We start from the raw sequence: 45076 nt of genomic DNA, 5'->3' as shown, positions 1-45076 counted from the left end.
CAGAGATGTTTTACGGCTATGAAGAGTCCTACAAATCACTGGTGGAGCTTGAATCTGCCATCAAAGAATACATAGTTTACTACAATAACAAGAGAATCAAAACAAAATTAAAAGGACTGAGTCCCGTTCAATACAGAACTCAATCCTGTGCTTAAAATATAGTGTCCAACTTTTGGGGGGCAGTACAAAATCTGTCAAGGTCTTTGCTATTCTGAGGGCAAAGTCCATCTATATCTTATAAGCCCATTTTGAGATTGAAGAAAGTTTTCATCCGTGAGTAGGCTAAATTTGAGCCGACAAAGTAGACATGATCACCTTTTTCAATCTTACCATACGGTCCAGGAGAAAGAACGAATTCTCCTTCATGTTCAATCGCAATGATGGTTGCACCCGTTAAATGCCAAATATTTAGCTCGCTCAGCGGTTTTCCAAAATGCTCTGTATCTTGGCTAACGATAATCTCATATGGCGTCAATGGGTATTGGCGACTAATGGATTGACTTTGGAGCAAAAATTCATTGACTAGAAGAGACAAATCTTCCATCTGCTCTTGCTGGTCCTTGATATTTTTTCGGATACGCTCCTTAATCACTGCAATCGAATGAGTGCTTTCGTACTTATCCAAAAACTCAATCGCTTTTTCTTGCGACAAGACAATTGCTCCGCTGCCGTGTTTGAGGGTGACAATTTTCAAGTCCGCCAAAATATTCAATGCTTTTCGCGTCGTCTCCGGAGAAACGTTAAATTGAGCAGACAAGGTCGAACGTGACTTCAACTTTTCGCCAGCTTCATAATCCCCATCGGCAATGCGCTTGGCAACTTCTATCGCGATTTGTTGGTACTTTGATTCTTTGACTGTTGACGATCGTTTCTGCATTTTCAGTTGTCTCCTTTCGTAAATTTCTTATCTATTAAATCACAATTTTATATTTTTTTCAATATTTAGTGATGATTGACTGCACAAAGAAGAGCTGGTGTTCCAGCTCTTTTTCTATCTCATAACTATTCTTTTTCTGAATGTTGTGCGACGAATTCTTTTGTCTTTTCTGCACCAGTCGCTGCTGCTGCTTTGATTTTTTCAGCAGATTGACTTGCAAATTCACCCGTTGCTTGTGCAGCGTCTGTCAAGCGATCTTGAACCGTTACAGATGACTTTTCAAATTCTTCTTTGGTTTGAATATCCACGACATTGACGTTCAACTCAATCACTTTCAAGTGGGTCATGACTTCAACATTTTGGGCCACGATACCTTTCATACTTTCAACAATGGCTGGGATGTCTTTTCCGTATTCCACGATGACGTTCAAGTCTACAGCAACTTCTTCAGAACCAACTTCAACATTAACGCCATCTGTCACTGAATCCGAATTAACCAAGTTGTTTTTCAAATTTGAGAAAAATCCGCCATTAACAGCCAAGAGCCCATCAACGTTTTCCAATGCATGCCCAACAATTTTTTCAATGACAAGGTCATTGTAAGTAAGGTTGCTTTTCATATTTTGTACATCTGTCATAGATTATTTCTCCTCATCAGTTGATTTTTTCAAGCCGTCTACTGCACCTTTTACAGTGTCCTTAACATCTTCAATCGTTTCTTTGACTTTACCAGCCAATTTTTCAACTTTACCTTCGGTTTCGACTTCTTTGTCGCCAGTCAATTTACCAAGACCTTCTTTTACAGATCCAGTTACTTGGTCCAATTTTACATCGAATTTTTCTTCTGACATAATTTGTTCCTCTTTCTTTTTTAAAAAATTATTTGACACGTGGTTCAGGTTTGAGGTCTTCTACCTTTTCAACACCTGTACCAACTGCTGTTTTAACGTTTTCTACTTGATTTGAAGCAAAGTTTGTCGTTGCTTGTGCTGCGTCTGTCACGCGATCTTGCAAGCTGATAGAGTCCGCTTCATGCTGCGCACGTGTTTTGATATCCACCACCTTGACATTTACTTCTACGACATCCAAGTCGGTCATCTTTTTCACTTCAGATTCAACAATGGCCTTGATGTCTGCGTAAATAGTCGGCAAGTGTTTTTGGTACTCTGCTACGATATCTAAATCCACAGCCACTTGTTTTTTACCAACTTCGACTGAAATCCCATCTGTTACAGACTCAGTATTGACCAACTTATCTTTTAGATTGGCAAAGAAACCACCGTTGACAGCCAAGAGACCATCTACATGTTCAATCGCTAAGCCGACAATTTTTTCAATAACCTTGTCTTCAAAAGTGAGCTGGCCGCGAACTGCTTCCGTCGGAAGAGTTGATGTATTTTTTACGTAAGTATTCGTTGTCATAGTATTCCTCTTTCGTTATTTAAATTGATTAACTAACTTTGAAATCAAACCTGTCCGTTGGCAATAATTTCCCAACAAGATGCCAAAAATTGTAAATAGTATTAGAAAAATTGTTTTCAAGAACCCAACTGTTAAGAAGAGAAGTGCCAAGAACAGTCCCAAGCCCCCTCCCATAAGCGGGTATCGATAGGTTTTGAATAAATCCATTTCTTCTCCTTATAAGACGCGGTTGACAACACGGCCTGTTTGCCCAGCTGTCTGCAACTCGTCTACAAACACTTTGAAATTCACTGGTCTATCAACACCGATATACTGTTGAATGCCGTCCTCGATAACTTTTTTTGCACCTACTGCCGCATTTGCAAATCCTACTTCATTGGTCACAGCACCTTTAACATGCACCTTGAATTTCTTCTTGTACATGGTCACCGTTACACTTGGATGGACCAATAGATTTGACTCAAGGATGCAGGTACGAATGTAGCCTTCAAGCGCTGATTTCTTCAACAATAAAGAAGTGTCTTTTTCCAACAATGAAATTTCTGTGTAGATCCGTGGGTAAAAGATGACCACTAGAACCGTCACAAGAATGATAGCGATGAAGATAAGGGCTAACCAGAAGTAAACGAAATGATAGTGTTCTTCTATAAAAGTAGGCAGTTGTAAATCCGTATTCAACCAAGCCCATTCACTCGGAAGTATCAACTGGCGCTGGCTGGCCACAACTACAAATGCAAGTAGACTGACTAATAGAAGACTTGCAAGGCTGTAGAGCCATTTCAGGGTCTTACTCATATCAGTTCCTACTTTCTAGTTTGATTTTCTAAGAAAGAAGGATACCACAGCAACCACGATAACTGCACCTAGGATTGATGGAACCAAGGCCATACCTGCCAAGTTTGGTCCCCATGCACCAAAGATAGATTGTCCGACAGATGAACCGATCAAACCGGCAACGATGTTGGCGATCCAACCCATCGAGCCACCTTTTTTAGTAATCGCTCCTGCAACTGCACCGATAAGTGCTCCGATAAGTAATTTCCAAAGAATCATAATTTTTCTCCCTTTTAAACAAATAACAAAGAATGCAATACCGATAGTATATGACAATAATAAGAATATTCTTTGTGGTTTGTACCACATAAAATATAGTGGGTTATCCTACGAATCCTAACCTAACAACATTATATAATGTGAGCTTTTACTCGATTGTTATTTTTCGTTGTAGTGACAACTTGTTTTATATTTTATATTGTCATTATATCACGATAAAAATAAATTGCAAGTGTTTTGCTCATTTTTTTAAGAGGTTGGAAAAGTGTGTTTTTCTGAAAAAGTTGGAATTTACATCTTTTCTGTTTATATAATGGTAAAACAATTACTTGAAGAATGCTGATTTATAGCCTTTTTTCTGCATTTTAGGCCATATCTTTGACAAAAGTGACATCACATGTTATTCTTTATGTGTTCTGTTTTTAAAAGCAGATTATTTTTATTTCAAAGTGACACTATCTTTTACCTTTGTGTTGCTTATGAATGGAGGAACAATGAAAACAATTTTAGAAGTAAACCATTTGACAAAAGTTTTCGGGAAAAAGCAAAAAGCCGCTCTCGAGATGGTCAAACAGGGAAAATCAAAAGAAGAAATTTTGAAAAAGACAGGTGCAACTGTCGGTGTCTACGATGCGAATTTTGACATTAAAGAGGGCGAAATCTTCGTTATCATGGGACTTTCCGGCTCTGGTAAGTCCACACTGGTTCGAATGCTCAATCGATTGATCGAACCATCATCTGGTCAGATTCTCTTAGGTGATAAGGATATCTCTAAGCTCAATGACAGCGACTTACGCGACATTCGTCGCCACGATATCAATATGGTCTTTCAGAGTTTTGCCCTCTTCCCACATAAAACCATTCTTGAAAATACCGAATTTGGTTTGGAATTGCGTGGTGTAGAAAAAGAAGAACGCCGTCAAATCGCCGAACGCGCTTTGGATAATGCCGGCCTCCTGACTTTCAAGGATCAGTACCCAAATCAACTTTCAGGTGGGATGCAGCAACGGGTCGGATTGGCACGCGCTCTTGCTAACAGCCCTAAAATCCTCTTAATGGATGAGGCTTTCTCTGCCTTAGACCCTTTGATTCGCCGCGAAATGCAGGATGAATTGCTTGATTTGCAAGAAAATCAACAACAGACCATCATCTTTATCAGTCATGACCTCAACGAAGCTCTTCGTATCGGTGACCGGATTGCCTTGATGAAGGATGGGAAGATTATGCAAATTGGCACAGGTGAGGAAATCTTGACCAATCCAGCCAATGACTTTGTCCGTGAATTCGTCGAAGATGTCGACCGTTCTAAGGTCCTCACTGCGCAAAATATTATGATTAAGCCTATCACCACTACCATCGGAATTGACGGACCTCAAGTTGCCTTGAACCGCATGTACAACGAAGAAGTTTCCATGCTGATGGCCACTGACCGCCGCAGATACTTGCTTGGTAGTGTCACGACTGATGCTGCTCTAGAAGCTCGTAAAAAAGGAATTCCATTGGCTGATGTGGTTAATACTGATGTCGTGACGGTCTCAAAAGACACGGTCATCACCGATATCATGCCATTGATTTATGACTCGTCTGCTCCAATCGCTGTCACCGATGACAACAATCGTCTACTGGGTGTCGTGATTCGAGGCCGTGTCATCGAAGCCTTGGCCAACATCCCCGACGAGAACAACTAATAGTGAAGGAACTGATTTATGATTGAAAATATATTAAAAACAAAAATTCCGGTAGCACCGGCTGTCGAGTCTTTGACAGAATGGGTTACCAAAACTTTTGCAGGATTTTTTGACCTCTTGCAAGCTGGTGGAAATGGATTGATGGATTGGACGACAAATACACTTCTCTTCATCAACCCACTCCTCTTCATGGCACTCATCGCTCTTGCTCTCTATTTCTTAACGAAAAAGAATTGGAAAATGCCAGCCTTGACGCTGCTTGGACTCTTCTTTATCTACAACCAGGGTCTTTGGGAACACATGATTAACACCCTTGTCTTGGTGCTGGTAGCCAGTCTGATTTCGATTATCATCGGTGTGCCACTCGGCATCTGGATGGCAAAAAATGCAACCGTGAAACGAATCGTCAATCCGATTTTGGACTTCATGCAAACAATGCCTGCCTTTGTTTACTTGATTCCTGCCGTTGTCTTTTTCGGGATCGGTATGGTACCAGGGGTATTCGCCTCTGTTATCTTCGCCCTTCCGCCAACTGTTCGCTTCACCAACTTAGCCATTCGTGAAATCCCAACTGAGCTAGTTGAAGCCTCGGATGCATTTGGTTCTACCCCAAGTCAAAAATTATTCAAGGTTGAGTTACCTCTTGCCCGCAACACCATCATGGCCGGTGTCAACCAAACCATGATGCTCGCCCTTTCCATGGTCGTTACCGGATCCATGATCGGTGCCCCTGGACTTGGACGCGAAGTCCTTTCGGCTCTACAAAAAGCAGATGTCGGAAATGGATTCGTATCTGGTTTCGCCCTTGTTATCCTAGCCATTGTACTCGACCGCATTTCTCAACTCCTCAATCACCAAGGAAAAGAAAATGGTCAAACTGGCAAATGGGTCGGCATCGTAGCCCTGGTTCTCTTTATCGGAGCAGCTTTGGGACGTAGCTTTACAACCATGAACACAGATGCCACTACCAAGGACAAAACGATTCGTATCTCCTATGTACAATGGGATTCAGAAGTCACTTCTACCAATGTCATCGGTGAAGTCTTAAAACAAGCCGGTTACAAAGTAGACATGATTCCTCTTGACAATGCTGTCAGCTGGCAATCTGTCGCAAATGGAAATGCCGACTTTACCACCAGCGCTTGGCTCCCCGTCACACATGGTCAGCAATACAAAAAATACCAAGACAAGCTCGAAGATCTTGGCCCTAACTTAGAAAATATCCGACTCGGTCTCGTGGTTCCAAGCTATATGACCGATGTCAATAGTATTTCAGACCTGTCTGACCAAGCAAAAAAATCCATCACCGGTATCGAACCAGGTGCAGGTATTATGGATGCAGCCAAGTCTGCCAAAAAAGAGTATGACAATCTCTCAGATTGGGAACTGACTGCCTCCTCTACAGGTGCCATGACTTCTTCATTGGACAAGGCAATCCGCAACAAAGAAGAAATCGTTGTAACAGGCTGGTCTCCTCACTGGATGTTTTCAAAATACGACTTGAAATACCTTGAGGACCCTAAAAAGTCATTTGGCGAAGCTGAAAATATCAATACAATTGCTCGTAAAGGCCTGAAGAAAGACGCTCCTGAAGTCTATCAAATTGTTGATCGATTCCATTGGACCCAAAAAGATATGGAGTTTGTCATGCTCGAAATCAACAACGGAAAAACTCCTGAAGAAGCTGCCAAAAATTGGATTAAGCAAAATAAAAAAATCGTCCAAGAATGGACAAAATCCTAAACACAACTAACCACTACTAGTCTTTTTAACCCCCAAAACAAATAGAACCCCGGACCCTCGTCCCGGGTCTTATTTTCCTGCAAAGACCTACGGACTCAAAAATGGTATACTGTAACTAATAAAAGAGGGCCTACTATGAAAGATATTACCATTCTCGTTAATCAACATTCTGGAAAAGAAGAAAAAGAACAGATCGTCGATAGCATCCTGGAGTATTTTAAAGAAAATACCGATATAACCGTTACTGTTCTCTATCCCGAGACAGCCGAGAAGATGCAGACGTTTGCCAAGGAAGCCTGCCAAAACAAGGTTGACATGATTATTCCGCTAGGTGGAGATGGGTCTATCAGCCTGGTCTGCGCAGGGATTTTTGAAGGTGGTGGACATTCGCGATTGGGTCTCATCCCGACTGGTACGGTCAATAATTTCGCAAAATCTCTGGGGATTCCTCTTGACCTCCCTAGCGCTTTGGACAATCTACTCAAGGGACACGAAGTCGCATTTGACCTCGCTCAAGTCAATGACCGCTACATGATTTCCAGTATGACACTTGGCCTCATGGCCGATATTGCTCTCGGGGTTACCTCTGAAAACAAGCGCAGATTTGGCTTTCTAGCCTTCCTATTTGCCGGATGGTCCATTTGGTGGCAGCAACAAAGCTACAAACTCTTTTTAGATTTCAACGGCCAACGATTGAAATACCGGACAAAAATCCTGCTCCTCACCATGACCAATCACATCGGTGGCAAGGAGGGATTTGCTCCTTCTGAACGCTATGACGACGGCCTTTTCACCGTCTATATCCTTAAAAAACTGCACCTCATCCGCTTTATGTGGTTCTACTTTGTTCGCAAAGGCGAGTTCAAAGACTACCGACACTGGGACCAATTTCGCACTTCTCAGCTAGAGATTCATAACCGTTCGAAAAACAAACACCACAATCCCGTTACTCGTATTGATGGCGACACGGCTAGCACTCTACCCGTTACCGTCACCATGCACGAAAAAGCCATTCGCACCATGGTACCTACAACAGCATAACCAAGTAAAACCACCACTTCCGCAGGAAATGGTGGTTTTACTATTCTACTTCTTCTCATTTTCCCTCTGTCTGACTCCACAGACTGACAAAGCGATGGGTTAACTGGGCTGTCATTCCCCATATATTTTCTGGTAAATCTTCGTAAAAAGGAATGAGGCGATTGTGGTGGCTAAACTGATAATTGGCCCCACCCGTGATGCGTTCAAAAGGGAAAGCCGAATCCGTCTTAATCGTAGCCTCCAAGGTATGGTAAACCGGTGGATTGTCCTGCAAAGTTTGCACCGGTACGGTAAAGAGGTGGGCTACCTCTTCATTGGGACGAATGCTTTGCCAATCTGGAACCTTGAGCTGCCCAACAAAGCAACGAATCGTTCGCTCTTGGTAGACGATATAATCCATCTCTCCCCAAATCTCGACGACTGATTCTGCCACATTGAGCTCCTCAATCGTTTCACGAACAGCCGCTGCTTGAAAGCTCTCGTCCTCCTCCACTCGTCCACCGGGAAACGACACCTCCCCAGGCTGCGAAATCGCCTGACTGCGCAATTCATAGAGAATCTGCCACTGGTCATCCTGCCAGATTAGGGGCAAAAAAACAGCATACACCTTTTCCTGACCCAAGGGTTGGGCTACATAGTCTTGAAAAAACAACTTCAAATCCTTCATCCCATATCCCCTAAAATTTCTCTTTCTATGACTGCCAAAACGCCTGATTCATCATTGCTAGGCGTCTGATAATTGGCAACTCGAGCGACATTTTCAGGACAACCTGCCATGGCATAAGAATTGCGCGTCCAAGCCAGCATCTCCAAGTCATTGTCGCTATCTCCAAAGGTCATCATCTCATCTGGTGAAATTCCCCACTGTTGCCCTAAAAACTGCAAGGCTGTCCCTTTATCAATACCGTACTGGATGATATCAATAAAGTGAAAACCGCTTGATACCGCACGCGCTTGCGGCCCTCCAACTTGATTGAGCTCCGCTACCAAGGCGGCAATATTCTGGTCAGGCACGTCCAAGGTCACGATGCAAAACTGATCTTGGGGCAAATCCGCAAAGCTATCCAACTCTTGCCAAGAATAATTGTGTTTCTTCACAATCTTCTTAAAATCCTCTGGCGCTGACGCTTCAAAATAAGCAGTATCCAGCCCGCCAATCATGCAACGAGAAAGCAAGTTTTTCTGCCCCAAAAGCCCCAGCATGGCTTCTACAACCGAGTTTTCAAAATGATACTCCTGCACCAAGTTCCCATTTTCATAAATCTTATTTCCAATTTCTGAAACGATGGTCATCTGATCCAAGTAAGGCTCAAAGAAGCTCTTTATCTGATGAAATTGATTGCCCGAACTGGCAACGATTTTCATATCGCGACGGACCAATTCATGAAAAATGCGGTCAAATCGTTCGCGGTCATAATCATTTTCTGAGTTCAAAAAGGTGCCGTCCATATCGAAAGCGACTAGTTTGATCATACTTCTTCCTCTATTCTACTCTTTGGACCAATCCAAGTGCATAAAATCGGTCATTTCTTGATAGGCAGCATCAACTCTCGCCTTAGTATCCTCATCCAACTGAACTCTGTGTTGGCCACCTTCGATGAAATCTTCCAGAACAAAAGTTTGATAGGTATAAAATGGTCCACCATCTGCAGCGTATTGGCCATTTGGCACACGACTAACCCATGTTGGATGTGCTGTTGCCGTCTGGATACGCGTTTTCCCTGCCTTTTTCTCAAAGGTAACATCCATCAAAACTCCACGCTCGGTCCACTGGGCATTGTTGACCCCTTCCATGGTTTCCAGGCGCTGGTTTGAAATGAAGTTTCCCATTGAATAAATAATGAGCTTTTTATCCCCATCTTTTTCCACAATTTCCGATGGCTCTGCCACATGCGGATGCCCACCAAAGACCACATCTGCACCCCAGTCTACCATTTTGTGGTAGAGGTCAACCTGCTCTTGTGTCGGCTCAAGCTGGTACTCAACGCCCATTTGCGGCATGATAATCGTGACATCCACCTCTTTCTCAGCACGCTCAATCTCCGCCTTCATCCGAGACTCATCCATATCGGACAGATAAGACTGGTATTCTTCTGGTGTCAAATTCCCTTCCATTCCGTTAAATCCATAGGCATACGCTAAAATGGCCACCTTAATCCCATTTACCTCACGAATCAATAGCGGAGCAGAAGACCGATTTCCCTCAGGATAGACACCAACTGTGCCAACACCTAAGTCTGTAAAAGTTTTTGCGGTTGAAATCAAACCCGATAATTGAGAATCCAAAATATGATTGTGCGCCAAGTCTACCACATCATATCCTGCGTCTTTGATTGCTGTCGCAACTGATGCAGGGGCATTAAACAAAGGATAACCTGCAAGCGGAAATTCTGACGAAATAGTCCCTTCAAAGTCCGCAATCGCTAAGTCTGCCTGCTCAATCCAAGGCTTGACATAGGTGAAATTTGTCGAAAAATCATACGAACCATCTGCTTGCTGGGCGCTCATGTAGAGTGCATCATGATAGAGCAAGTCCCCATGTGCCATGATACGTGCCGTTTGTGTTGATTCCTGTTTCTTTTCAGACGAGGATGCCGCAGCCGATGAGGAACTCACTTCCTGATGCGTTCTCATCGGCTTTTTCCATTCAAATATGGCAACACATCCACCAACCACCGCTAGCAAAATACCTAAAACCAGAGCAATTTTCGCTCTTTGTTTTTGCCGACGTCGCCGCTGTCTTTCGCGCTCTGTTCTTCTTCCCATGTCGATACCTCCTGTTTCTTCCAGTATACTCTATTCTTTGCCTTTTGAAAACAACAAATCAGGCTAGTCTCCTAGCCTGATTTCTCCTATTCACTAATGTACTGCAACTTCCCACGGAAATCTTCTAGACTGCCATAGCCCTTTTCTTCCATAATAGATTGTAATTCCTGCGTAATTCGTTCAAAAGCGTACAAGCCTTCTTTTTGGAGGGTTGTCCCCAGTTGAACCATACTTGCTCCACAGAGAATATGCTCAAAAGCATCGCGTCCTGTCAGGACACCTCCCGTCCCAACGATTTGAATTGATGGATTCAGACGTTGGTAGAAAGCATGGACATTGGCCAAGGCAGTTGGTTTGATGTACTGACCACCAATCCCACCAAATCCATTTTTTGGCTTGATGACAACTGTCTCGCCTTCGATATAAAGACCATTTCCGATGGAGTTGACACAGTTGACAAACTTAAGCGGGAATTGATTGAAAATCGCTGCTGCCTGATCAAAATGCACCATGTCAAAATAAGGGGGCAACTTGATGCCCAGAGGCTTTGTGAAGTAGACAAAAACGTCTCTTAAAATCCGTTCCGTCATCTCAAAATCATAGGCAATCTGCGGTTTACCCGGCACATTTGGACAAGAGAGATTGAGCTCTGTCAAACCTCTAAAGTCACTGTCTTGAATGGTCTTCAAAATCGTATGTGTCTCTTCAGGCGACATCCCCACCACAGAAAGGACAAACGTTCGCTCGCTATCTGTCTGCTGCAAGTCCAAGAGATAGTTGAGATAGTAGTTCAACCCTTGATTGGGCAAGCCCATCGAATTGATAGAGCCCAAGGGAACATTCTGATAGCGTGGTTCTGGATTCCCCGCACGCTCTTCAAGGGTTGCTGTCTTAGTCACAAAGGTCCCTGCTGCAGAGTTCTTCACCCCGTCCAGCTCCTCCTTGGTCATACACCAGACACCCGCCGCATTCATGAAACAGTTGTCAAACTCCACACCAGCCAAACTTGTTTTTGTCGAAACCATAGTCTTCTCCTTTAATTTTTTTCATTATAGCATAGAAAAGAAATTTGATTTCCACTTCAACTGTAAATTGGGAGGGAACATTCGGCTTTTGAATTTTTTTGCAAAAAATTGTCAGAAAATTCAACTTTTTACTTTACAAATGATTTTCCCAGTGCTATAATAATCCCATAAATTAAATTGTCAGACAATTTAATAAATCTAATTTTAAAAGGGGAACAGTTATGACAACTGCTAAAGAATACATCCAAGCCTCATTTGAAGGCGTAAAAGCACGCAACTCCCACGAAAAAGAATTCCTCCAAGCGGTGGAAGAACTTTTCAATACCTTGGAACCTGTTTTCGAAGTACACCCAGAGTACATCACTGAAAACATCTTGGCTCGTATCGTTGAGCCAGAACGTGTCATTTCATTCCGTATCCCATGGACAGACAAAGACGGAAATGTACAAGTCAACCGTGGTTACCGTGTCCAATTCAACTCCGCAGTTGGTCCATACAAAGGCGGTCTTCGCTTCCACCCAACTGTTACACAATCTATCTTGAAGTTCCTCGGATTTGAGCAAATCTTCAAAAACGTCTTGACTGGTCTTCCAATCGGCGGTGGTAAAGGTGGTTCAGACTTCGACCCTAAAGGTAAAACGGATGCTGAAATCATGCGTTTCTGCCAAAGCTTCATGACTGAATTGCAAAAACACATCGGTCCGTCACTTGACGTACCTGCTGGTGATATTGGTGTCGGCGGCCGCGAAATTGGTTACATGTATGGTCAATACAAACGCATCCGTCAATTTGATGCAGGTGTATTGACTGGTAAACCTCTTGGATTTGGTGGCTCACTCATCCGTCCTGAAGCAACTGGTTACGGTCTTGTCTACTTCACAGACAACATGCTTCAAGCAAATGGAAAATCATTCAACGAACAAACTGTTCTTATCTCAGGTTCAGGTAACGTAGCACAATACGCAGTACAAAAAGCTACTGAACTCGGTGCCAAAGTAATTTCTGTATCTGACTCAAATGGTTACATCATCGACGAAACTGGTATCGACTTCGACCTCCTTTGCGACGTGAAAAACAACCGCCGTGCTCGTTTGACAGAATACGCTGCTGAAAAAGCAACTGCTACTTACCACGAAGGTTCTGTATGGGAATACGACGGACACGTTGACATCGCCCTTCCATGTGCCACTCAAAATGAAATTGACGGTGAAAAAGCAGCTCGTCTCGTGAAAAACGGCGTTTACTGTGTGGCTGAAGGTGCCAATATGCCATCTAACCTTGATGCGATCAACACTTACAAGGAAAACGATGTCCTTTACGGATTGGCTAAAGCTGCCAACGCTGGTGGCGTTGCTGTATCAGCCCTTGAAATGAGCCAAAACAGCCAACGCTTGTCATGGACTGCCGAAGAAGTGGACAACCGCTTGAAAGACATCATGGCAAACATCTTCAACACTGCTAAAGAAACAGCTGAAAAATACGACCTTGGCAAAGATTACCTTGCGGGTGCGAACATCGCAGCATTTGAACAAGTTGCTGACGCCATGATTGCACAAGGTTTGGTATAAGATAACAAACTAAAAACCACTCAAATGAGTGGTTTTTGTCTGTTCTAAAATTACTCTATCAAATCGCATCCGCATCATTGGTCGCCCAATAAACATTATTGTAAGTGAAACGATAGGTGTCTGAGTCATCGACGCCATAATACAGGGTCAAATGAACTTTTTCACCTGGTTTGATTTTTTCTGGCATGTCTTTACTATAAGTCTGATAGTCTAACACATAGTAGCCGCTAGTATCATCACCGTACACCGAGAACTCGTACTCATCAAAATAGTAGTCCTCGCCGCTCGTATTTTCAAGCGTCAGCGTCACGACCAAGGCTTTGTCCAAGCTATCATCCACTAGGGTGTCTGCATCTTTGACTTCCATTGACTCTACTTTGATGGATAAGTCTGCTAATTCAGCAGTCTCTCCAATGGAGTACTCATCGTATTCTGACCAGTCCATGCTTGTTTCATAATTAGTGTCCTTGTGCTCATCTACAAATTCGTTAACCGTCTGACTACCAAGCGCTAACAGAAGAAATCCAACTACAACGGACAAGAGCAAGGAAATAACCAATCCCGCGATACTGGTCCAAAACAAGGGTTGACGGTGAAGTGGCTTTTTACGATAGTAAACCTGTCCATCTTCAACAATAAATTCTTTTGGAAACATATTCTTTCCTTTCTAGTGAGTGGTGCCGAGCTCTAAGCCAGCCTCCACAAAAGCTTGCTGGTAATATCCATAAAAATCATGATAAATCTGACTCTGTTGACCATTGGTCACAAACAGATGAATCCGGTATGAAAATTGTCCCGTTTCCGTCGTCTGCGGCCCCAGGATAAGGCAATTTTTAATGGCTTCGTATTGAGGAAGTCGCTTTTGATTAACCGTCTCAATGAGGCTGGTGACCAAGTTTAGGTCTACCCTACTTGGTAAGGGAAGATCAATCTGCACCCGCATATCACCACGAGACTTATTGCTCACCACTAAGATATTTCGGTTAGGAATAAAATGCAAGGTCCCATCCGCATCTCGAATCTGTGTGGTCCGAATACCGACAGACACCACTTTCCCAGATACGGTGATCGGTCCATTGGTCAAGCGCACGCTGTCTCCTACATCAAATTGCCGTTCAATGAGAATAAAAAAACCATTGACCAAGTCAGACAAGAAACCTTGGGCACCCAATCCAATCGCCACACCCGCAATCCCGGCCCCAGCCAACAAGCTAGAAACCGGCAAGCCACAAATGGCCAAGATACAGTAAATAAAAAAGAAAACAAGTGTGTACTGTAAAATATTTTCCACCAGTCGAATGACCGTCTTTTGACGACCCAAATCTTGACTACTCAATCTTCCAGTCGATTGTACAGCCTTTTTAGCAATAAATTTGATAAGCCTTCGAAGAACCAAAAAGAGTAGGTAGAGAATCACGATTGAAATCAGATTCATCAAAATAGCTTCCACATCAAATCGTGCTAAATATTTTTGAAAAAATGCAAGCATAGAACTCCCTTCTAGGAATATTATATCACAATTCCAGACATATGCTCTCCCAAGAGAACGCAGAAATAGCTTCACAAACTCACTTTTTCGTCAACTTCCCTCCCCACCCAAAAACCACCACCTAATCGCTAGGTAGTGGTTTTCTTTACAATTATGATACTTTCGTTTTTCCTTTTCCCTTGCTCCAGTCTGTTTTGCGAATCAATAAATAGCATCCACCGAAGATAAGTACTGTCAGCAATCCATCAGCCGCATAGAGCCACGTCATCCATAAAGGTGTAATGGTCTTAACCTTTGCAGTTGATGAGACGCCGTTCATCGCTAAACTGCGCGACACTGCATACAAAATACGTTTTGACGATGTGCGTAATTGGTTCATGACAGTTGCATTATTAGCATAATCTTTGATTTCCCAATTATCTGTACCGGTGTTGAGGTAAAGGTCTGTACCTGCTTCTAAACCACCTCGAATAGCCATAAATGGAAAGGCTTCTGGATATGAAGCTTGGTCTGTCACAACTATACCATTGAAGTCCCATTCATCACGAACAACATTAGTCATCAAACCTTTATGATTCCCCGCCCACTTGGTACCGATGCGATTCATTCCAGCCATGATGCCCAGAGCCCCACCGTCCACTACACTAGCTTCAAATGGTGCTAAGTACACTTCACGAATGGATTGTTCATTTGCAAATGTTAAGAGAGCTGCGCGATTCGTCTCCTGATCATTTAAAGCAAAGTGCTTGATATAGGTGATGATCCCTTTATCCGTTGCTCCTTTAGTGGTGGCAGCACCCATTTTTCCTGAAAGGAAGCTGTCTTCTGAATAATATTCAAAATTTCGACCGGAGAATGCTGTACGATGGATATTCATCGCTGGGGCATACCAGCCTGCAAAGTTCAACTCATCCTGTGCTAGAGCATCCTCACCAATCATCTGCCCCATATTATAGAGTATGTCTGTATTCCAAGAAGAAGCAAGTAAGATTTCTGAACTCCAAGCATAGGTTTTCTCTTTTGTATTAACACCTGTCAAACCAGCTACACCTACATAAGCCGGGCCATCTACATTGACTGTTGCAGGCGCCCCCACAGATGGTACCGCTTGTGTTTGGTAGCCACCAATCCGCACAAGGTTATACATTTCTTCTGCACTCAGTTGATCCATAAATGTATCCCATAGAGGATCATTAAAATCAACTTCACGCATCATTGCTAGTGTCAAACCTTTCTTTTCATCTGTTTTTGGCATTTTGGCTGATTTTGTATCCCGACCTTCTGGTATTGCCAAACCAGCCTTCACTTCATCTGTTAAATCCAGGTTATACTGTTTAGGATAAGTTTCCTTCCAGTTATTTCTAGATAAATATGTAAAGTTCTGATCATAACTTGTTATATCTGCGTCTGTAAATTGATTTTTAATTTCTTTACCGGTTTCTTCCGAAACAGCGTAATCATCGCTAGCAGAGACTTTTTCTTCCACTGCTAATCCAGCTACTCCGCCATCAACTTTTTGTCCTTTCTTCGCTAAAACATTGTTAATAGCTTGATGAGCATCCGTTGCGACTGCAAAATAATAATTTCCTTCTTCAATGATGTAGGTTCCTTTACCATTGTTTGCTTTCGCATCATATGTTTTTAGATTTTCCTTATCAACTTGAATCGTAACGGTTTGAGATTCGCCAGGGGTCAATTCTTTTGTTTTAGCAAATCCGACTAGTTGAATGGCTGATTTCTCAATAGCATTTTTCTTGTCATGCTCTGTATATGGTGATTGCATATATACTTGTGCAACTTGTTTCCCAGCTATATCCCCTGTATTCGTTACTTTTACGTCAAACTGATAACCCTTATCATCTGACGAATGTTTCAATAGTTCCTGACTAAAGTTTGTATAGGATAAACCGTATCCAAATGGGAATTGAACTTCTTTATTGTAGTCCCAAGCTGTAGCCCCATCAGCAGTCGCTCCAACCGCAGCAGTCGCTTCTCCTTGGTTTAAAACTGCATCTTCATAACGGGTTTCATAGTATTTATAACCTACATAAATTCCCTCTTGGTAGACAACATAGTTTATCCCCCGCGGGTCATCGCTTGCCACTGAATTAGCTCCAAAATTGACAAACGCTGGTGAACCAGTTTGATCATATGCGTAAGTATCCACCAATTTCCCTGAAGGATTACTACTTCCATTCAATATATCCCCTAGAGCATATAAACCGTCCTGCCCTGGATTTCCAATCCACAGTGCTGCATCTACACCATAATCAGCATTATCAATAAATCCCATATCAATAGGATTGGCAGAGTTGACAACAAGGATAACATTTTCAAAGTTTGACTTGGCATACTTGATCATTTCTTCCTCGTTATGCGTGAGTTCCAAATAATGACGTCCTACATCCTCTTTTGAATCCAGTGCATCTGAATGAAAGGCTCCCGCATACCCTTTGATGTCCATATCTTTCAAATAGGACTCATCGTAAGCTTTAGGAAGGTCCGAAGACTCCCCACCTGAACGAGAAATCGTAACAATCGCAGCATCTGAATAATCTTTGAAACTATTTTTTTCCTTATCTGTTAGCAAGTCCATTCCCGCTTCATGGATAACATAACGTCCTGTTCCTGCAATGTCAGGAACGTCCATCTTAATGTCCTTGGCTGCTCCTTTAGTATAAAAATCCCACATGGTTTCATTCACACTGAAACCACTAGTTTCCAAAGCTTTTTTCATACTAGGAACCGTAGATGTATCGACCGCTCCCGAACCACCGCCTCCATAGAGAATATTGCTATTTGCAACACCAAACAAGGTCACCTTGCTATTCTTCTTCAGTGGGAGATTTTTATCATTTTTTAATAAAACAATTCCTTCTGCCGCTGCAGATTTTCCCGCCTTAGAATCTGCTTTCAGACGCTCTACCTCGGTTGAAAAACTAGACTTAAAGTAGTTTGTATCTTCTTTTGAGTTACCTTTTTCAACTTTATAGGTTTTATGACCAAAATAGGTCGAGATAATAGGGCTGTATTTTTGAGCATAGTAATTGGCAACACTAGTCCCAATAGCAGCTACACACAAAAGGGTTACTCCTGTAATGGCTACAGGTTTTTTTATAGTTTTTTTCATCCCAAGATTTCTCCTTATGAAAACGTTTTATTGTCTTTACTTTATCATAATCTGAATCTGTAAGGCAGTTTTCAACACATCCAGTCTCTTAATAAGCACAAATTGTCATGTCAACCTATATCAGTTATTTTTACAACTATTTTTTGCTATAATAGTCTGAAAAGGAGAGACAAATGACCTATCGTATAGCTCTTGTAGATGATCACAATCAAGTCACACAAGAATTGGCTGGTTTTTGCCAACATTTCGCGACCAATGAACACTTAGATATTAAAACGCAGCAGTTTAATTCTGCAGAAGTCTTTTTAGATTTTTATCAGGAATTTCAATCCACTAATCAAGCGTTTGACTTAATTATCCTAGACATTGAAATGGGGCAGTTGAATGGCATGGAAGCAGCTAGACTAATCCGTGCTCAGGATGAAAAAGTAGTTATTCTATTTGTAACCAGTCTCATCCAATATGCAATCCAAGGCTATGCAGTTCAAGCTTTAGACTTCCTACTAAAGCCTGTTGACTATGCTTCATTTGCCTTTCGCTTGCAGCGCGCCATCTTAGAAATTGATAAAGTCCGTAGACAAAAAATGAACATTTCTATCGGTAAGGAGACTCTCACTATCCCTACACAAACCATTCTATTTGTAGAAGTACAGGGGCATAAGTTGACTTACCATACGAAAAAACAAATCTACGAAACAAATGGTAGTATGAAGTCAATCGAAAACGAATTGATTAGGGCTGGCTTTGCCAAAGCTGGACAGTCTTTTTTGGTAAATTTAGCAAAAATAGAAGCAATCCGTGATAATGTTATCTTTATTCAGGATTACCGTATCCCAATCAGCCGTACGCGTAGACAAGTATTTCTACAAGAATTCTCTCACTTTATAGGAGGTTTTCAATGACAGTCCTCTCCATCGTTGAGGAAGTCCGATTTGTTTTGGAATTGACTGGAGCTATGCTAGTCTTCATCCTCCCCTCCCATCCACTACAAAAAAGACATTACTGCCGACTGACAGCTGTTTTACTTTTCCTATCGCTCTTGTCCCTTGGATTCTTTCCTCTTAAAGATTTAAATCTAGCCATCAATCATGGGCTAGCTTTCAATCCTCACCTTGTCACCCTTATTAGAATTCTCATGTTTGGGAGTTGGTACCTTTTCTTATCGTTGATAACAATTTTAACCATCCGTTGGGTTTTCAATCTGCCCAAAGAGAGTCTCATTTTCATTGCACTTGCAGGCTATGCACTCCAACACATGGTTTTTGTTAGTTTTCACGAACTGATTGCACAAGCCTTGTGGATTGATTTGCCACAGCATCTAGGAATTTATATGCCCCTATCTGCCTTGGTATCACTGACCATTTATAGCGGAGTTTATTCCTTGTTTCGAGCAGAACTAGTTGAACACCCGTCTTTGGTTAAATCCAAAACTAGTTTTCGAGCTTATAGCATGATGCTGCTACTCTTGATTTTCCAAGCTTTTTCGAGTCAGCATATTTTCAATAATAACGCGGGATCAGAACGCTATATTAGCGCTCTTTCAAGTCTAGCACTCTGCGCTCTAATCCTATATGCCCAATTCGTGACGCTACACGCCTCGCATCTTTTAGAGGAACAAGTTATTTTAGAGCATGTTTTGCATGAGCGACAACGTCAATATCATATTGAAAAAGAAAGTGTCGATCTTATCAATCGTAAAAGTCATGATTTAAAACACCAAATATTAGCTCTTTCAAGTCTTCCAAATCAGGAAAAAGAAGCCTATTTTTCTAATTTACTAGCAACAATCCAGCAACATGATCAAGTATTAAATTTAGAAAATGAAGCCCTCAATACCCTCTTAACACAAAAACAAGAATATTGCCAACTACACGCTATTCGATTCAGTCATATGATCGATAGTCAAATCCTAGATTTTATTTCCACTATTGATCTTTACACCATCTTGGGAAATGCAATCGATAATGCGATTGAATGTGTACAAGAGTATCCAGATAGTCAGCTACGCCAGATTAGTTTAGAAATAAAACCACACCAGCAATTCGTTCAAATCCAGGTTCGCAATCCATTACTAGACCATCTTGAGTTCGACTCAGATAGCCAACTTCCCAAAACATCTAAAACTGATCATCAATACCATGGTTTTGGTCTTAAGAGTATCCAATCCACCCTAAAAGACTATGAGGGTTGGATGACCGTGCATACAGATCAAAACATTTTTACATTAGTAATACTCATTCCTGTTCCCATTGAGCCCCACCCAAAAACCACCACCTAATCGCTAGGTAGTGGTTTTCTTTACTTCTTCTTTAGGTATTCTTTTGTCTCTGCAATAACAATTGGTGACAAGGCCAAGAGGGCGATGAGATTGGGCAAAGCCATGAGTCCATTCACGATATCGGCAATCACCCAAATCAACTCCAACTCAATAAAGGCTCCTAGAACAACCATGGCCACAAAAAGGATACGGTAGGCTTTTAGGTATTTCACTCCAAAAAGAAATTCAAAGCAACGCTCTCCATAATAATTCCACCCTAAAATGGTGGTAAAAGCAAAGAGTGTGAGCAGAATGGTTAGTATTCCACTTCCCCACTGTGAATAGGTGCTAGTAAACACCGTCTGGGTTAGCGTTGCGCCATTTTGCGCGCCTGTCCAAAATCCTGTCACAATAATTGACAATCCTGTTAAACTACAGATAATCAAGGTATCAATAAAAGTCCCCGTCATCGAAATCAAGCCCTGTTCCACAGCGTGGTTCGACTTGGCAGCTGCTGCTACAATCGGTGCACTCCCCAAACCAGATTCATTGGAGAAAACCCCACGCGCAACCCCGCTACGCAAGGCAACCATCATGGTCGCTCCGACAAAACCACCCGTCGCAGCTGTCCCTGTAAAAGCAGATGTCACAATCAACTTGAGACTCGGCAACAGATGGTCTAGATGCATTCCTAAAATTCCCAAAGTCGCGAGAATATAGACAATAGCCATAAATGGTACTACTTTCGTCGCGACATCGGATATTGCATGAATCCCGCGGAAAATAATCAGTGCAACAATCAAGCCTAGCACGAGCCCAACAAGGCGTACATCCACCCCAAAACTATTCTGAACCGAGCTCGTAATGGCATTGACCTGTGTAAAGGTCCCCATTCCAAAGAGTGCTACCAAAAGACCACTAAAGGCAAAGAAAGTTGCTAACGGACGCCATTTCTCCCCCATACCAAGCAAAATATAGTACATAGGACCGCCCGAACTTTCGCCATTGGCATCCGTTGTCCTGTATTTTATAGCTAAAAAACCTTCCGCATACTTGGTCGCCATTCCCAAAAATGCTGCGACCCACATCCAAAATAAGGCTCCCGGCCCACCTAGCTTAATAGCAGTCGCTACTCCGACAATATTTCCCGTCCCAACAGTAGCTGCTAGAGCCGTACAGAGAGCAGCAAAACTAGAGACCTCTCCATCTCCTGACTGGTCGCCAGACAGAATCAAATGAAAAGCCTTGGGCAGCTTAAAAAATTGAAAAATTCCCAGTCGCACGGTCAAATACAAACCAGTCCCCACTAAAAGCAGCAAGAGGGGCGCACCCCATACCAAGCTTTGCAGTTGTTGCATCCATTCAAGCATATCACATTCTCCTTTTTATCCTAGAAAGCCAAGAAAAAGAGGCTATTGCTAGCCTCTGGATACACGAAAAACGTGGGGAAAATCCCTTTTTTCGCTCTGTCCTTTTGCCTGAGAGTTTCAGCAGAATCTGCCTTGCCCCTTCGGCGCCAAATGGTCTCTCCAGAGTTCCGTCCTGTCTACAGTCAGAAATCTCCTCCTATAGACCATCAACCGGTATTTTATTTTTATACTTTATATTATATAAAAAATTCAAAAATTTGCAAGTTTTTGTATGATTATTCTTTATTTTTTAATAAATCCACGAACAATCCATAACCAGCTGCTTCCATTTCCTCTCTGGGAATAAAGCGCAATGCCGCCGAATTGATACAGTAGCGCAACCCACCCTTATCTGTCGGACCATCGTCAAAAACATGGCCGAGATGGGCTTGACCAGCACGACTTCTGACCTCGATTCGATTCATTCCGTGCGAACGGTCTTGGAAATAGGTCGCTACTTCCTTGCTAATCGGCTTCGTGAACGAAGGCCAGCCGCAACCCGAATCAAACTTGTCCGTCGATAAGAACAAAGGCTCCCCCGTCGTGATATCCACATAGATACCAGCTTGGTCGCTCTCGAAAAATTCATTTTCAAAGGGACGTTCCGTCGCTGCTTCCTGCGTCACTTGGTACTGCAAGTCGGTCAACTGGCTTTTAAGCTCTTCTTGACTGGGCTTTTGGTATTGCTGGGCATCAATAACTGGAATTTTAGCTTGCTGGACATCAATGTGGCAGTAGCCAGTTGGATTTTTCTTGAGATAATCTTGATGATAGTCCTCAGCTAGAATGTAGTGGCGCAAGGGCTCACATTCGACAGCCAGCTTTTGGTGACCGAATTTGGCAGCTTCTTCTGCCATCACAGCCTCAATCACGGACAAATCCGTGTCATCTGTATAGTAAATTCCCGTACGGTACTGACGTCCCTTATCTGGACCTTGTTGATTGACAGACACAGGGTCAATCACGCGGAAATAATAGAGCAAAATTTCGCGCAAGGACAGAAGTGACTCATCATAAGCCAGATAAACGGTCTCTGCATGGTCTGTCTGCTTGAGAAGTCGATAAGAGGTGGTTTCGACCTGACCATTGGCATACCCAACCGTCGTTTTTTCCACACCTTCAATCTGTGAAAAATATTCTTCTAGACCCCAAAAACAACCACCTGCAAGATAAATTTCTTTCATTTGCTACCTCCAATCTACAAAAATAGGAGGCTAGGCCTCCCACTGTGCTTGTCTATTAACCAATCTCAGCCAAGATTGCTTTAATCTGGTCTTTCGTGTGCACACCGGCTACTTGTTTGACCACTTGACCATCTTTTTTGAACAAGAGTGTTGGGATAGACATGATACCAAAACCACGCGCTGTTTCTGGATTTTCATCGACATCCATTTTGTAAATGCGCAATTCATCTTCGTCTACTTCTTCTGCCAATTGTTCCAAGATAGGAGCTTGCATACGACATGGACCACACCAAGTTGCCCAAAAGTCTACAAGAACCACGCCTTGAGCTGTTTCTGTTTCAAAATTTGCATCTGTAATAGCTTGTACCATAGAAATTCTCCGTTTCTTCATTTTGTACTGTTATTCTACAATAAAAATAAGAGATTGGGAAATAATTGCTACGTTTGGGACGATTTATGGTAAGATGATAAAAAAGAGAGGGAAAAAGATGACAACAATCTATGATTTTACAGTAAAAGGTCAAGATGATCGGGACATTTCCTTAGAAAGTTACCGTGGAAAGGTGCTCTTGATTGTCAACACCGCCACAGGTTGCGGACTGACACCCCAATACGAGGGACTACAAAAACTCTACGATACTTACAAGGAAGACGGCTTTGAAATTTTAGATTTTCCCTGCAATCAATTCTTGAGTCAAGCGCCAGGAACTGCTGAGGAAATCAATACATTTTGCAGCCTCAACTACCAGACGACCTTCCCTCGATTTGCCAAAATCAAGGTCAACGGAAAAGAGGCGAGTCCGCTCTATAGTTGGCTCAAAGACCAAGCATCTGGTCCAGTCGGAAAAGCCATCGAATGGAACTTTGCCAAATTCCTCATCGGACGAGACGGACAAGTTAGCCAACGCTTTTCTGCCAAAAGTCAGCCAGCCGACTTAGAAGAGAGTATCAAGGCATTGCTATAAAAATCCCCAGCGCTGCTGAGGATTCTTTTATAATTCAATCACATAAGTAAATTCTTGGTAGGATTCTTCTATATCAAAGTTTGAGAGGGCTGCCTCCTCGGACACGATATAGACTCCCTCGCGTTGGTAGTAGCTAATGGGATTGCCTGCTAGATCTGACAGAGCGAGCTTGCCTGCGGCCAGATCCAAGTCAAAATGAAAGTCTGGCTCTTGCTTGGGACTGCCAATCACCAGCCAATCGTGACAGACCAATTTTCCTCCCCATTTCTGGTAGAGATGATTGGCCGTATTACCGTCTCGTGTGAAGATGGAGAGCTTTTCAACCTTTTTCTCCTCTAATTTCGCTCTTGCCCTATCAAAAAGCGCCTGTGCAATTCCTCTTCCTTGAAATTCCGGATGGACCGCTAGATTGCTAAAATAAGCCACCTTATCTGCCGGTGCATAGCGATAGATTCGGCTGTATTCTTGATTGTAGATTTCTATGTCCAGAATCCCGACAATCTGACCTGCCTCTTCTGCCACCAACTCAATCCGCTCATCAAAAACCTCTCTGTCCAAGGCTGGTTTAAAGGTGTCTCTGTCATCGAAAAATGGCGAAAAGAGATGAGCCAAAGCCTTGGTGTAGACCCAGCCTTTCTCATCTCCTGCTTGGTAATTTCTAATCTTCATGCCAACTCTCAATCTTACTTAAAGGTCACAATGGTCGCGCCAGAGCCACCTGCATTTTGCGGTGCATAGCCAAACTCTTTGACGTTCCGATTGCGGCGGAGGTACTTGGTCACCCCTTCGCGTATAACTCCTGTCCCGATACCATGGATAATGTCTACTTGCGCCATATTGTTGAGCAGAGCCTGGTCGATAAATTCATCCAGTTCTTGCATGGCTTCTTCATAGCGCTTACCACGAAGATCCAGACGGGCACGTGGTCCTTTGGCAGACGACCGTTTGACGACATTAATCTGCTTCTGCTTAGGCTTGTCTTCTTTTTCAGCCTTGACAAGGGTAAATTCATCCCGTTTCAAGGTCATCTTAATCAAGCCAACTTGTGCTTCAAATCGACCATCTTTGAGCTGATTGGTCAATGTTCCTCGCTGACCGTAGGCCGTTACGACAATGTCATCTCCTATCTTGGCAGCCTTTTCTTCTTTGGCTTTTTTCAAGACCTTATTTTTCGATAGGTCAACGGTTGCAGGAGCTAATTTTTTCAGTTTCCCCTTGGCTTCGATAATCTGATGCGGTTTGAGGCTGGCTTGGTCATGGAGATTTTTGAGAATGTCCTCGCTTTCTGCCAAAGCCAAAGCAACAATTTCCTGAGCCTCGATGCGTGCCTTGTTCAGCTCTGACTCCCGTTCACGATTGAGTTCATTGTAGAGTTTGTGAAGGGCACGATTCATCTTGAGATTGTCCTGCTCGACATCACGAATCCGCTCCAGTCTTTTCCGACTCTCAAGAGTTTGACTTTCCAGCTTTTCAATAATCCGATTGACATCGCTATCCGTATCTGTCCACTCTTGAGCTGCTCCAATCACAATATCCGACAAACCGAGGCGACGGGCAATTTCAAAGGCATTTGACCGACCAGGAACTCCCTGCAAAAAGCAATAGGTCGGCCGCAGACTGTCTGTGTCAAATTCCATACTAGCATTCTCAACAGCCGGCGTCTCAATACCGTAAGCCTTGAGCTCTGGATAGTGGGTCGTTGCCATAGTCTTGATGCCCCGCATCCGCAAATCATCTAGGATCGCCATAGCCAGACTGGCTCCCTCTTGCGGGTCTGTCCCCGCCCCCAACTCATCAAAGAGAATCAAGGAATGCTCATCCGTCTGGTCTAAAATCGAAACAATGTGCGTCATGTGACTAGAAAAGGTTGACAAACTCTGCTCGATGGACTGCTCGTCACCAATATCCGCAAAAATCTGGTCAAAAATGCCGACACGACTGCCCTTATCGGCCAGAATTGGCAAACCAGACTGGGCCATCAGCTGGGCCAAACCAAGGGTTTTCAGCATGATGGTCTTACCACCCGTATTGGGACCGGTAATGACGATTGCAGTCAAATTTTTTCCAAAGTGCAAATGATTGGCAACTGGATGTGAAATCAGGGGATGGCGGACGTTGAGAAGGGCGATGTCCTGCTCTGGCGACACCACCGGTACGACCGCGTCATAGCGCTGAGCAAAGAGGTGCTTTCCTCGCACCAAATCCAAGTGGCCAAGCACCCAAGCATTATTGCCGATAATGGCTGCATGCGGTCGAATCATATTTGACAAATCTGTCAAAATCCGTGCAATCTCATGCCGTTCCTCCGCACGCGCATTGGTAATGTCCTCGTTGAGCGCCACAACTGAGCGCGGCTCGATATAAACCGTTGAGCCCGATGCCGAAATGTCATGCACCACCCCTGCAATCTTGTTGCGGAAGGTATTTTTAACAGGCAAGACATTGCGTCCATTTCGACTAGCCAAAACGGTATCGGACAGCATCTCTGCCTTTGTCTTGAGAAATTCCTGCATAACTTGGCGGACCTGCGTCTCTGATTCTTGGATTTTTCGTCGAATTTTCAGGAGATTTTCAGATGCAAAATCTTCAATAAAACCGCCATCGTTAATAGCTTGAAGCGAGCCTTGCAAACTAGGAAATAACTCCATTTTTTCAAACAAGACTTGCAATTGTCCCAGACTGACATTTTCCAAATCCGCATAAAAATCAGACAGATTTTTCGTGACCTCCAAGACCTTTTTCAGACTGAGGAGTTCAGAAATATTGAGATCGGCGTCCAATTGGAGCCGCTTGATGGCTGGCGAGACATCCACCGTCTTGCCAATGGCAAAGTGCGGATAATACTCAAAAATCGCCGCCATATCTGTCAATTCATCAAAGGACTGTTGGAGACGACCGCTATCTGTCATGGGCGCTAGCTCTCGCAATTCTTGTAAGCCCTGTTCCGTCACCAAGAAGGGCTCTACCAGAGCGGTTACTTTCTTAAATTCTAAAGTTTCAATAATTTTTTGATTCATATTCTTCCTACTAAAAAAGAGGTAAGTCTCGCTTACCCCACCACATTTGTCACCCAGAGTTGCTGTAAAACACTCGTCATAATCGGGGTGTATTTGATAATCGCATTGGCGACAAAGCTTCCTTGCAAATAGTTCTGAACGGTCGCTATCGGTACAGTCGCAGCAACTGTCAAGACCAACTGAAGCGAAATCAAGGTCACAACCACAGACAAGCCACCACTAATCCCATTTGTCAGACGCGTATCTGGGTTGATAAAATTCAGCAAATGCACGAAAATTCCAATCAGACGCATGATGGCATAAACCAAGACATAGACCACTAAAAATGCTAAACCCGCGTAAAAGATTTCATCCAAGCTAAAGAGGTACTTACTCGCAAAAAAAGCATTTTTCGAGCCCTCTGTTGCTGTAGTAAAAGGTATCCAGAGATAGAGAATCTTGGCCAAGCTCTTGTAATTTCCAGACGCAATCATCAAGGAAAGGATGGCTGAAAATGTGTAGTAAGCCTGCAATACCAATCCACGGCTGTAGCCGATATAAAAGCTCCACAATAAAATAATCAACAAGATCAATGAAATCATAGGCTGTCCTCAAGTTCATCCAAGTCAACCAACGGTGTCTTGTTGTTCCCACTTCTTTCTGTCATTTGTCGTAACTTAGCCTCTGTTTTTTCAAAGGCAACCTCGCGCGTCAATTGAACTGACAAGGCATTGATCGCCAAGAGAAGAGCCAGAGTCTCTGGATCTGCACTCGGCATTTTTTCTTTCAAAGCTAGGTATTTTTCTTGCGCCACACGTTCGATTTCTTCCATGAAAAGATTGTCATGCTCGGTGGTCAAGGTTAATTGTTTTTCTCCAAATGTAAATTTATATCGATTCAAGTTTGCCATAAAATCACCTCATTTTTCATTATACCCTAAAATGCGCTTTTTGACCATTTTGACCTTGCTGATTTAAGGCAAAAGAGCGGAAATATGCTATACTGATAAAATGAACACAATTGTATTGAAAGTGACGGAAGCTGTCAAACAAGAACTCCTCAAAACCTATCAAGCTTACCAGCAACCAAGCAAAAACGCCTACATGGCTGGTTTTTTTAAGCTAGACGGAGCTTCCTTGTCCATTTACACATCTGGAAAAGCTATATTTCAAGGCGAAAAAGCAGCTGTTTATGCAGCAAAATGGGGCTGGGTAGACGATACTGCTACTAGCTCTAGTCCTAGTGGACAAGGCCTGCCTATGATTGGGACAGACGAAGTCGGAAACGGTTCTTATTTTGGTGGTTTGGCAGTCGTTGCCAGTTTTGTGACACCAGCAGACCATGCCTTTCTTCGTTCATTGGGTGTAGATGATTCTAAAAAAATGACAGACCAAAAAATCTGCCAAATCGCGCCACTCTTAAAAGAGAAGATTGCCCACCAAGCTCTGCTTTTGTCCCCTAAAAAATACAATCAAGTCATTGACCAAGGCTATAATGCCGTTTCCGTTAAGGTCGCTCTCCATAATCAGGCTATCTTTCTTCTTTTACAAAAAGGAGTGCAGCCTGAAAAAATCGTGATTGATGCCTTTACCAGTAGCAAAAACTATGACAAGTATTTGGCTAAAGAAAAAAATCATTTTCCAAACCCAATCACACTGGAAGAAAAAGCAGAAGGCAAGTACTTGGCTGTGGCCGTTTCATCCATTATTGCAAGAAGCATGTTTCTCGAAAATCTAGTCCAACTGGGACAAGAAATCGGCTGTGACCTACCTTCGGGTGCGGGCGCTAAATCCGACCAAGTTGCCAGTCGCATCTTACGAACACATGGATTGGCAGGCTTAGAAGCAACTGCTAAACTCCATTTTGCAAATACCCAAAAAGCACAAGCATTATTGAAATAAGGTTTTTTATATGAAATATTTTTTGAAAGAATGGGGACTTTTTACCATTATCCTCACTGTTTTTATTCTTAGTCGTGTCTTGGTCTGGAGCCCCGTTACTGTAGACGGGCACTCCATGGACCCAACCTTGGCTGACCAAGAAAAACTGCTCATGGTCAAGACTACTAGCATCAAACGTTTTGATATTGTAGTTGCGAGTGAAAAAGATACTGCCGGCAAAGAAAAACTCATTGTCAAGCGGGTCATCGGCATGCCCGGCGACACTATTCGCTACGAAAATGACACTCTCTATGTCAACGACAAAGAGGTCAAAGAGAATTATTTGGCTGAATACCAAGCAGCCTTTAAAAAAGACAAGCTTCAATCTACCTACGCCTATAATTCCTACTTCCAAAAATTAGCACAACAGGCTGATTTCTTCACCCAAGATGCTTATGGAAATGGAAGTTTCACTGTTGTTGTACCTAAAGGAGAATATTTCCTACTAGGGGATGACCGCATCGTCTCACAGGACAGCCGAGCCGTTGGTAACTTTAAAAAATCAGCCATCAAGGGAGAAATTGTCTTCCGCCTCTGGCCATTGAATCGATTTGGTGGATTATAAGCAAGAGCAAGCGGTGACGGAAGTCCCGCTTTTCACATAAGCATTAAGAAAGATAAAAAATCATGTCTGAAGTTTACTTTTCTGGGACCATTGACCGGATTATTTTTGAAAATTCCAGTAATTTTTATAAGATTCTCCTGCTGGAAATTGATGATAGCGATGCTGATTTTGAAGATTACGAAGTCATTGTCACAGGAACCATTGCCGATGTCATCGAGGGAGAGGAATACCGTTTTTACGGCCAATTGGTAACTCATCCCAAGTATGGTCAGCAACTGCAAGTCAGCCGATACGAACGGGTCAAACCCACTTCAGCTGGCTTGGTCAAATATTTCTCCAGCGATCATTTCAAGGGAATCGGGAAAAAAACCGCTGAAAAAATCGTCACACTCTACGATGGTGACGACGTCATTGACCAGATTCTGGCTGAACCTGAAAAACTCACACAAATCACCGGACTCTCTCCAAAACACCGCCAAGAATTTCTGGATAAGCTCCGCTTCAATTACGGTACGGAAATGATTTTAGCCAAGTTAGCGGAGTACGGTATTCCCAATAAACTAGCCTTCCAAATCCAAGACCAGTACAAAGAAAAGACTCTGGATATTATCCAAGAAAATCCCTACCAGCTGGTCGAAGACATTCAAGGCATGGGCTTTACCATTGCCGACAAAATCGCTGAAAATCTGGGCATCGAAGCACAATCACCACAACGTTTCCGCGCTGGTCTGCTCTTTAGTCTCCTCAATCGTTGTCTGGAAATAGGAGACACCTACATCGAAGCCCGCGACCTCTTGGAGAGCACCCTTGAAGCCTTGGAAAAAGCGCGCAATATCGAGTTGGACCCTACGGCTGTCGCCAATGAATTAACTACCCTCATCAACAAAGGAAAAGTCCAGCAGATTGACACCAAAATCTTTGACAATAGCCTCTTTTTCGCAGAACAAGGCATCCAGAAAAATCTGACACGTCTCTTGGAAAAATCCACCGTTAAAACTTTCCCACGTGAGCAGATCGAGCAAGCTATTGACAAACTCCAAGTCGAAGCCGGAATGACCTATAATAGCATCCAAAAAGAAGCCATCATCCAAGCCATCAACAATCCGCTTTTTATCCTGACCGGAGGACCCGGTACCGGGAAAACAACCATTATCAACGGCATTATCGCAATCTACGCCATTCTACACAAGATTAACCTGCAAAAAACGAGCGGCGATTGTCCGATTCTTCTTGCCGCTCCGACAGGACGGGCAGCTCGTCGTATGAATGAATTAACCGGCTTGCCGAGTGCCACTATTCACCGCCACCTTGGCTTGACAGAGGATGCTACTGAGCCTAGCCGTAATGATTTTTTGGATGCTGACTTGATTATCATCGATGAGTTTTCTATGGTGGATACTTGGCTGGCTCATCAGCTGCTCAATCACATTTCCTCGAACAGTCAGGTCTTGATTGTCGGAGACGCCGACCAGCTTCCGTCCGTCAGTCCTGGGCAAGTATTGGCAGACCTCTTGCAAGTTTCCGCCCTGCCCAGCATTCGGCTGGAAAAAATTTACCGCCAGTCTGATGACTCAACCATTGTAACCTTGGCCAGTCAGATTCGTCAGGGAAGTTTGCCAGCAGATTTTACACAGAAAAAGGCTGACCGCTCTTATTTTGAAGTGGGGAGCGAGCAAATTCCCACTACGGTGGAACGCATTGTCAGCGCAGCTATTAAGTCTGGTATCCCAGCATCCGAGGTGCAGATATTAGCACCCATGTACCGTGGAGCCGCAGGGATTGACCAGCTCAATCTCATGGCGCAAGCCTTGCTTAATCCCTTGGTGGAAAACGCCCTTGAATTCCAGTACAATGACCAAACTTTCCGTCAAGGCGACCGGGTCATCCATCTGGTCAACGACGCTGAAAGCAATGTCTTTAATGGTGATTTGGGCTACATCACCGACCTCCTTCCTGCCAAATACACCGACTCCAAGCAGGACGAAATCACCATCAATTTCGACGGAAATGAGATTTTCTATCCCCGAAATGAATGGTACAAAATTACCTTGGCCTATGCCATGTCCATTCATAAGTCGCAGGGCAGCGAGTTTCAGGTGGTCATCCTGCCCATTACCAGCAGCAGCCATCGCATGCTCCAGCGCAACCTCATCTACACCGCCATCACTCGTGCCAAGAGCAAACTCATTCTCTTGGGGCAGGTCCGCGCCTTTGACTACGCCGTTCAAAACGCAGGCACCAGCCGAAAGACCTATCTGGTTCCACGATTTTCTGGGGAAATAGCAGAGCTGGAAACAAGCCCCACAGAGACAACTTCCACTCAGCCAGCCGATTACCGCCTGACTGAGAATAATCTCCTCACCATCGATCCCATGATTGGCATCACGGAAGAGGATATCGCTCAATTTTTCAAGAAATAATACAAAAAGCGAGACCGGCCGTCTCACTTTTTTCTTACCTAAAATTCGTCACGGTTACGCCCAACAATCGTATGCCTTTCCTAGGCTCTCCTACCGCTTCAAAGATTTCTTGGGATTGACGTTCGATTACATCTTCTTTCCGTGTTGGCTCGTCCAAACTCACTCGTTTTGTCAGGGTCGTAAAGTCACCATATCGGATTTTCACGACAACTGTTTTACCTGATTTTCCATGTTTTTCTAAACTCCGGCTGACACGTTTTGACAAGCTGGCCAATTCTTTTTTGACATCCTCATCTGTATACAAGAGCTTGGCATAGGTCCGCTCCTTGCCGATGGATTTGCGAATACGATTAACCTTGACCTTATTCGACGAAATGCCACGTGCCTTGCGGTAGAGGTCAAAGCCGAAACGACCAAATTTATCAATCAGGACCATCTCAGGAATTTCCAGCAAATCTGCACCTGTAAAGACATTCATCTCATGCAATCGCTCCACGGACTTCTTGCCCACACCGTGGAATTTCTCGACAGGCAACTGCCCCAAAATCTCCTCTGCCTCCTCATGCAAAATCAGGGTCAATCCGTGTGGTTTGTCCATATCCGAAGCAATTTTTGCCAAAAATTTATTATAAGAAACACCTGCTGAAGCCGTCAGATGTAGCTCATTCCAGATATCGTACTGAATCATCTTAGCGACTTTGACAGCCGACTTGATGCCCAGCTTATTTTCCGTCACGTCCAAGTAAGCCTCATCAATTGACATGGGCTCTACTAGGTCCGTATAACGCTTGAAAATTTCCCTAACCTGCAGCCCGACTTCTTGGTACTTTTCATAGTTTCCTGAGATGAAAATCCCTTGCGGACAACGCTCATAAGCTTCTTTGGAAGACATGGCAGAATGAACGCCAAATTGTCGCGCCTCATAAGAACAAGTCGACACCACACCCCGACCACCCGTCTTTCGAGGGTCTCTTGCAATGATAACGGGTTTTCCTTTCAAAGAAGAATTATCCCTCTGTTCAATGGCAGCAAAAAAGGCATCCATATCAATATGAATGATTTTCCGAGATGTGTCATTGATCAAAGGAAAAATTAACATATGCCCTCCATTTTCTCCCTAATTATACTCTATTTTCCCTTAAAATACCGACTTTGAAAACCATGAAAAATCATGAAAAAATTGTAACTTTTTTGTAAACTTTTTCAATGATTTTTCATGGTTTTTGACCTTGAAGAAAGTGCTTCCAAGTGTTATAATGTAAGCATTAAAGGTGTTTGCAACACTTAATAAAAAGGAGAAACCTCATGTCAACAAAGGTTAAAACTAAAAACGTAACTGAAGACATTTTCGCCCAAGCCTGGGAAGGCTTTACAGGTACTGACTGGCAAGATAAAGCCAGCGTATCACGTTTTGTTCAAGCAAACTACACACCATACGATGGTGATGAAAGCTTCCTTGCAGGTGCAACTGAGCGTTCACTCAAGATCAAAAAAATCGTAGAAGAAACAAAGGCTTATTACGAAGAAACTCGTTTCCCTATGGACACTGACCGTGCAGCATCTATTGCTGATATCCCAGCTGGTTACATCTCAAAAGAAGACGAATTGATTTTCGGTCTTCAAAACGATGAACTCTTCAAATTAAGTTTCATGCCAAAAGGTGGTATCCGTATGGCTGAAACTACTTTGACAGAAAACGGCTACACACCAAACGAGACTCTACATGAAATTTACACAAAACACGTAACAACCGTTAACGACGGTATCTTCCGTGCTTACACTTCAAATATCCGTCGCGCTCGTCACGCGCACACAGTAACTGGTCTTCCAGATGCTTACTCACGTGGCCGTATCATCGGTGTTTATGCTCGTCTTGCCTTGTACGGAGCTGACTACTTGATGGAAGAAAAAGTTGCTGACTGGAATGCTGTAAAAGAAATCAACGAAGAAACCATTCGTCTTCGTGAAGAAATCAACCTTCAATACCAAGCCTTGCAACAAGTTGTTCGCCTCGGTGACCTTTACGGCGTTGACGTTCGTAAACCAGCCATGAACGTAAAAGAAGCTATCCAATGGGTAAACATCGCCTTCATGGCAGTCTGCCGTGTTATCAACGGTGCTGCTACTTCACTTGGCCGTGTTCCAATCGTTCTTGACATCTACGCTGAACGTGACTTGGCTCGTGGTACATTTACTGAAAGCGAAATCCAAGAATTCGTTGATGACTTCGTTATGAAACTTCGTACAGTGAAATTCGCTCGTACAAAAGCTTACGACGCTCTTTACTCAGGTGACCCAACATTCATCACAACTTCTATGGCAGGTATGGGGGCTGATGGACGCCACCGTGTAACGAAAATGGACTTCCGTTTCCTCAATACACTTGACAACATCGGTAACTCACCAGAACCAAACTTGACTGTTCTTTGGACTGATAAATTGCCATACAGCTTCCGTAAATACTGTATGAAAATGTCACACAAACACTCTTCAATTCAATACGAAGGTGTGACTACAATGGCTAAAGATGGTTACGGCGAAATGAGCTGTATCTCATGTTGTGTATCACCACTTGACCCAGAAAACGAAGATGCACGCCACAACATCCAATACTTCGGTGCTCGTGTAAACGTCTTGAAAGCTCTTCTTACTGGTATCAACGGTGGTTATGACGATGTACACAAAGACTACAAAGTATTTGACATCGACCCAATCACTGACGAAGTTCTTGATTTCGAAACAGTTAAAGCTAACTTTGAAAAATCTCTTGACTGGTTGACTGACACTTACGTAGATGCCTTGAACATCATCCACTACATGACTGACAAGTACAACTACGAAGCAGTTCAAATGGCCTTCTTGCCAACTAAACACCGTGCAAACATGGGATTCGGTATCTGTGGTTTCGCAAATACAGTTGATACATTGTCAGCTATCAAATATGCTACAGTTAAAACTATCCGTGATGAAAACGGCTATGTTTACGACTACGAAACAACTGGCGATTACCCACGTTGGGGTGAAGATGACCCACGTTCAAACGAATTGGCTGAATGGTTGATTGAAGCTTACACTACTCGTCTTCGTAGCCACAAACTCTACAAAGACGCTGAAGCTACGGTTTCACTTCTTACAATCACTTCAAACGTTGCCTACTCTAAACAAACAGGTAACTCACCAGTTCACCGTGGTGTTTACTTGAACGAAGACGGCACAACTAACTTGTCACAACTTGAGTTCTTCTCACCAGGTGCTAACCCATCTAACAAAGCTCGTGGTGGCTGGTTGCAAAACTTGAACTCACTTGCTAGCCTTGACTTTGCTTATGCTGCTGATGGTATCTCATTGACAACACAAGTATCTCCAAAAGCTCTTGGTAAAACATTTGACGAACAAGTCACAAACTTGGTAACAATCCTCGATGGTTACTTTGAAAATGGTGGTCAACACGTTAACTTGAACGTTATGGACTTGAAAGATGTCTATGACAAGATTATGAGCGGTGAAGACGTTATCGTTCGTATCTCTGGTTACTGTGTAAATACTAAATACCTTACACCAGAACAAAAAACTGAATTGACTCAACGTGTCTTCCACGAAGTTCTTTCAATGGATGACGCTGCAGAAGCTCTTTCAGCTAACTAAGTAATAACCCCTTCTGCCATATAGGCAAGGGGTTTTCTTGAGCACTCTCTCAGCTCCACTAAATCCTTTAAGGATAAACAAAAAGACCAGCTTATCAGCTAGCCTCTCTGTTTAATATTTAGGATAAATGTAAGATAATTGACTTGTCGTGTCTTGCGGGTTAATCCATCCGCGGTGATTGTCAATCCACTGACGACCGTTGGTATTGGCTTCTAGAACTTGAATACGCCCATCTGCTGCTACATCTGTTACATAGGCTACATGACCATAGGCACCATCATCCCAAACAGCAATAGCGCCAGCTACAGGAACAGCTCCAATTGTATAGCCATCGCGCGAAGCATTTCTAGCCCAATCAGCAGCATTTCCCCACCAATCGCCGGCCCAACCAGTTAATTTTTGTACTGCCCAAGTACATTGCCCTACTGGATAATTGATGCCAGGTTCATAATCATAGCCTTCTAGATAGTAAGAGGAAGCTGCTGCAGCCGTTTCCAAAGCAGAAACTTGAAGTGTTTGGCCAACTGTAATGTAATCCGCTAACGTCAATCCATTCAGACTTGCTAACTGACCTGCATCCATACCATAAACAGCCGCAATGCTAGAGAAGGAATCTCCCTCCTGCACCACATAAGTCGTCGTCGCTGTTGGAGCACTATTCTCAACCGCTACAGGCTGCGTTGTCGTCCCTGGAATCGCCAATACTTGCCCAGGTCCAATCACATCAAAGATATCCATTTGATTTGCCTGCGCTAGCTCATAGGCGTCAATCCCGTAGGATTGGGCAATTGAAAAGAAAGAATCTCCATTCTGAATCACATAATCATCTGCCGATACGAGCTGCTGTCCTACAAGACCGCTCGTTAAAATAGCGGCATACACGGTAACTTTTCCTAAAATTTTTCTCATGTCTCATCTCCATATTATTGATAGTATTATTTTATCAAAATAGTGCCCAGGAAAAATCACAGATACATTAAAAATATAGGAGATATATTACAATCCGGTATCATTTCAAGCTGGATTGTGACAAAGTCATGTCACGATATTTGACACATCAAAACACCCTATCAAAAAAGCACTTCAATTCGAGTGCTTTTCTTTTTACAAATTTTCCTTGATAACATCACGTAATTCTCTGCGTTTTTCAATCCAAAGAGGTCGATTATCATAGTGATAGGTACGATTGGTGAGAAATATCGCTGCTTTTTGCGCTTTGCGATTGACCATGATAAAGGGTCCTGTGTAACCTGTATGGTCCAACCAATCCTCTTCATCAATGTTCCAGACAATCGAGCGTGGTTTGGAACTGCTGACATTGATCGTCAGATTTTCTGCAAAATCATCCTGCAAATAATGCTCTAAAAACAACTCCAAATCAGAAAGTGTTGAAAATAGCCCAGCAGAGCCGCAATGCACTCCCAAAACTTTAGCCTTGGGATCATGAACGAGACCCGCCCTTTGGCCTTTGACTGTTGCCACAGCTTGCTGCCGTGGACCAAAGCCAGTCTCCGTCATTTCCCACGGTTCAAAAATCTTTTCCTGCAAAATTTGATCCAAATCTTTTCCAAACAAGCTCTCCACCATAAAGCCTAAGAGAATCAAGTTGACATCCGTGTACTTAAAAGACTTGTCTGCCGTCACCGTCAGCTCATGCATAGCTGCTTTTAGCCCCGCAGCATCCAACCTATCCCGATTGGGAATAAAGGGGTCAATCCCTGAAGTATGGGTAACCAACTGGCGAATGGTTACCGTCTGGTCGTGAAAGACTGGGTAGTAGGTAGGAAAAGGCTCATCCAAGGCAATCTTGCCTTCCTGAATCAACCAAATCAATACTGTCCCAACTCCGACGACTTTAGAAACCGAAGCCAAGTCATAGACCAGACCGGGCTTGATTTCCATATGCTCCTCGGCCTGTCCCAAGTAATACTCCTGCCATTGACCGTTAGAAAAGAGAGCCAACGAGGCTCCCGGATAGAGTTTTTCAGCTATTTGAGCTTGAATTTTTGTCAGAATCTCTTGTCTCATTTTTCAAACCAAACTTCAATACCACTTGGGTCTACGGACTGAATAAAGCTTTCTTTTTTATCTTTGAAGAAAGCTCCTGGCAGTTTTGCTTCTAATTGAGCCCAATCCATATCAGCAGCTACTGTAAAGCGTAAGCTGTCTAAATCCCAAGTGCTGTCAGCAGGTGCTAGTAAGTCTTCTCCTTCTGCCTCTTGGAATGCCAAAATAGATTGTTCTGGTAAGAGTGCCTGATAAAAATCGCGACTCTTTTCTACCTGCGGACTATTGATGACAATCTTCTCAACCGTAAATGCTGTCAAACCAGTAAAATTAGTCAATTCTTTGAATTCTTGCGGTGCTGCAATTTCATTCAAATCAGCCCCGCCTTCTTCTGAATGAAGAAGAAAAGTGTATTTTTCAGGTGCTTCAGCAGCAAAAGCATAGCCATTTCTACCTTGATACAGCTTGGTAAAGCGACTTCCTCTCGCTAATAGCGCTTCAATCTCTAAAGGATTTTCTACTTTGATAACAATTTGGGATAATTTTTTCAAGCCTTTAACGGCACGAGTCCGCATACTTGGAGATTCAATCAAGACCAGCTGGGCTTCTTTTTTACCCTGCCCACTAAACTCTGCAAATGGACCATCTTCTAAAATCGTCTTCATTCCCAAGTCTTGCTCAAGAAAATCTTGGTTCATGGTCCGATTGTTGACGCGTAGGGCTGGAACTATTTTATTTGTGTCTATATACATGCTCATCTCCTTCAGTTCATACCCTTCTATTGTAAAGGAAAATCATGCATTTGACAAATATTTATACACAATTTCAAAGTATAAAAAAGAGGCAAATCTCTTTTTATAGAATCTATAATTTATCGATCTCAACCTACTCCCCTAAGAAGAGCATAGAAAAAGAAGCCGGAATAGAAATCCCTAGCTTCTTCTTTATATTCTTATGCGTACAATACTTTAAAAAGTGCAACTGCAGCAATCCCTGCAAGGATAGGTGCTACAACTGGTACCCAAGCATACCACCATTTTGAATCTGCCTTAGCTTGACCAAGTACAGATGTTGGCAATACTGCGTGGAGGATACGTGGACCAAGGTCACGAGCTGGGTTGAGGGCTGGTCCAGTAGGGCCACCAAGGGCTGCTACAAGAGCCATTACCAAGAAACCAAGCGCCAAGTGAGCTACGCTAAGACCTGGGTTAAGGAAGTTTGTTAATTGCATTGAAGTAGCTTTGTTTGAAAGGTCTGCACCTTGTGATGAAACATATTGCAATACTTCCGCACCGAAATAGTTTTTCGTCAAGGCCATTGCTCCAAAGAACAAGACAAATGAACCGAAGAATTCGTTCAAGAAACCGTTAATCCATGAAGCTTTGCGGCTTTCTTTTGTACCATCATCAAGAGCTGAGATAGTTGAGAATGAACCCAAGATGTGGTTTGGATTTTCAGTTTTCATGAAGTAAGGGCGGTAAACACCGACAACAACTGCTTGACCAGCGATAGCACCAGCGATTTGAGCTGCGATGTAACCTGGTACCAAGCTCCATTTGAAATAGCCTAAAACAGCTAAACTAATTGTGAAGGCTGGGTTGATGTGGTTACCTGATACGTTGCCAAACATAAGAGCCGGCATCATAACGGCAAGACCATAACCAAGTGCAATAACGATCCAACCTGAGTTGTTTCCTTTTGTACCTTTAAGGTCAACGTTGGCAACCGCACCATTTCCCAAGATAACGAGAAGAGCTGTTGCAAGAAATTCTGTAATGTACTTAATATGTACTGCTACGTCCATTTTTTTGTGTATCCTCCAATATTTTTTAGACAATCCTTATTTTATCAGCTATAATGGGTTATGTAAAGGAAATATTCAAGTTTAGGAGAATGTATGCGTTTTAATCAATTTTCATATATCCAATTTTCAACAGAACGGATGCTAGCAGAGTTAGCCGAGCTCGGTTTCCATCTTTCCAGCCAATTTTCTGACAAGAAAAACCTTGAACTCTTCGTTCGTAAAACCTTCTTTTTAGTAGAAGATACAGATACTGCTTTGGCAAATTTATTGGCGGACTGGGACTGTGATTTGTTGGGCTTTTTCCAATCAGACCGTCCTCTGACAGACCAAATTTTTTACCAAGTAGCCTTCCAAATGCTAGGCTTCGTTCCCAATTTTGACTACAGCAATATAGAAGATTTCCGTTCAGAATCAGGTTTTCCGATTGTATTTGGCTCCATCATCGAAAATCTCTATCAGCTGCTCAGCACGCGTACCAAAAATGGGGCACTCTTGGTGGAACAACTGGTCAGCGATGACTTGATTCCTGAAGACAATCATTATCATTTCTTCAATGGAAAATCTCTAGCTACCTTCTCGACTCACGATGTCCTACGTGAAGTGGTTTACGTGGAGACGCCTGTTGATACAAGCAAGGCCGGACAGACTGACCTGACCAAGGTTTCCATCCTGCGTCCTCGATTTGCCGGGAAAGTGCCTGCTGTTATCACCAACAGCCCCTACCATCAAGGAACCAACGACAAGGCTAGTGACGCCGCCCTTCATAAAATGGAGGGTCAACTGGAGCAAAAAGAGGCCGGGCAAATTACTCTAGAGGAACCATATATTGCTACTTTGCCTACTGACCAGAGAGACTTGCCAACGTCTCCAGCAACCGAGAAACTGGGTCACATTTCTTCCTACTCGCTCAATGATTACTTCTTGGCGCGCGGATTTGCCAGCATCCATGTGTCTGGCGTGGGAACACTGGGTTCGACAGGTTATATGACATCCGGTGATTACCAGCAAGTGGCTGGCTATAAGGCCGTCATTGACTGGCTCAATGGTCGAGCACGCGCCTACACTTCTCACAAACGCGACAAGATCGTTCTGGCTGACTGGGCAAATGGAAAAGTGGCAACAAGCGGTATCTCCTATCTCGGAACCATGTCCAATGCTCTAGCAACAACCGGTGTGGATGGACTAGAAGTCATCATTGCCGAGGCAGGAATTTCTTCTTGGTATGACTACTACCGTGAAAACGGTCTGGTAACTAGCCCCGGCGGCTACCCTGGCGAGGACTTGGACAGCTTGACAGCACTGACCTACTCCAAGAGTTTACAAGCAGGTGATTTCTTGAAAAATAAGGCCGCATACGAGGCAGGAATCGCTGCAGAACGAGCACAGTTGGACCGCACCAGCGGTGATTACAACCAATATTGGCACAACCGCAATTACCTACTCAATGCGGACAAGGTCCAGTGCGAAGTGGTCTTTACACACGGCACACAGGATTGGAATGTTAAGCCGATCCACGTCTGGAATATGTTCCACGCGCTGCCAAAAACTGTCAATAAGCACCTCTTCTTCCACCACGGGGCCCATGTCTATATGAACAACTGGCAGTCCATTGACTTCCGCGAATCCATGAACGCCCTCCTCACCCACAAATTACTGGACTATGAGAACGACTACCAACTACCAAGTGTCATCTGGCAAGACAATCGTTCCGCACAGACTTGGACAGTGCTGACTGATTTCCAAGGGACTAGCCAGCAAGAATTTGCACTCGGGACAGGTGTCAAAGATATTCAAAACCAATATGCTGATGACGATTTTGTCCGCTATGGAAAGGCTTATCCTAGCTTCCACCAGGACCTCTGGAATGACAAGGCGCATCAAATCACCATCGATTTACCAATCGAAGAAGACCTGCATCTCAATGGTCGTGCCAGTCTGCAGCTACGCGTCAAATCAAGCGTCTCCAAGGGTCTCTTATCTGCTCAAGTACTGGACTTTGGACCTGCCAAGCGACTGACGCCAATTCCAACTGTACAAGAGCGCAACAGGCTGGATAATGGCCGTTTTTACGCCCAAGAAAATCTAACTGAATTGCCATTTGTCCAAACACCGCATCGCCTAGTCACAAAAGGCTACCTCAACTTGCAAAACCGCAGTGATTTATTGACAATCGAGGTTGTCACCGCTGACGAGTGGATGGACTTGACTTGGGACTTGCAACCAACCATCTATCATTTCCCTAAAGGAAGCACGCTTCGCGTCATTCTCTACACAACTGACTTTGAAGTGACCGTTCGTGATAATAGCGACTGGACCATTTCAGTGGACTTGGAGCAATCCAAAATTCAACTTCCAATCAATTAAAATTAAAAAGAAGCCATTAGGCTTCTTTTTTGTCTATTTTCCCACTACAAGGCATCGCCGCCGCGTTCGCCCGTCCGGATACGGATGACTTCTTCAATCGGGATGATGAAAATTTTTCCATCACCGACATCTCCTGTGCGGACTGCTTCTGCAATCAGATTTACGATAGCTTCTACACTAGCATCATGTGCGACAATTTCAATCTTGACTTTGGCCAGCAAGGTCGGAATAATTTTTTGACCGCGCACGTATTCTGCAAACCCTTTTTGATTGCCGTAGCCCAGAACTTGACTGATGGTCATCCCTTTAGCCAAGCCAGTTTCAGACAAGGCGTCTTTCAGATCTTCCAACTTATCAGCACGGATAATGGCTTCAATTTTTTTCATTTTTCTTCTCCTTGCTTACGAATCTAATCCCATGAAAGTTGGATAAGCCGTTTCCTCATGCTCACTATCATCCAGACCAATGGCTTCTGCACGGTCACTCACACGTAAAGGCATGATTGCTTTGATTCCTCTAGCAATCACGTACGTAGCTCCCGCTGACCAAGCAATTGTAAAGAGAATGGCGAGCACTGTCACGAGTAATAATTTTGGATTGCCATAGATAATCCCGACAAAATCTTTGTTTAAGGCTAATTCTGGAGTGGTAAAAATTCCTGTTGCAATACCACCGAAAATACCGCCGATACCGTGACAACCAAAGGCATCCAAGGCATCATCATAGCCAAATTTTTCCTTCAAGGTCGAAATGGCAAAGTAACAAATCGGACTAACCAACAGCCCAATCAAGATCGAACTCCAAACAGAAACAAATCCTGCACCGGGAGTGATGGCTACTAGACCTGCAACCAGACCTGTAGACGCTCCAACCAAGGATAGGTTACCCGTCATCCGATGTTCAACAAGGAGCCAAGACACGAGGGCCGCAGCAGCAGACACATGGGTCGTTAGAAAAGCGTGAACCGCAAGACCATTGGCTCCCAAAGCAGAGCCTGCGTTAAATCCAAACCAGCCAAACCACAGAATTCCTGCCCCCAAAAGAACAAAGGGAACATTGTGCGGGCGGTAGACATTGTGCGAATGATCCCGACGCTTCCCAACTATAAGCGCGAGCACCAAGCCAGAAACCCCTGAGGTAATATGAACCACATCCCCACCAGCAAAGTCGATAGTGCCCCATTGAGCCAAGAGCCCCTCATCCCAGACCATATGCGCAAATGGGAAATAAACGACAAAGAGCCAGATAGCCATAAAAAGTAGCAAGGGGGTAAATCGCATACGTCCCGCAACTGCTCCCGTTAAAATGGCTACGGTAATAATCGGAAACATCATCTGGAAAATGGCGAATAGGGCATCTGGAATGTCCAATCCTCGACTGGAAGCTGTTTCACTCACTCCATTGAAAAACAAATGGGAAAAATCCCCAACGAGACTTCCGTGTCCACCAAAAGACAAGGAATAACCACAGACAATCCACAAAACAGAGGCAAGTCCCATCGGTACAATACACATCATCATGGTATTGATGACATTTTTGCGCCTACCTAAACCACCATAGAAAAAGGCTAAACCAACTGTCATAAAAAATACTAAGCATGAACAAACGAGCATAAATGCAATACTACCTGACTTCATAAAAACCTCCTAAACTTCCATGTCACATAATATAACATAAAACAAAATACAACGTCAAGGTTTTTATTTGAATTTTCTGATTTTTTAATTTTAAACCAGCAACAACCGAACAATTTTTCTATCATAAAACACCAGAACCTAGATTCCGGTGCTTGATTTACTGAATAACTGCCATACATTTCCCGCTACAAATCGGGCATTTTTCAAGGTCTCGGATTCTTTCATGGCATTTTCTAAGGATTGCGCCTTTGTCTGAATAGAAAATACAGCCAAGAAGTCCGAGTAGAGTGCCAGTTCCCGCTCTCCTACTGCCCCACAGAGCGCGATGACCGGACGATTGTAAACCTGTGCCAACTCAGCCAAACCAACGGGTGCTTTCCCTTGAAACGACTGGCTGTCCAAACGTCCTTCGCCCGTAATAACAAGGTCTGAATGAGCAACTTTTTCTTCTAGACCGATTAAGTCAACTATACTTAAAAAGCCAGGCCGAAGCTTGCCTCCTAGCACGAGAATAGCTCCGCCGAGCCCGCCTGCTGCACCACTTCCAGCTAGTTTCTGCAAGTCCATTTGCTTTTCAGCCCTTATCTTGTGAACGAATTCTCGGGCTCGCGCATCTTCAACGGCAATCTGTTCCGGGGTTCCGCCTTTTTGCGGGCCGAAAATCCGTGCATATCCTTCGGGTCCTGCGTAAGGATTTCTTACATCTGTTAGGCCGATTATCTCCACTTGACGGAGTTGTTCTGCGTACGGAACCAACTTTTCCAAGAAACCACGGCCACCATCTGAGCTACCTGTTCCGCCCAATGTCACAAAAATCTGTCGGCAATTTCGCTCCAGCGCATCTAAAACTAGATCCGCTAAACCAGCTGACGAAGCTTTCTCAAATATTTCTGGACTGGGCGTAATCTTATCAATTCCCAGTAGACTAGCTGACTCTATAAAAGCTCGACCTTGCGCTACGAGATAGGCTACGGACAAAGGCCGGCCAAGCAAGTCAGTAGCCTGCACCTGAACCATCTCGCCTGATAAAGCACAAGCAAGAGCATCTAGGGTCCCTTCCCCGCCGTCAGCAATGGCCACAGTCTCCACTTCCAGAGACGGTGACGCATCCAGCAAACCAGCCCTGACTGCCTGATTCATTTCAGCTGATGTTGCCGATCCTTTAAAGGAATCAATCGCAACTAACACACGCATATGAAGCCCTCCTTTTACTTTATTATAGCACGGCAAAAAGAGGCTGGACAATCGCCAACCTCTTACTTTTTCTTCAAAAAATGATGAACTAAACCAATCACAAAACCAACCAAAGCAAAGCTCATCCAGCCCAGAGAATATCTTCCCAAAGGCACAACTTGTCCAAAGAAATGAAGCAGACCTGCTGGTAATTTAAAGAGGCCTGTCATCCCTGCAAGAGTATTGACCGCATCATAGAAACCAGCGATAAAGGTCCAGCCAATCGTCCAGCGGTAAACAATCGGATCATGCTGGAACCATTTGCCCATCAAGGCCAAGAAGATAATGGCAACGGTCAACGGATAAAGCAAGAACAAGACCGGCAAAGACCACTTGATAATTTCAGACAACCCACCAAAGTAGAAAACAAGCGCAATAATGGTAAACACAGTTGCCCAAACGGCATGAGAAACTGCTGGTAAGAGCTTATGGAAATACTCCGCACAGGCTGTAATCAAACCCGTCGCAGTTGTGATACAGGCCAGGAAAATCACGACAGCTAAAACCGCTCTACCAATCGCTCCCAAGTAGAAATGCGAAGCCTGACTCAGAACATGTCCACCATCAATGACCTGCCCCTTGAGTTGAAACGCTCCCGCTGTAAAGTCAAACAAGCTTTGTGAAGTTGCACCGATACGCGCAACAAAGATATACACTAGGGCAAGGAGGACACTCGCAATCACACCTGATTTCAAGGTAATGCCTGCGACTTCTTGATTGTCCTTAGCTCCAAACACCTTGGCTGAATTGATCACCACAATCGAAAAAGCCAATGACGCAAGGGCATCCATGGTCCCATAACCTTGAATCAAGCCTGCTACAAATGGCAAATTAGCAAAGGCGTCACT

Annotated in this window: 43 protein-coding genes and 1 riboswitch (1 of these 44 running past the window's edge); of the genes, 13 read left to right on the top strand and 30 right to left on the bottom strand. The window is 43.6% G+C overall.

Going from position 1 to position 45076, the window contains the following annotated elements:
* Positions 1-155, top strand: a 155-nt coding sequence (locus tag J2T50_RS08470) for an IS3 family transposase (RefSeq protein WP_253365670.1), incomplete at its 5' end; no start/stop codon positions are given.
* Positions 156-235: 80 nt separating this feature from the next.
* On the opposite strand, the gene J2T50_RS08465 is transcribed toward J2T50_RS08470, so the two are convergent.
* The 7 genes from J2T50_RS08465 to J2T50_RS08435 all read right to left on the bottom strand — a co-directional run bounded on the left by J2T50_RS08465 (position 236) and on the right by J2T50_RS08435 (position 3352).
* Positions 236-877, bottom strand: coding sequence for a GntR family transcriptional regulator (locus J2T50_RS08465; RefSeq protein ID WP_253365644.1), 642 nt, complete (start codon positions 875-877; stop codon positions 236-238).
* A gap of 125 nt (positions 878-1002) precedes the next feature.
* Positions 1003-1515 (bottom strand): Asp23/Gls24 family envelope stress response protein, encoded by a 513-nt coding sequence (locus J2T50_RS08460; protein WP_253365636.1) that lies wholly within the window; start codon positions 1513-1515, stop codon positions 1003-1005.
* 3 nt (positions 1516-1518) lie between these two features.
* The gene (locus J2T50_RS08455) at positions 1519-1728 is read right to left on the bottom strand and encodes a CsbD family protein (protein ID WP_253365634.1); all 210 of its coding nucleotides are present in this window, start codon (positions 1726-1728) and stop codon (positions 1519-1521) included.
* A gap of 28 nt (positions 1729-1756) precedes the next feature.
* On the bottom strand, positions 1757-2299 hold the full coding sequence (locus J2T50_RS08450; RefSeq protein ID WP_253365632.1) for an Asp23/Gls24 family envelope stress response protein: 543 nt from the start codon (positions 2297-2299) through the stop codon (positions 1757-1759).
* Between the two features lie 15 nt (positions 2300-2314).
* A complete protein-coding gene (locus J2T50_RS08445) occupies positions 2315-2506 on the bottom strand; it encodes a DUF2273 domain-containing protein (RefSeq protein ID WP_253365630.1) in 192 nt (63 codons plus the stop codon).
* A gap of 9 nt (positions 2507-2515) precedes the next feature.
* Positions 2516-3094 carry an alkaline shock response membrane anchor protein AmaP gene (gene amaP / locus J2T50_RS08440; RefSeq protein ID WP_253365625.1) on the bottom strand — a complete coding sequence of 193 codons (579 nt, stop codon included), beginning with the start codon at positions 3092-3094 and terminating at the stop codon, positions 2516-2518.
* Between the two features lie 15 nt (positions 3095-3109).
* A complete protein-coding gene (locus J2T50_RS08435; RefSeq protein ID WP_301282838.1) occupies positions 3110-3352 on the bottom strand; it encodes a GlsB/YeaQ/YmgE family stress response membrane protein in 243 nt (80 codons plus the stop codon).
* Positions 3353-3846: 494 nt separating this feature from the next.
* On the opposite strand from J2T50_RS08435, the gene J2T50_RS08430 reads away from it, so the two are divergent.
* The 3 genes from J2T50_RS08430 to J2T50_RS08420 all read left to right on the top strand — a co-directional run bounded on the left by J2T50_RS08430 (position 3847) and on the right by J2T50_RS08420 (position 7824).
* On the top strand, positions 3847-5040 hold the full coding sequence (locus J2T50_RS08430; protein ID WP_253365624.1) for a quaternary amine ABC transporter ATP-binding protein: 1194 nt from the start codon (positions 3847-3849) through the stop codon (positions 5038-5040).
* A gap of 21 nt (positions 5041-5061) precedes the next feature.
* The gene (locus tag J2T50_RS08425; protein WP_253365668.1) at positions 5062-6783 is read left to right on the top strand and encodes an ABC transporter permease/substrate binding protein; all 1722 of its coding nucleotides are present in this window, start codon (positions 5062-5064) and stop codon (positions 6781-6783) included.
* 135 nt (positions 6784-6918) lie between these two features.
* Positions 6919-7824: a diacylglycerol/lipid kinase family protein gene (locus J2T50_RS08420; protein ID WP_253365623.1), complete on the top strand. Its 906-nt coding sequence runs from the start codon at positions 6919-6921 to the stop codon at positions 7822-7824.
* A gap of 55 nt (positions 7825-7879) precedes the next feature.
* Here J2T50_RS08420 and J2T50_RS08415 read toward each other — a convergent pair whose 3' ends face one another.
* From J2T50_RS08415 to J2T50_RS08400, 4 genes are all read right to left on the bottom strand, one after another.
* Complete coding sequence (locus tag J2T50_RS08415; RefSeq protein ID WP_253365622.1) at positions 7880-8491, bottom strand: NUDIX hydrolase; 612 nt, start codon at positions 8489-8491, stop codon at positions 7880-7882.
* Positions 8488-9297: a Cof-type HAD-IIB family hydrolase gene (locus tag J2T50_RS08410; protein ID WP_253365621.1), complete on the bottom strand. Its 810-nt coding sequence runs from the start codon at positions 9295-9297 to the stop codon at positions 8488-8490. Before J2T50_RS08410 ends, J2T50_RS08415 begins: the two co-directional genes overlap by 4 nt.
* A 15-nt stretch (positions 9298-9312) precedes the next feature.
* The gene (locus J2T50_RS08405; protein ID WP_253365620.1) at positions 9313-10590 is read right to left on the bottom strand and encodes a CapA family protein; all 1278 of its coding nucleotides are present in this window, start codon (positions 10588-10590) and stop codon (positions 9313-9315) included.
* Positions 10591-10676: 86 nt separating this feature from the next.
* Positions 10677-11615, bottom strand: a complete 939-nt coding sequence (locus J2T50_RS08400) for a dihydroorotate oxidase (RefSeq protein WP_253365618.1) — start codon at positions 11613-11615, stop codon at positions 10677-10679.
* Positions 11616-11836: 221 nt separating this feature from the next.
* On the opposite strand from J2T50_RS08400, the gene gdhA reads away from it, so the two are divergent.
* Positions 11837-13183, top strand: coding sequence for an NADP-specific glutamate dehydrogenase (gdhA, locus tag J2T50_RS08395; protein WP_253365616.1), 1347 nt, complete (start codon positions 11837-11839; stop codon positions 13181-13183).
* 58 nt (positions 13184-13241) lie between these two features.
* Here the strand turns inward: gdhA and J2T50_RS08390 are convergent, their stop codons facing one another.
* The 3 genes from J2T50_RS08390 to J2T50_RS08380 form a co-directional block, all read right to left on the bottom strand.
* The gene (locus J2T50_RS08390) at positions 13242-13838 is read right to left on the bottom strand and encodes a DUF4352 domain-containing protein (protein WP_253365614.1); all 597 of its coding nucleotides are present in this window, start codon (positions 13836-13838) and stop codon (positions 13242-13244) included.
* Between the two features lie 12 nt (positions 13839-13850).
* On the bottom strand, positions 13851-14672 hold the full coding sequence (locus J2T50_RS08385; protein ID WP_253365612.1) for a mechanosensitive ion channel family protein: 822 nt from the start codon (positions 14670-14672) through the stop codon (positions 13851-13853).
* A gap of 151 nt (positions 14673-14823) precedes the next feature.
* The gene (locus J2T50_RS08380) at positions 14824-17802 is read right to left on the bottom strand and encodes a glycoside hydrolase family 3 protein (RefSeq protein WP_253365611.1); all 2979 of its coding nucleotides are present in this window, start codon (positions 17800-17802) and stop codon (positions 14824-14826) included.
* A 173-nt stretch (positions 17803-17975) separates the two neighbouring features.
* Here J2T50_RS08380 and J2T50_RS08375 point away from each other — a divergent pair, with 173 nt between their 5' ends.
* Together J2T50_RS08375 and J2T50_RS08370 are read left to right on the top strand one after the other, a co-directional pair.
* Entirely contained in the window at positions 17976-18704 is a 729-nt protein-coding gene (locus tag J2T50_RS08375) for a LytR/AlgR family response regulator transcription factor (RefSeq protein WP_253365609.1), read from the top strand.
* Complete coding sequence (locus tag J2T50_RS08370; RefSeq protein WP_253365607.1) at positions 18701-20080, top strand: ATP-binding protein; 1380 nt, start codon at positions 18701-18703, stop codon at positions 20078-20080. Before J2T50_RS08375 ends, J2T50_RS08370 begins: the two co-directional genes overlap by 4 nt.
* A gap of 20 nt (positions 20081-20100) precedes the next feature.
* Here the strand turns inward: J2T50_RS08370 and J2T50_RS08365 are convergent, their stop codons facing one another.
* From J2T50_RS08365 to trxA, 3 genes are all read right to left on the bottom strand, one after another.
* Positions 20101-21429 carry an alanine/glycine:cation symporter family protein gene (locus J2T50_RS08365; RefSeq protein WP_253365605.1) on the bottom strand — a complete coding sequence of 443 codons (1329 nt, stop codon included), beginning with the start codon at positions 21427-21429 and terminating at the stop codon, positions 20101-20103.
* Positions 21430-21515: 86 nt separating this feature from the next.
* A riboswitch (glycine riboswitch) is annotated at positions 21516-21602 on the bottom strand.
* Between the two features lie 102 nt (positions 21603-21704).
* Positions 21705-22652 carry a peptide-methionine (R)-S-oxide reductase MsrB gene (gene msrB, locus J2T50_RS08360; RefSeq protein ID WP_253365603.1) on the bottom strand — a complete coding sequence of 316 codons (948 nt, stop codon included), beginning with the start codon at positions 22650-22652 and terminating at the stop codon, positions 21705-21707.
* A gap of 55 nt (positions 22653-22707) precedes the next feature.
* On the bottom strand, positions 22708-23022 hold the full coding sequence (gene trxA, locus J2T50_RS08355; protein WP_253365601.1) for a thioredoxin: 315 nt from the start codon (positions 23020-23022) through the stop codon (positions 22708-22710).
* 118 nt (positions 23023-23140) lie between these two features.
* Between trxA and J2T50_RS08350 the strand changes: the two genes are divergently transcribed.
* Positions 23141-23617: a glutathione peroxidase gene (locus tag J2T50_RS08350; RefSeq protein WP_253365599.1), complete on the top strand. Its 477-nt coding sequence runs from the start codon at positions 23141-23143 to the stop codon at positions 23615-23617.
* Positions 23618-23644: 27 nt separating this feature from the next.
* Here J2T50_RS08350 and J2T50_RS08345 read toward each other — a convergent pair whose 3' ends face one another.
* Genes J2T50_RS08345 through J2T50_RS08330 form a run of 4 tightly spaced genes read right to left on the bottom strand, consistent with a single transcriptional unit; the run spans position 23645 to position 27523 of the window.
* The gene (locus tag J2T50_RS08345; RefSeq protein ID WP_253365597.1) at positions 23645-24286 is read right to left on the bottom strand and encodes a GNAT family N-acetyltransferase; all 642 of its coding nucleotides are present in this window, start codon (positions 24284-24286) and stop codon (positions 23645-23647) included.
* 14 nt (positions 24287-24300) lie between these two features.
* A complete protein-coding gene (locus J2T50_RS08340) occupies positions 24301-26634 on the bottom strand; it encodes an endonuclease MutS2 (RefSeq protein ID WP_253365595.1) in 2334 nt (777 codons plus the stop codon).
* A gap of 32 nt (positions 26635-26666) precedes the next feature.
* Positions 26667-27215, bottom strand: a complete 549-nt coding sequence (locus tag J2T50_RS08335; protein WP_253365593.1) for a CvpA family protein — start codon at positions 27213-27215, stop codon at positions 26667-26669.
* Entirely contained in the window at positions 27212-27523 is a 312-nt protein-coding gene (locus J2T50_RS08330) for a hypothetical protein (protein WP_253365591.1), read from the bottom strand. Before J2T50_RS08330 ends, J2T50_RS08335 begins: the two co-directional genes overlap by 4 nt.
* A gap of 100 nt (positions 27524-27623) precedes the next feature.
* Here J2T50_RS08330 and rnhC point away from each other — a divergent pair, with 100 nt between their 5' ends.
* The 3 genes from rnhC to recD2 all read left to right on the top strand — a co-directional run bounded on the left by rnhC (position 27624) and on the right by recD2 (position 31538).
* Entirely contained in the window at positions 27624-28514 is an 891-nt protein-coding gene (gene rnhC / locus J2T50_RS08325; RefSeq protein ID WP_253365588.1) for a ribonuclease HIII, read from the top strand.
* 10 nt (positions 28515-28524) lie between these two features.
* The gene (lepB, locus tag J2T50_RS08320; protein WP_253365586.1) at positions 28525-29118 is read left to right on the top strand and encodes a signal peptidase I; all 594 of its coding nucleotides are present in this window, start codon (positions 28525-28527) and stop codon (positions 29116-29118) included.
* A 62-nt stretch (positions 29119-29180) separates the two neighbouring features.
* The gene (gene recD2 / locus J2T50_RS08315) at positions 29181-31538 is read left to right on the top strand and encodes an SF1B family DNA helicase RecD2 (RefSeq protein WP_253365584.1); all 2358 of its coding nucleotides are present in this window, start codon (positions 29181-29183) and stop codon (positions 31536-31538) included.
* Between the two features lie 34 nt (positions 31539-31572).
* Here the strand turns inward: recD2 and dinB are convergent, their stop codons facing one another.
* The gene (gene dinB / locus J2T50_RS08310) at positions 31573-32637 is read right to left on the bottom strand and encodes a DNA polymerase IV (RefSeq protein WP_253365582.1); all 1065 of its coding nucleotides are present in this window, start codon (positions 32635-32637) and stop codon (positions 31573-31575) included.
* 206 nt (positions 32638-32843) lie between these two features.
* Between dinB and pflB the strand changes: the two genes are divergently transcribed.
* The gene (gene pflB, locus J2T50_RS08305; protein WP_253365580.1) at positions 32844-35183 is read left to right on the top strand and encodes a formate C-acetyltransferase; all 2340 of its coding nucleotides are present in this window, start codon (positions 32844-32846) and stop codon (positions 35181-35183) included.
* Between the two features lie 111 nt (positions 35184-35294).
* Here pflB and J2T50_RS08300 read toward each other — a convergent pair whose 3' ends face one another.
* The 4 genes from J2T50_RS08300 to gla form a co-directional block, all read right to left on the bottom strand.
* A complete protein-coding gene (locus J2T50_RS08300) occupies positions 35295-36092 on the bottom strand; it encodes a LysM peptidoglycan-binding domain-containing protein (RefSeq protein ID WP_253365578.1) in 798 nt (265 codons plus the stop codon).
* 195 nt (positions 36093-36287) lie between these two features.
* A complete protein-coding gene (locus tag J2T50_RS08295; RefSeq protein WP_253365576.1) occupies positions 36288-37211 on the bottom strand; it encodes a serine hydrolase domain-containing protein in 924 nt (307 codons plus the stop codon).
* Positions 37208-37942 (bottom strand): CppA family protein, encoded by a 735-nt coding sequence (locus J2T50_RS08290; protein WP_253365574.1) that lies wholly within the window; start codon positions 37940-37942, stop codon positions 37208-37210. Before J2T50_RS08290 ends, J2T50_RS08295 begins: the two co-directional genes overlap by 4 nt.
* Before the next feature lie 200 nt (positions 37943-38142).
* Complete coding sequence (gla, locus tag J2T50_RS08285) at positions 38143-38994, bottom strand: aquaglyceroporin Gla (RefSeq protein ID WP_253365572.1); 852 nt, start codon at positions 38992-38994, stop codon at positions 38143-38145.
* 93 nt (positions 38995-39087) lie between these two features.
* Here gla and J2T50_RS08280 point away from each other — a divergent pair, with 93 nt between their 5' ends.
* On the top strand, positions 39088-41358 hold the full coding sequence (locus tag J2T50_RS08280) for a Xaa-Pro dipeptidyl-peptidase (RefSeq protein ID WP_253365570.1): 2271 nt from the start codon (positions 39088-39090) through the stop codon (positions 41356-41358).
* Between the two features lie 44 nt (positions 41359-41402).
* On the opposite strand, the gene J2T50_RS08275 is transcribed toward J2T50_RS08280, so the two are convergent.
* From J2T50_RS08275 to brnQ, 4 genes are all read right to left on the bottom strand, one after another.
* Entirely contained in the window at positions 41403-41744 is a 342-nt protein-coding gene (locus J2T50_RS08275) for a P-II family nitrogen regulator (protein ID WP_253365569.1), read from the bottom strand.
* 15 nt (positions 41745-41759) lie between these two features.
* Positions 41760-42995, bottom strand: a complete 1236-nt coding sequence (locus tag J2T50_RS08270; RefSeq protein ID WP_253365568.1) for an ammonium transporter — start codon at positions 42993-42995, stop codon at positions 41760-41762.
* Positions 42996-43133: 138 nt separating this feature from the next.
* Positions 43134-44189, bottom strand: coding sequence for a glycerate kinase family protein (locus J2T50_RS08265; protein WP_253365567.1), 1056 nt, complete (start codon positions 44187-44189; stop codon positions 43134-43136).
* Between the two features lie 62 nt (positions 44190-44251).
* Positions 44252-45076 carry the 3' portion of a branched-chain amino acid transport system II carrier protein gene (gene brnQ / locus J2T50_RS08260; RefSeq protein WP_253365566.1) on the bottom strand. 555 nt of this gene lie beyond the right edge of the window, so the window shows 825 of its 1380 coding nt (coding positions 556-1380); the start codon falls outside the window, past its right edge — the gene reads right to left on this strand; its stop codon occupies positions 44252-44254.

Source organism: Streptococcus gallinaceus (assembly GCF_024170225.1).
Classification (GTDB): domain Bacteria; phylum Bacillota; class Bacilli; order Lactobacillales; family Streptococcaceae; genus Streptococcus; species Streptococcus gallinaceus.
The sequence above is the reverse complement of the archived record's forward strand: the minus strand, read 5'-3'. Positions and strand labels throughout refer to the sequence as shown.

Bases quoted from the DNA above. Each gene is read 5' to 3' on its own strand.
- J2T50_RS08465 (WP_253365644.1), bottom strand. From the start codon at position 877: ATGCAGAAACGATCGTCAACAGTCAAAGAATCAAAGTACCAACAAATC.
- J2T50_RS08460 (WP_253365636.1), bottom strand. From the start codon at position 1,515: ATGACAGATGTACAAAATATGAAAAGCAACCTTACTTACAATGACCTT.
- J2T50_RS08455 (WP_253365634.1), bottom strand. From the start codon at position 1,728: ATGTCAGAAGAAAAATTCGATGTAAAATTGGACCAAGTAACTGGATCT.
- J2T50_RS08450 (WP_253365632.1), bottom strand. From the start codon at position 2,299: ATGACAACGAATACTTACGTAAAAAATACATCAACTCTTCCGACGGAA.
- J2T50_RS08445 (WP_253365630.1), bottom strand. From the start codon at position 2,506: ATGGATTTATTCAAAACCTATCGATACCCGCTTATGGGAGGGGGCTTG.
- amaP (WP_253365625.1), bottom strand. From the start codon at position 3,094: ATGAGTAAGACCCTGAAATGGCTCTACAGCCTTGCAAGTCTTCTATTA.
- J2T50_RS08435 (WP_301282838.1), bottom strand. From the start codon at position 3,352: ATGATTCTTTGGAAATTACTTATCGGAGCACTTATCGGTGCAGTTGCA.
- J2T50_RS08430 (WP_253365624.1), top strand. From the start codon at position 3,847: ATGAAAACAATTTTAGAAGTAAACCATTTGACAAAAGTTTTCGGGAAA.
- J2T50_RS08420 (WP_253365623.1), top strand. From the start codon at position 6,919: ATGAAAGATATTACCATTCTCGTTAATCAACATTCTGGAAAAGAAGAA.
- J2T50_RS08415 (WP_253365622.1), bottom strand. From the start codon at position 8,491: ATGAAGGATTTGAAGTTGTTTTTTCAAGACTATGTAGCCCAACCCTTG.
- J2T50_RS08410 (WP_253365621.1), bottom strand. From the start codon at position 9,297: ATGATCAAACTAGTCGCTTTCGATATGGACGGCACCTTTTTGAACTCA.
- J2T50_RS08405 (WP_253365620.1), bottom strand. From the start codon at position 10,590: ATGGGAAGAAGAACAGAGCGCGAAAGACAGCGGCGACGTCGGCAAAAA.
- J2T50_RS08400 (WP_253365618.1), bottom strand. From the start codon at position 11,615: ATGGTTTCGACAAAAACAAGTTTGGCTGGTGTGGAGTTTGACAACTGT.
- gdhA (WP_253365616.1), top strand. From the start codon at position 11,837: ATGACAACTGCTAAAGAATACATCCAAGCCTCATTTGAAGGCGTAAAA.
- J2T50_RS08390 (WP_253365614.1), bottom strand. From the start codon at position 13,838: ATGTTTCCAAAAGAATTTATTGTTGAAGATGGACAGGTTTACTATCGT.
- J2T50_RS08385 (WP_253365612.1), bottom strand. From the start codon at position 14,672: ATGCTTGCATTTTTTCAAAAATATTTAGCACGATTTGATGTGGAAGCT.
- J2T50_RS08380 (WP_253365611.1), bottom strand. From the start codon at position 17,802: ATGAAAAAAACTATAAAAAAACCTGTAGCCATTACAGGAGTAACCCTT.
- J2T50_RS08375 (WP_253365609.1), top strand. From the start codon at position 17,976: ATGACCTATCGTATAGCTCTTGTAGATGATCACAATCAAGTCACACAA.
- J2T50_RS08370 (WP_253365607.1), top strand. From the start codon at position 18,701: ATGACAGTCCTCTCCATCGTTGAGGAAGTCCGATTTGTTTTGGAATTG.
- J2T50_RS08365 (WP_253365605.1), bottom strand. From the start codon at position 21,429: ATGCTTGAATGGATGCAACAACTGCAAAGCTTGGTATGGGGTGCGCCC.
- msrB (WP_253365603.1), bottom strand. From the start codon at position 22,652: ATGAAAGAAATTTATCTTGCAGGTGGTTGTTTTTGGGGTCTAGAAGAA.
- trxA (WP_253365601.1), bottom strand. From the start codon at position 23,022: ATGGTACAAGCTATTACAGATGCAAATTTTGAAACAGAAACAGCTCAA.
- J2T50_RS08350 (WP_253365599.1), top strand. From the start codon at position 23,141: ATGACAACAATCTATGATTTTACAGTAAAAGGTCAAGATGATCGGGAC.
- J2T50_RS08345 (WP_253365597.1), bottom strand. From the start codon at position 24,286: ATGAAGATTAGAAATTACCAAGCAGGAGATGAGAAAGGCTGGGTCTAC.
- J2T50_RS08340 (WP_253365595.1), bottom strand. From the start codon at position 26,634: ATGAATCAAAAAATTATTGAAACTTTAGAATTTAAGAAAGTAACCGCT.
- J2T50_RS08335 (WP_253365593.1), bottom strand. From the start codon at position 27,215: ATGATTTCATTGATCTTGTTGATTATTTTATTGTGGAGCTTTTATATC.
- J2T50_RS08330 (WP_253365591.1), bottom strand. From the start codon at position 27,523: ATGGCAAACTTGAATCGATATAAATTTACATTTGGAGAAAAACAATTA.
- rnhC (WP_253365588.1), top strand. From the start codon at position 27,624: ATGAACACAATTGTATTGAAAGTGACGGAAGCTGTCAAACAAGAACTC.
- lepB (WP_253365586.1), top strand. From the start codon at position 28,525: ATGAAATATTTTTTGAAAGAATGGGGACTTTTTACCATTATCCTCACT.
- recD2 (WP_253365584.1), top strand. From the start codon at position 29,181: ATGTCTGAAGTTTACTTTTCTGGGACCATTGACCGGATTATTTTTGAA.
- dinB (WP_253365582.1), bottom strand. From the start codon at position 32,637: ATGTTAATTTTTCCTTTGATCAATGACACATCTCGGAAAATCATTCAT.
- pflB (WP_253365580.1), top strand. From the start codon at position 32,844: ATGTCAACAAAGGTTAAAACTAAAAACGTAACTGAAGACATTTTCGCC.
- J2T50_RS08300 (WP_253365578.1), bottom strand. From the start codon at position 36,092: ATGAGAAAAATTTTAGGAAAAGTTACCGTGTATGCCGCTATTTTAACG.
- J2T50_RS08295 (WP_253365576.1), bottom strand. From the start codon at position 37,211: ATGAGACAAGAGATTCTGACAAAAATTCAAGCTCAAATAGCTGAAAAA.
- J2T50_RS08290 (WP_253365574.1), bottom strand. From the start codon at position 37,942: ATGTATATAGACACAAATAAAATAGTTCCAGCCCTACGCGTCAACAAT.
- gla (WP_253365572.1), bottom strand. From the start codon at position 38,994: ATGGACGTAGCAGTACATATTAAGTACATTACAGAATTTCTTGCAACA.
- J2T50_RS08280 (WP_253365570.1), top strand. From the start codon at position 39,088: ATGCGTTTTAATCAATTTTCATATATCCAATTTTCAACAGAACGGATG.
- J2T50_RS08275 (WP_253365569.1), bottom strand. From the start codon at position 41,744: ATGAAAAAAATTGAAGCCATTATCCGTGCTGATAAGTTGGAAGATCTG.
- J2T50_RS08270 (WP_253365568.1), bottom strand. From the start codon at position 42,995: ATGAAGTCAGGTAGTATTGCATTTATGCTCGTTTGTTCATGCTTAGTA.
- J2T50_RS08265 (WP_253365567.1), bottom strand. From the start codon at position 44,189: ATGCGTGTGTTAGTTGCGATTGATTCCTTTAAAGGATCGGCAACATCA.